Consider the following 51362-nt stretch of genomic DNA (forward strand, 5'->3'; position numbering starts at 1 on the left):
TTCCAATGCAATTTTGGCTTTTTGAGCCCCTGTAAAAATCTTCCGTTTGCTTTCGCTCATTTCCTGCTTCTCATTTTTCGACAGAGCATAGCTTAAACTATTGTCCGGAATTCGGGGTCCACTATACCTATCGTAAAATAATTCACGGATTAAATATAATAATGAGGAACGACCAGAAAGGCACAATTCTATTGGAAATTTGTTACCACTCGACTTAAGTTCACAGTCTCTAGTTAAATTATTTAGTCAACTTTGCGCTCAGCTGCCCTGACCACTGACCAAAGTATGTACCGACTACAATAGAAATGGATATTACAATTAATACATTATCCAATGAAGCACTCAGTAGAATATCCTTACTCAATTTACCGGGCGTTTGCAACAAGTATGCAAATGCAGAAGAATACCCGAGTACGCTTGCTGGTATTGTTGCAAGTGCAGGAATATTTGCCGCAAGACACATAACTACGACTGAAAAAGTTACTGTAACGGCCGCCCAAAACGGGAAGCCAAGAATTGCTGAGGATGGAATATTGGTGATTTGAATAGCAGCCAACCAAGCCATAAAAACACCGAAAATTCCACACACGATGGTGTTTTTTAAGGCTTCTTGAGAGGCGCCGAGAAAAAAGTAGGCGGCCCATGCAATGGTTGCCGCCCATATAAAAAAGATACCGCTAAGTGGTCCCACCGCCAAAAAAGTTGCTACTCCAGCCAGACCGGCAATACTTAATGAAAGCGCTGTAAGATTGTTCATAATATATTTCCAAAATTCACCTCACTTATTATTTAATTAGATTTCGCATTGAGGTGGTTCTACGAAACATAACACATTGGTTTACCCATAAACCGAACTAAAACCAGCAAGGTTTAAATATTAACAGATATTATTTTCACAATAAACAACGGCATTCATATTGCGTCTAAATGGGTAAATTATAAAACAGTTTGAGCGGTTTTTTGCTTCTTCTCAGGTTAAATGCATTAATAATTGAAAGCATTAATTTAATGCTTTGAAGTAGCCCTGCACCTAAAATTTAGCTACTTAAGGAATCCATATTCACTTGATTGATTTTAAAGTAGATAGCAAGTTTGATGTTATGCCGTAAAAAGTCAACAACCTGTCCACGACTAAATCACTTTATGATCGTCGTGCAAAAGCAGGAGTATCGGGTAACTGTGAATAGATTTTGAGCTCAAAAAGCAGCAGATTCTCTACCTTATGCTAGAAAGCGGATGATAACAATTGATTTACTTTGGCCATCCGTGCCAAATTTTATAGCGCAGCTGAGGATACTACCCTATGGTTACGTAGTTGCTGATAAAAAAGAAGTGTCCCTCGGCTTATAAATATAAACCGAGGGACTTAAATCAGCTTATCCTTCTAAAACGGCTAACCGTGCTGAAAGAATGCCTTCTAACGACTCTAACGCTTTGGTGAAGCCAACGATACCTTCTGCAAGCTTGTCAGAAGCCATACGATTTTCGGCATGCATACGATCAAAAGTTGCTTTGTCGATTGTCATTTTTTCAATTGACATATTAGTTGCATTCTTCGGATCCAACTTGCGTTCCAGATTACCTTCTGTAGACTGGAGTTCAGCTAATAAGGCTGGCGCAATGGTCAATAAATCACAACCTGCCAATTCAACTATCTCGCCAATATTACGGAAACTTGCACCCATAACCTCGGTTTTATAGCCGAATTTTTTGTAGTAGTTATAGATTTCTGTAACCGACAACACACCAGGATCTTCAGCAGGCGCATAAGAATCACGACCAGTATCTTTTTTATACCAATCAAGAATACGGCCAACAAAAGGTGAAATCAGCGTAATGCCATTCTCGGCACAGGCGATTGCCTGATGCAGACCAAATAATAAGGTTAGATTACAGTGAATACCTTCTTTTTCAAGAACGGCTGCCGCCTGTATTCCTTCCCAAGTCGCTGCAACTTTAATCAGCACTCGTTCGCGTGAAACGCCTTGCTCTTCATACATGGCAATCAACTCGCGACCTACGGCGATACTGGCATCAGTATCGAAGGAAAGACGAGCATCTACCTCAGTAGAAACACGACCCGGAATTACCTCAAGTATCTTGTGCCCGAAAGAAACAGCTAGTCGCTCGAAAGCAAGGGTAGTCACTTGCGCTGCGGACGCATCTTTACCTAAGGTACTTCTAGCACCTTTCAAAGTATCATCAACAATCCCTTGATATTGTGGCATTTGAGCAGCGGCAGTAATCAAGGATGGATTAGTTGTCGCATCATGGGGAGTGAAAGTTTCAATAGCCTGGATATCACCAGTATCGGCTACAACAACAGTCATTTTTCTCAGTTGTTCAAGTAAAGTCTTCGCCATTAAGGGCTCCTTTAATTTTAAAATTTAAAAACATCAGGACATACGCTTGTCATTTTCAAATACATTTGAAATATACAAGTGTGACATCCAATATAATTACAAGGGCGAGGTAGAATTATACCGTGAGCCGTGATTGTTTATCATGAAATAGCAGTACAACCCTCAGTTATGCCTAGTAAGCAATTACTTATTAAATCAATGAGTCGTTTTTCGCATAGCCCCAAAAATTAAATCTATTGACTTCGGAGAACTAAATTAACGATAGCCGACTCATATTCGATCAATACATTTAACGCCCTATTAATACAGTTCAGTCAAATCACACTTTTTCAGGCATTGCTCTTGCTGCAATAACTTGCCTACTCACGTATTTAGAGACCCCGCTTGAGGGCGGCAATACAGCCTGTTTTTGCATATATTTGGTGACTCCGCTTGCTTTAGGCAATATTTTTGCGATCATCGCCTCTTTTTCCACGTACTTTGCAACGCCACTTATAATCGGAGCTTTTTTTACGCGCATTGCTTGTGTTGCCATGTACTTTTCTACGCCAGTTAAAATAGGCGCTTCTTTTCTGGATAATATTTGTTTTGCCACATATTTGGCAACACCGCTCACCGGTGGTTTTTCTTTTGCCAAAATTGCTTGCTCTTCCAAATATCGAGCCACTCCGGTTGCAGCAGCAGCGGCAACCCTTTCACCCGCTTTTTCCATCTCTTTTTCTCTGGCCAACTGCTGTTCTTTTTCTTTTTCTTTTTCTTGTTCTTTTGCGAAAATACGCTGCTCTTCCAAATATCTGGCAACTATAGTCGCTGCCGCCGCTTTTCTCGCAGCAATGGACTCGTCTTCAAGATACTTTGCTACTCCGGTTGCTGCTACTGTATTTCTAGCAGATATAGACTGCCTTATTAAATACTTAGAAACACCACTTATAGCGGGAGAGTTGGCTTGTTTTTCAACGTATCTAGCTACGCTACTGACTACTGGATTTTTTTTTGTAACGACAGCATGCTGGGTCATGTACTTAGTGACACCACTAATTTTCGGTGCTTTTTTTGCGACAATAGCTTGCCTTGCCATATATTTGGCAACGCTGCTTACAGGATGTTGATCCAGTTTCTCCAAGTACTTGGCAACGCTGCTCAATGATGCTTCATCTGCCTGATTGTCGAGATCCTTATCAGCCATTAGCACTTCAACTTCGTCTGCTGCCGACACTTCTTCCTGATGTTCCAAAGCATTAGCAACTTCATTGGTTGCTGACAACTCTTCCAGGCTGCTCAGATACCTTGCAACTCCGCTTGGCACCGGCACAACTTCCTGGCTTTTCAAATACCTATCAACTCCAGTAAGTCCATTAAGATTACTAAAATATACGGGGGAACTGGTTTGAACTTCAACTTCCCTTTTGGAACCAAAAAGTCCTGATACTAAATTGACTAGGTAATTTTGAGTCATTTATTACCCCCGGTTGCGCATGTACTTTTCAACACCGGTTCCCGCTTGCGCTGCTTTTTCTTGTGCAGATTTAGCCTGTTTTTCAAGGTACTTTTCAACGCCGCTTGACACAGCTGCTTCTTTTGCAGAAACAACCTGACTTTCCAAGTATCTGGCAACACCGGTTACTGCAGACAGATTATGTTTTCTTATATATCGAGCAACACCAGAAAGCCCACTCATATGACCGGAATAAACTGGCGTACTGCTGCTAGCCTTTACTTTTGGCTCGCGTTTTCTCAAGAAGGCATACCCAGCCACGGCAAAAACAGCTAACCCAAGCAAATAACTCAGCATTGATTGTTCTTCCACTTTTTCCACTCCACTTACGGCTACATCATCTGTCGTAACGCTTTCAGATGCCGAAGAGCTTCCTGTAATCGTGCTTTTCTCACTTGCTGCTGCAACGCCTTCAGCTGCCGAAGAGCTCCCTGTAACCGTGCTTTTCTTATAGTCAGCATCCTTATATAAAACCTTTGGTTCAAAGTCTGCCGCTGGATATTTTGATTCCACATCAGCCGCCGGCTTGGCCTTCTTGGTCGATACCTCCGCAGATGCAGACTTGTTTTGGCCAATATATTCAGCATCCTGATAAATTACTTTTGGCTCGAAATCTGCAGCCGGATATTGAGTTTCTGCCCCTACTATGGGACTGACCAATAATAGCGTAGCAACTAAACCATTCGTCAAATTATTTATTTTCACGTGGAAATCCCCCTTTATGCATTGTTTTAGAGTAGCCATATCTGCGTTGTATTTTCGATCTAATCATATTAATTTAATAACGAGTTAAACTCACCCAATCAATATATCCAATCATCTCACCCACGCAAATATGACCTTTAAAATTAAAGTACCGCTTCTACGTTTTTGACTACGTTTTCAACAGTAAAGCCGAAGTGCTTCATCAACACGCCGCCAGGTGCAGATTCGCCGAAAGTATCAATACCGACAACTGCGCCTTCCAAGCCAACATACTTGCGCCAAAAATCAGTAATACCTGCTTCAATCGCAACACGCTTTACACCGGGTGTTAATACGCTGTCTTTATAATCTTGGTCTTGACGGTCAAATACATTTGTTGACGGCATTGAAACAACACGCGCTTGAATACCTTTTTCTGCTAAGGCTGCTTGTGATTTCATTGCCAAATCAACTTCTGAACCGGTTGCAATGAGGATAACTTGAGCATTGCCTGCTGCTTCAGAAATAACGTACGCCCCTTTACGGATAGCTGCGATTTGTTCATCAGTACGCGCTATGAAAGGCAAGCCTTGACGACTTAACACTAAGCTTGAAGGCCCTGTCATACGTTCAATTGCCATTACCCAGGAAACCGCTGTTTCTGTGGTATCGGCAGGTCGCCAAACGTCCATATTGGGAATGAAACGCATCGCAGAAGTATTTTCAATCGGCTGATGCGTTGGACCGTCTTCCCCTTGACCAATAGAGTCATGAGTTAAAACAGCAATGGTGCGAATTTTCATTAACGCTGCCATACGCAAAGCACTTTTCGCATAATCAGAGAACATGTGGAATGTTCCGCCAAAAGGCAATAAGCCGCCATGTAAGGTCATACCGTTCATAATGGCGTACATGCCAAACTCACGCACACCGTAGGAGATATAATTACCCATCTCTTTACCGCTGACATGTTTGAAGCTGCTGCAACTGGTTAAGTTAGAGCCTGTTAAGTCCGCAGAACCGCCTAAAAATTCAGGTAATGTAGGCGCTAATCCGCCAATGACTTTTTGTGAGGATTGACGTGTGGCAAGATTTTCTGCTTTTGCGTTGGTTTCAGCAATCAATGCGTCAGTCGCAGCCGTCCAATTAGCCGGTAGTTCGCCCGCCATACGACGTTTGAATTCTGCTGCTAATTCTGGATACTCCGCCTCGTAGGCTGTAAACTTTGTATCCCATGCCGCTTCGACTCTCCCGCCTTTTGCTTTAGCGTCCCAGCCTGCATAAACATCTGCTGGAATGATAAATGCTTCGTGATCCCAGCCTAAAGCTGCTTTAGTTAAATTAATTTCAGCATCACCTAAAGCCGCACCATGACATTCATGAGTGCCTGATTTATTGGGCGAGCCAAAACCAATGGTAGTTTTACAGCAGATTAATGAAGGCATATCCGTCACCGCTTTAGCCGTGACAATTGCCTTTGAAATCTCGTCAGGGTTATGTCCGTCTACTGACAAGACATGCCAACCGTAAGCTTCAAAACGTTTTGCTGTATCATCCGTATACCAGCCTTCAATATGACCATCAATAGAGATACCGTTATCGTCCCAGAAAGCGATTAAGTTGCCTAAACCCCAAGTGCCTGCTAATGAACAGACTTCATGAGAAATGCCTTCCATCAAACAGCCATCACCCATGAACACATAAGTATGGTGATCAACGACTTTATGACCTGGACGGTTGAATTGTTCTGCAAGCAGCTTTTCAGCCATCGCAAAACCGACGCCATTGGCAATACCTTGACCCAACGGACCTGTGGTTGTTTCCACGCCTGGTGCATAACCGTATTCAGGATGTCCCGCACATTTTGAATGCAGTTGACGGAAAGAGGCTAATTCACTCATCGGCAAATCATAGCCACTCAAGTGCAATAGTGAATAAATCAGCATTGAACCGTGACCATTGGAAAGAACAAAACGGTCGCGGTCTGACCATTTTGGGTTGGACGGATTATGGTTCATGTGATCATTCCACAAAACCTCGGCAATATCCGCCATGCCCATTGGTGCGCCTGGATGCCCAGAGCTTGCTTTCTGCACGGCATCCATGCTCAAAGCGCGTATGGCGTTCGCTAATTCTCGACGCGAAGTCATATTGTTCTCCTTACTATTTATAGATTACTAAATGGTGACTTTTTCAGCCTGATAGACTCTGTCACGGAATGTTCTTTGGCGTTCTTGTCTACTAAAGAATAGAACGAGTGGTCATAGCCACTCGTTCCTGTGCCGCTATTCTAAATTAGCGTGTCTTTCTCTCATGACTTCTTCAGCAATTCCCTTTTCATGGATAATATGTGAAATGGTTGCTTCCAAGAATAACAAGGTAGATAGCTCAAACACAGTTCCCATAGGCATACCCAAAACCTTACCATACTGCTCCGGGCTACCGATTTGAAATACAGCATCTGCCATATCGCCAATGGTTGAGCCGCTTTTCGCAGAAATCAAGACGATGTTAGCACCTATTTTTCTTGCATTTTTAGTGAACGCTATTAATTGCTCAGTTTCTCCTGATCCGGAAATAATGATCAATAAGTCGCCACTTTTAATGCTCGGCGTCACAATTTCACCTACGACACTGACATCGTAACCGCCGTGAACTAGTCTCATTGCAAAGAAATTACCGACAAGTTTGGAACGCCCAGCACCTGCAATAAATATACGCTTGGCGTTATCAAGCAATTGGGTCAGCTTTACATCATACGTATCATCTGTAGCTTCAAGAACACCTGAAATCTTTTCTATGATAAGTTGCTGATGCATAATTATACCGCGTCAACCAATTCGCGAATTTCACGTGCTGCATCAGCGGGTGATGCGGCTCCATAAATTGCTGCGCCAACTACAATAATATTTGCGCCGGCTCTAACAACATCCTGTACGGTTGATGCGTTAATGCCGCCCGCTACTGAAATTCTAACTGGCAATCCCAATGATGCGATATCAGTCAAGTCAGCAAAAGGTGTATGACCTGCTGCCTGTGCGTCAAGACCTGTGTGAATACCCATAATGTGCGCGCCCGCTTCAGCAGTTGCTCTTGCACAAGCTATTTTATCGCCAACATTAATTAAATCGATTTGAGCCTCTGCACCATGTGCATTTGCTGCCTTGATAACACCTGCACAAGTTGCAAGGCCAGACACACCTAAAACTGTACAAATATCAGCGCCTGCTGCGTAGAAAGGCGTTGCTTCATACTCACCTGCGTCCATTGTTTTAAGGTCGACTAACAGTAATTTATCTGGAAATCTTGCTCTCAACTCTTTAACCAGGTTAACACCATTGTGTTTGATGCATGGAGTTCCGATTTCAAAAATATCAATATGAGGCGCTACTAAAGTAGCCAGTGCGACTGTTTGGTCGAAATCCAATGAATCTAATGCCATTTGTATTAATGGTTTTGCCATGATGCGTGCTCCGATGGTTTATAGTAATAGTTATAATTTTAGTTACTTACTCTTTTATGCGAATGCAACTTTAAAGTAGAAAGGGGACCGATGTCAATGCCCAATGCTCAATGTTCTGCGTTGGCGCATGGATAGCAACCGAATTAAGTGCGGCATACAGTCACAATGTTACGTACTTTATCTTTATATACCAAGACCATCCATTTTTCCGTATAACGTTTTCTCTGCCCACTTGAACGCATCTAACCACAACAAAAAGAAACGTAAGCACCCTTTTCATCCAAACAATTTCAAGTCCATGAGGCAATTTACTGAGAAGTCATTCACCTATCGGCCTACTCCTGCGGCCTTTACAAGGATATATTTGGACGACTTTCAGCAGTCATTCAATCATGTAAATTTAGATCATTCCAACGCTGGATCATGACGTTCGTACTATGTCATAGTCATTGGCAATTCTCATTATGGAATGAAAATTAAAACGCATTCGACTCGTATTTTTCATGGCCTTGCGCCAAAAATCGGAGCATATTCTTAGCTAAAATCTGCCTGATTGTTCGCCTTATGCCCGATGTAAATTATAATAGCGAGCCCCACTTTAAGAGAGAAGCACCCCGATGGAACCATTTACCAACATACGCGCACTCATCATCGACATGGATGGCGTTTTATGGCACGGCGAGCAGCCGATGCCCGGATTGACTGATTTTTTTCAAACCTTACGCGATCAACAAATACCCTTTATTCTGGCAACCAATAACGCCAGCCTGACACAGGAACAGTATGTCACTAAGCTGGCACTGATGGGCGTAGAAGTAACCCGCGATGAAATTCTCACCTCCAGCATGGCAACGGCTCTATACCTGAGCGAGCATAACAATCCGACGAACAGCCGCGTATTTGTGATTGGCGAAGATGGTGCTAGACAGCCGCTTATTGAACGGGGATTTACCTTAACCGGACTGTATGAATTAAATAATGGCAAAGCCAATCCCAATAAGGGTGCTGACATTGTTGTCTGTGGCATGGATAAAACCTTGTCCTGGGACAAACTGGCGACCGCCACGCTGAATATTCGCGCCGGAGCCCAATTCATCGGCACCAATGCCGATACCACGCTGCCGACAGAACGCGGCCTCACCCACGGCAACGGCGCAATTCTGGCTGCATTAACGGCTGCCACCGGCGTAACGCCGACCATCATCGGCAAGCCCGAACCCATCATCTATCAGCAAGCCCTCGCGTTGCTGGGTACTGATCCTGCGCAAACAGTGGCTATCGGTGATCGACTTGAAACCGACATTCTGGGTGCCGTTCGCACCGGCATACGCAGCCTGATGGTTTTATCGGGCGTGTCCACCGAAGAAGATATTACAGCAGCGGATTATCAACCAACCTGGGTTATGCCGGACATCCGCGCGGTGACCCAAGCGTTGAAAAACTGATGATTAGTGCTCTTGATACGCATTACAGCCAATTGCCCAGACCTACCATAAGCGCTATCATAAAAAAAACCTGAATCTACCGGAGCCGCTGCAATGAAAAAATTCATCAATAATATTGATAATCTGCTAGCCGAAAGCCTCTCTGGCTTTGCCAAAGCCCATACCGACATAGTTCAACTCAACAGCCAACCTGACTTTATAAGACGCATAAAGCCCACTGTACCTGGCAAAGTTGCGCTGATTTCCGGCGGCGGTTCGGGTCATGAGCCGTTGCATACCGGCTTTGTCGGTTCGGGCATGCTGGATGCCGCCTGTCCGGGCCAAATATTCACCTCCCCTACCCCCGACCAAATGTTGGCTGCGGCACAGGCTGTTGAAAACGGCGGAGGGGTTTTGTTCATCGTCAAGAACTATGCCGGCGACGTGATGAATTTCGAAATCGCCGCTGAAATGCTCGATTGTCGGCACGAAACTATATTGGTGAGCGATGACGTTTCTTTCCCAAAAACCCACAGCACCGGGCGACGCGGCGTTGCAGGCACCCTGATTGTGGAAAAAATCATCGGCGCAGCCGCAGAAGCAGGCGAAGATTTGGCTGCCTGCAAAGCATTGGGCGATCGAGTCAACCTTGCCACTGCGTCCATGGGCGTGGCCTTAAGCAGTTGCACAGTACCTGCCTTGGGCAAACCCACTTTCGACATGGGTGACAACGAAATCGAAATGGGGGTCGGCATTCATGGCGAACCAGGACGTGAGCGTATAGCCATGCGCAGCGCCTCCGAAATTGTCGACTATCTGGCAAACATGATTAATGACGATCTGAAGCCGCAAAAAGGCCAATCGGCGTTATTGCATGTCAACGGCTTCGGTGCGACACCGTTAATGGAACTGCACCTTATTTATCAACTGGCCTCCGAATACTGGGAAAAACGCGGCGTTAACATCTGCCGCTCCCTGGTCGGCAACTACACCACCTCACTCGATATGTCGGGCTGCTCGATCACCCTGAGCCTGCTTGACGAAGAACTGCTCCGCCTGTGGGATGCTCCCGTCCATACGGCGGCCTTACGCTGGGGATGTTAAACGCTCCGCCAACACGCCGACCAGCGCACAAATCATTAACTGACTGGTTTTAGCGCCTGCATCAATATGGCCCCGGCTGCGCTCCTCCAAAAAAGAAGCGCGCCCCTTGGTTGCCAACATGTCCCGGGTAGACTCCATGCCGGCAATGGCTGTCCGTGCGACATTGTCCAAAACATCAGCCAGTGCAGCCCCATCGGCTGCACCCTGCCCCAAGCTTGCCGCTACCGGAATCAACACATCCAGCATCGTTTTCTCACCGGCATCGGCCTTTCCTCGCAGTTTTACCGCATCCACGCCGCTGCTGAATATCTCGGCAAAAGCCTGCAAATCCAAAGGCCGTTCGCGAGCAGCCTTGCTCATCGCAACAAACAGCGTACCGTATAAAGAGCCGGACGCGCCGCCCACCGCCGTCATCATAGTCATACCGATTTTCTGCCAGGCCGCAGCCCAATCAAGTTGCGCCAACTCATCGCTTTGCGCTACCAACGCCTTGATGCCGCGTTGCAGATTAGTCACATGATCGCCGTCGCCTATAGCCTGATCCAGGGCAGTCACTTCTTCGGCATTCGTTTCGATTACCTGATCTATTGCCTGAATCAGGCTGGGTAATAATGCTGGAACAAATTGCATGGCATTCTCCAAGTCAAAAAAAGTCATTAGGGTGATGCGCATCCCTCACCCGCCTTACAAATCATACCCCAAGCTGCGACCTAGAAGTTAAGCTAAAAAAATAACCACAACTTTAATTTGTTCTCTATTTGTTCTCATGTTATAATTTTAAAAAACGAATTCAAAACAAATTATGATGAAATCACTCACTAGAAAACAACAGGAAATCTTCGATTTCTTATTACAAAATCAGGATAAATTCCCTCACCCACCTACACTGGAAGAGCTTTGCGTGTGCATGAGCTTAAAGTCTCGCGGCTCCTTGCATACCCACATCAAGGCTTTGATCAAAGAAAACCTGATCGAAGCGCCGGAACGCAAGCAACGCGGCATTCGCCTGACAGAATACGCCAAAGAAATGATCAACCATTCCGATGATCAAAGCTCGCTACCTTTTGTCGGATTTATTGCGGCAGGAAAACCCATCGAAGCCGTCGAAAACATCACTTACATGACCATCCCTGAGCAACTGAAAACACAAAAGCCCTGTTATATTCTTAAAGTAAAAGGTGATTCCATGCTTGAACAAGGCATCTACGATGGCGATTGGGTGATTATTGAACAACGCAGCTACGCCCGTAATGGAGAAATTGTAGTGGCCTTGATCAACAAAGCCGAAGCCACATTGAAATTTATTGAGCAGTACCCTCACGAAACATTACTTATCCCCGCTAATTCAACTATGGAAGCGATGCGCTACAAGCCGGAGCAAGTGGAAATTCAAGGCGTATTAGTGGGCCAAATGCGTAGTTACACCAAAAATCATTAAGAGAAATATCATGCTGCAACAACGAATACACATGCGCGACCAAGTGACCAATCGAATTGAAATAATTATGGGGGATGACAAACCATCGTTCGCCGAACGACTGGAGGAATTTGCAACGTCGCTATTATTTGTGGCCATCATTATATTTCTTATTCGGATATAAAGCCGTAATTCGCCTGCCGCCTAATATGTCTTGAATAAATCATCGACAAAAGCTATCGTTCCTCCGCAATAGCAACGTATATCGATTATGCCCGATTTAGATGCCTATTTTTTGATGCCTAAATTCACTCAGTAAAGCGTTGAAATCTGGCTACAAACCTGATGCTATAGTTCTCCAGAAAAATTTTGCCTCATGCTGTTTCCGATATAAGGATATTCTCTATAGGGCTTGCCATGCACGGCACACGTATGCAGGACAATTCTTACCTGGATTAGCTATACTCTCACCCTCTTCCCTACAAGGTTACTATAAATGCCCATTTCACTTACCGTTCTTGAGAATGTAATTCGCGAAGCCGGATCGATTGCCATGACTTATTTTAAAGATCTGAATAATTTAGAAGTGACCAAAAAAAGCCCCCGCGACCTGGTTACCGAGGCCGACGTGGCGGTTGAGGCTTTTTTACAAACATCCCTAGCCAAACATTACCCGCAATTCGGTTTTTGGGGAGAAGAAAGCGGACAAAGCGCCAATCAAACCAGCCGCTGGATCGTCGATCCGATTGATGGAACCCACTCATTTTCAAGAGGCCAGTACTTCTGGGGCATCAGCGTCGCTCTGGAAATTGACCAGGAACTCATATTCGGCGCAGTCTATGCACCCGCACTGGATGATTACTATGCTGCCGAAAAAGGCAAGGGAGCCTGGAAAAACGGTCAAGCCATTGCCGTCTCCAACGAAAGCAACCTGGCTGACGCAATGATCGCGACCGGATTCGCCTGCTTACGCTCTTACTTAAAAGAAAACAACCTGCAACGGTTTTGCCGGATCGCAGAGATAACAACCGGACAGCGCCGTTTCGGCTCTGCGGCAATCGATCTATGCCTGGTTGCGGATGGTCAAGTCGACGCTTTTTGGGAGCAGGAGCTAAACCTGTATGACGTGGCTGCCGGCGCATTGATTGCCGAAGAAGCGGGTGCTACGCTTACTGACTTCAAAGGCAATAAAGGCCTTTTTCCAAAGCAGATATTGGCAACCAACGGCAAGGTTCTTAACCAGATACTGCCGTTGATGTAATATCCGGCGAATTGCTATTATACGACTGTGGAATCCAACAATTAATCCCCTTCGTAGGGCGAACACCCAAAGTAGACATTTTTAGGCGATATTTTCCTACCTACCAAAAATACACAAAGAACACCCATAAAAAAACCATCCAAGCCTTGAAGGATTGGATGGTTTGTGTTGGGGTGCAATTTGACAGGTTATGCGGTTAATCTTTAACGGGTGGTTTTCGGCAAAAGCGTTTTAACCGACTTACTGTAACTTAGCTTTCAGCATTTTATTCACTTCGCCGGGATTTGCCTTGCCCTGCATTTCTTTCATCACCTGCCCGACAAAAAAACCGAAAACTTTGTCTTTGCCGCTGCGGTATTGCTCAACCTGATCCAGGTTGTCGGCAATGATTTTATCGATAATCGCTTCTATCGCACCGGTATCGGTGATTTGTTTCAGGCCTTTGGCTTCGATAATTTGGTCGGCGGTCGCGGCGCTCTGCCACATTTCCTCGAATACCTGTTTGGCGATCTTGCCGGAAATGGTGTCGTCGCTGATGCGCGTTAACAATCCTGCCAAGCGTTCGTGGCTAACCGGCGAGTCGGTAATCTCCACTCCGGCTTTGTTAAGTGCCGCCAACAAATCGCCGGTCACCCAGTTGGCACAAATTTTTGCTGAACAAGCCGACTCCTTAACCACGGTTTCGAAATAATCAGCCAGCTGCCGGGAGGATGTCAGCAGGGTGGCATTCTCCTCATCCAGCGCATAGTTATCTTTAAAGCGCAGTTTTTTTGCTTGCGGCAGTTCCGGCAACCGGGCTTTTATTTGCGCCTTAAAGTCTTCATCAATCAGTACAGGCAACAGGTCGGGATCGGGAAAATACCGGTAATCGTTAGCCTCTTCCTTGCTGCGCATGGAACGGGTTTCATCCTTGTCGGAGTCATACAGCCGAGTTTCCTGAACCACTTTGCCGCCGCTTTCTATCAGCTCTATTTGCCGCTCGACTTCGTGATTGATGGCTTTTTCGACAAACTTGAACGAGTTGATGTTTTTGATCTCGGCTCGCGTGCCAAATTCCTGCTGGCCTTTGGGACGCACCGATACGTTGGCGTCACAGCGGAACGAGCCTTCCTGCATGTTGCCGTCGCAGATACCCAGATAGCGCACCAGTTCGTGCATTTTGCGCATATAAGCTACAGCTTCTTTAGCCGAACTCATTTCCGGTTCGGACACGATTTCCAGCAACGGCGTACCGGCACGATTTAAATCAATACCGGTCAAGCCGTGAAAATTTTCATGCAGCGATTTGCCGGCGTCTTCCTCCAGATGGGCGCGGGTGATGCCGATGCGTTTGCTGACGCCGTCAACATCAATATCCAAATGGCCGATGCCGACAATCGGCAGTTCCATCTGGCTGATTTGATAGCCTTTCGGCAAGTCGGGGTAAAAATAATTTTTTCTGGCGAACACCGAATACGGTGCGATATGCGCCTCTACGGCCATGCCGAAGATGACCGCCATGCGCACGGCTTCTTCATTCAACACCGGCAGTACGCCCGGCAAGCCTAAATCGACCGCGCAGGCCTGGGTATTGGGTTCCGCGCCGTAAGCGGTGGAAGCACCTGAAAAAATCTTTGATTTGGTGGCGAGTTGGGCGTGAATTTCCAGGCCGATGACTGTTTCCCATTGTGATCTCATCTGTTTGCTCCTTACTCAAAACCTTTAGGTGTGTGTGTGTGCCAATCAGTAACTTGTTGATACTGGTGGGCGATATTCAACAATCTATCTTCGGCAAAATAATTGCCAATGATCTGCAAACCGACCGGCAGGCCTTGGGCAAATCCAGCCGGAACCGACATCGCCGGAACACCGGCAAGATTGATTGCAATCGTGTAAATATCGGATAAATACATTTCAATCGGATTGTCGATTTTCTCGCCGATGCCGAAAGCGGTTGATGGCGTGACCGGCCCCATCATCACATCGACTTCCAACAGCGCCCTTTTAAAGTCTTCGCTGATCAGGCGGCGGATTTTTTGCGCCTTAATATAATAAGCGTCGTAATAACCGGCTGACAGCGCATAAGTGCCCATCAGGATACGACGCTTAACTTCCTTACCAAAGCCTTCTCCGCGTGAACGGGTATACAGATCCGTTAAATCCGCCGGATTTTCACAGCGGTAGCCAAAGCGCACGCCGTCAAAACGCGACAGGTTGGCGGAGCATTCGGCCGGAGCAATGACATAATAAGCGGGAATGGCTAGCTTAAGACTGGGCATGGAAACTTCCGTAACCGTAGCACCTAATTTCCGATATTCGTTAATAGCAGCTTCAAGCGTTGCCGCCACATCGCTATTTAATCCCTCGCCGAAAAATTCTTTGGGCAAGCCGATTTTTAAACCTTCAAGGCTGTTGCTTAAGCCAGCCCTATAATCGGGAACCGGCAAATCGACGCTGGTTGAATCCTTGTCATCAAAACCGGCCATAGTTTGCAGCATGATCGCCGCATCTTCGGCGTTGCGGGTCATCGGACCGCCTTGATCCAGACTGGAGGCATAAGCGATCATGCCGTAACGGGACACCCGTCCATAAGTTGGTTTTAAGCCGGTAATGCCGCAAAGGGCCGCAGGTTGACGTATCGAACCGCCGGTATCGGTACCGGTTGCACAGACTGCAAGCCGTGCTGCAACTGCTGCCGCCGAACCACCGGAAGATCCGCCGGGTACGGTATGAATATCCCAGGGATTTTTGACTGCGCCGTAATAACTGGTTTCATTGGAGGAGCCCATCGCAAACTCGTCCATATTCAGCTTACCCAGCATCACCGCACCGGCGCTATTAAATTTATCCACCACCGTTGCATTATAGGGTGCAATAAAATTATCCAGCATTCTTGATCCGCAGCTGGTTTTAACGCCCTCGGTGCAAAAAATATCTTTTTGCGCCATCGGAATACCGGTCAACAGCTCCGCCTCGCCTGTTGCCAGCCTTAGGTCCGCAGCTTTGGCTTGCTGCAAGGCCAAGTCTTCGGTGACCGTGATATAAGCATTAAGTGAGCGGTGTTGTTTGATTCTGTCTAAAAAAGCCAAGGTCAATTCCACGCTGGAAAACTCACCGGAACGCAGACCCCTGGCTAATTCTGCAATTGTTTTATTATACATATGTGTTATTTTTTCCCGTTACTCGATGACTTTGGGTACTAGATAAAGCCCCGCTTCTATTTGTGGAGCAATAGCCTGAAATTTTTCGCGGTCGACTTGCTCGGTGACTACATCGGCACGCAATCTTTGCACTTGATCCATCGGGTGAGCCATAGGCTCGACGCCATCGGTGTCAAGATCATTCATCTGCGTCATCAAATCCAGCATCCCGGACAAATCTTTTGCATAAGAGCCAACGTCCCGCTCCTCTATTCCCAGTCGCGCTAAATGTGCACAATCTTTGACTTCACTTACTGTTAAAGACACGATTAACTCCCAATAAAAATTTCAGAGACTCTATAATTAATACGTTTATAATACTTTATATCTTGCTCAAATACCCGCTTGATTGATAAAGTAATACAATTTTTTATTCCCCAAAGGATACAGCTAAAAATGTTCAAAAGAATTCGCGGCCTTTTCTCCAACGACCTCGCTATTGACCTAGGAACCGCCAATACCTTGATCTACATTCCCGGCCAGGGGATTGTGCTTAATGAACCATCGGTTGTCGCCATCAAAGAAGACCGAGTCCGGGGCAATAAAACTATTGCTGCCGTGGGCCTTGATGCAAAACGCATGCTGGGGCGCACACCGGGCAATATTACCGCAATCCGTCCACTAAAGGACGGAGTCATCGCCGATTTTGCGGTCACCGAACGAATGCTGAGATTTTTTATCGAAAAAGTCCACCAAAGCAAGTTGCTGCGACCCAGTCCACGCATCTTGATCTGCGTACCTTGCGGTTCAACACAGGTTGAACGTCGTGCCATTCGGGAGTCTGCGGCTATGGCCGGGGCACGCGAGGTTTATTTGATTGAAGAACCCATGTCTGCGGCTATCGGTGCAGGCTTGCCAGTCGATGAGGCAGTCGGTTCTATGGTTTTGGACATTGGTGGCGGCACCTCTGAAGTGGCGGTCATTTCAATCAACGGCATCGTCTATTCCTCGTCTGTCCGTATCGGCGGCGATCGCTTTGACGAAGCTATTATTAATTATGTACGCAGAAATTACGGCACCTTAATTGGTGAAGCTACAGCAGAAAGAATAAAACATGAAATCGGCACGGCTTACCCCGGCAGCGAAGTCAGGGAAATAGAAGTAAAAGGCCGTAATCTCGCAGAAGGCGTACCGCGCAGCTTTTCCTTGAACAGCAATGAAATTTTGGAAGCGCTGCAAGAACCGCTGTCCGGCATTGTTGGCGCAGTAAAGTTGGCCTTGGAGCAAACCCCACCTGAACTCGGTTCCGATGTGGCAACTCGCGGCATATTTTTAACCGGCGGCGGGGCATTATTAAAGGATATAGATCGACTGATAGCCGAAGAAACAGGCCTGCCGGTCTATATCGCCGATGATCCGCTAACTTGTGTCGCCAGGGGTGGCGGCATGGTTTTGGAGATGTTGGATAAAAAAGGTGTCTCAACTTTTTCCTTAGAGTAATCAGGCATCACCCTTTTAAGCATTTATTTAGGCAGCAAGAAGGTCGGGTTAAGACTGCAAGGACAGATTTTTGCTCCATGCAAAATCTGCATTCCCCACATCCATGTGGATTATGCAGGAGGTAGAGCAGCGTAGCAGTGTGCCGAGCATAGCGTAACCCGACAAACCGATGCCGCACCCGTTGGGTTACGGCGCAAAAAGCCCGTCATGAGCGCAGTCGAAGGGACGCGCCCAACCCAACCTACATAAAGAGGCATCCCGCTATAAAACTTTTATTTGCTACCGGACCTTCGATCAACACCCGCCTGCTTGTAGCCATAATTGCTTCAGTGGCTTTACTGATAACCGAATACAGAAGTCATCGATTGGACTCACTCCGAGCCACGTTATCCGTTGTTGTCGACCCAATAAAATATCTGATCGACTTACCGTCAGTATTGATCGAGCAAACCACCTACTCTGTCAGCTCATATTCGACTTTGAAACGCGAAAACACCCGCTTACGCAAAGAACAGTTTATCGACAAAACGCGATTACTTAAATTTGATTCTCTGGAAAAAGAAAACATTCGCCTGCGTGCATTATTGGAAAACTCCTTTAAACTGGGTGAACAATTGCTGATCGCAGAATTATTGTCGATCAATATGGCACCCTACGAACATATAGTGGTAGTCAACAAAGGTACGCGTTTCGGCGTCCATCCCCAACAACCGGTACTGGATGCAAATGGCGTGGTCGGGCAAGTTTTTCGTGCCTTGCCATTCAGCTCTGAAATCATGTTAATTACCGACCCGAATCATGCGATCCCCGTACAGGTCAATCGCAATGGCCTACTGACTATTGCTGTAGGCAGCGGCCAGATGAACCGGCTTAACTTGCCTTTTTTACCCAATAATGCAGACATTCACCCCGGCGACTTGCTGATAACATCGGGTTTAGGCGGTACTTTTCCATCGGGTTATCCGGTAGCCGTGGTCGACGATTTCATCCCGATAACGAACAAACCTTTCGTCAACATTACCGCCACCCCTAAAGCCATGCTGGATCGTAACAGGGAATTGCTGATTGTCTGGGGCGACTCATCCCCTGTTTCGCTGACCACAAAACCAACACCGGAAGCCTCCGAGCCTCGCCCCAATGACCCAGTTTCCGGGAGCGGGTTAGTACGCAAAGTGCCCGCAGGAGCACGAGCAAGGACAGCCGGTGATGATCAATCCGCCGGGAGCGGATTAACACGGGAAGCGCCCAAAGGGGCACGGGCAGGGACAGACCGTGATGAATAGCTACTCCGGCTTTGGCCGCATTATTTTGACTGTTGTCATGGCAATGTGTTTAAGAATCACCCCTTGGCCGGGTTTTTTGACCAATATAAATCCAGACTGGGTGCTTCTGGTGCTTATCTACTGGACAATCGCCGTACCGGAACGCGTCGGTATCTTTCATGCCTGGACAATCGGATTATTGACCGATGTATTGACTGGGAGAGTATTCGGTCAATACGCACTGGCCTATACACTGATCATCTATGTTTGCCTGTTATTGCATAAGCGCTTGCGTCAATTTCCATTACCCCAACAAGGCTTGTTTATTTTCTTTTGCCTGCTGTCTTCCCAAATGCTGCTTTTCTGGCTTAACCATATTCAGCACCCGGCTCAACTGCATGCTTACTTCTGGCTGCCTGTTTTTACCGGCACCCTATGCTGGCCCCTGATCTATACCACACTGCGTCGCGTCCGCTTGTCACGACGCACCAAATAAAACACGCCGAAAACCGATATGTCTCGTATCTATACGATAAAAAATAAGTTAGTAGAGAGCCGCCTATTTCTCCACCGTATTATTGCTGCATTTATTGTCATTTCGCTATTAACCTCGGGTCTGATTGTGCGTCTGGTTTACCTGCAAATTGTAGGTCACGAACATTACACAACACTGGCGAAAGACAACAGCATTAAAATAGAGCCTCTGGTACCGACGAGGGGCATTATTTATGACCGACATGGCAAAGTCTTAGCTGACAACACACAATCTTTCAGCCTGGAGCTCATTCCCGAGCAAATCATCGATCTTGATGTCACCTTGCGGCGCTTACAAAAACTACTCGACATCTCTGACGAAAAAATTGACCAATTCCAGAAACAACACAAACGACAAAAACGCTTCGTCAGCACCCCGTTATTAATCAGTATGAACGACGAGGAAATTGCCAAATTTGCGGTAGTCAGGCCCTATTTTCCTGGCGTTGATATTCAGGCTCGTTTGGTTCGACATTATCCCTATACCGAATTAGCTTCTCATGTTATCGGTTACGTGGGGCGCATCAACGAAGCGGAAATGAAGACGCTGCCTATCGCCGAATATCGAGGCTCTAGCCATGTCGGCAAAATAGGCATAGAAAACTCCTATGAATCCGAACTGCATGGCAAGACCGGCTATGCAGAGATAGAAACCAATGTACAGGGACGCGCCATCAATGCGGTAAACTCAGTCCCTCCGGTGCCGGGTGAGAACCTTTATCTGACTCTGGATATAGATTTACAAAAAACCGCTTATGACGCATTAGATACCTTCAATGGTGCAGTAGTCGCCATTGACATCAAAACCGGCGGCGTGCTGGTTTTCGCCAGCCGCCCCGGATTTGATCCTAATCCTTTTGTTGTCGGCATAAGCAATGATGCTTATCAAGCGCTACAGTCCTCCGACAACCAACCGCTGTTTAATCGTGCGCTACGCGGCTTATATCCGCCGGGGTCAACACTCAAACCGTTTATTGCGCTGGCCGGACTTGAATACAACGCCATAAGCGCCGAACACAAAACTTTCTGCCCCGGCTATTATCAGCTGCCTAATGTCAGCCACCACTATCGGGATTGGAAAAGAGGCGGTCATGGCTCGGTGAATATGACCGATGCCATTACCCAATCCTGCGACGTGTATTTTTATAGCCTGGCATTAACGCTGGGCATAGACCGTATGCATGATTTTTTACAGGACTTTGGTTTTGGCGAAAAATCCGGCATTGATCTGTCTGGGGAAAAGCAAGGATTAATGCCGTCGCGCGAGTGGAAACGCAATCGACGCAATCAGGCCTGGTATCCGGGAGAAACACTGATCACCGGAATAGGCCAGGGATTTCTTCAGATTACGCCCATACAGCTAGCCAGAGCCACCGCCACATTGGCAAATAAAGGCAAAGTAATCACACCCTTTCTGGTAAAAAAATCTGCCAGCCCGGATTCCACCGCCCCGGACATAGCCACCCAGGAAGACCTTGGGTTTAAACCGGAAAATATTAATAGCATCATCTCGGCCATGGTCAATGTTATTCATGATCCACACGGCACAGCCAAAAGCATCGGCAAAGACATTAACTACCAAATCGCCGGAAAAACCGGGACTGCGCAGGTTTTTAACATCAAGCAGGATGCCAAATACAACGAAAACGACATTGATTTCAAATTACGCGATCATGCCTTGTTTATTTCTTTTGCCCCGGCCGATGATCCCAAAATTGCAGTTGCCGTTATCATTGAAAACGGCGGTCACGGCGGCTCAGTCGCGGCACCCATCGCAGGCAAGGTTATCAAGCAATTTTTAGGAACCAATAATGAAAACTGAAACCCGAAGTGAACAATTTCATCCTCCGTCGGTTCTCGGCAATATCCTCAGAAAACTGCACATAGACATCCCTTTATTTATCGGCTTGCTGCTTATCTCATTGTTGAGTTTCATTATTCTTTACAGCGCAGGCAGTCAGGATATGGATGTACTGATGCGCCAAGCGGCTAGGGTTGGCTTGGCTTTTCTTTTAATGACCATACTGGCTCATGTTAACCCTTATCAGTTTAAACGTTATTCAGCCCTGCTTTTTGGCTTAGGACTCCTGTTGCTCGTTGCGGTACTGGTATTGGGCCAATTCGGTAAAGGCGCACAACGCTGGCTGGATTTGGGCGTTTTTCGTTTCCAACCTTCGGAAATGATCAAAATCACCACACCAATGATGGTCGCCTGGTATTTAGCAGAACACGCATTACCACCAAAACCGAAACAATTGCTGGTAGCCGGCATACTGATCATCATTCCGACCCTATTGATCGCCAAACAACCCGATTTAGGCACCGCATTGCTGGTTGCCAGCTCCGGTGCCGGCGTACTGTTTTTTGCCGGACTCTCCTGGCGATTCATGCTAGCAATCGGTGCCACACTAACAGGACTGACCCCCATAATCTGGCATTTTATGCGCACCTATCAGCGCGACCGGGTACTCACCTTCTTAAATCCGGAAGCCGATCCCTTAGGCAGGGGCTACCATATCATTCAATCGAAAATCGCCATCGGCTCCGGCGGCATCTATGGCAAAGGCTGGCTGGGCAGTACCCAGTCAGAATTGGACTTTTTACCGGAAAGCTCTACCGACTTTATATTTGCAGTCTTTGCCGAAGAATTTGGTCTTTTCGGCTGCATAGGCCTATTGGCTTTGTACTTGCTTATCATCAGCCGCTGCTTGTATATCGCCTCACAAGTTCAGGACACTTACAGCCGCTTATTAGCCGGCAGCCTAGCTTTCACTTTCTTTGTTTATGTTTTTGTTAACATAGGCATGGTCATCGGCGTACTCCCCGTAGTCGGCGTCCCATTACCCTTAATCAGCTATGGCGGAACCTCCATAGTAACGTTACTGTCCGGTTTCGGCATTCTCATGTCAATTCATACCCATAAGAAGTTTTTACCTCATTGAAATATAAAGCAGGCGAAGGACACAAGGCTAAAGGCTAAAGGCTAAATTGTGAGGCGTATGCAATCCATACTTCTACACATTTCTGCCTCACTTATGAATCTAAATCCAGTTCAAAACACAAGGCTAAAAATGAAAAAACACGACCTTATATCCCGGCTCAAAAGCCTAGCATCCCCCCTTCGCCTTTCGCCCTTCGCCTTTTGTCTGTTACTCATTTCTTGCACCAGCAACATCAAAGACACCGAATCCGTTAAGGCATTTATCGAGCAGATGGCAACAAAACACCAGTTCGATAAATCCGAACTTGATGATTGGTTTGAAACCGTCGAGATCAAGCAAGATATACTCAAAAGAATTTCCTCACCCTCGGAAGCCATGCCTTGGTACAAATACCGCAAAATATTTCTAACCGAAGCACGTATCAACGCCGGCGTACAATTTTGGCGAGACAATGCATCAGCGCTGGCCGCTGCAGAACAACAATACGGCGTTCCCGCTGAAATCATTACTGCGATTATCGGCGTTGAGACGCTGTTCGGAAAAAACACCGGCAACCACCGTGTAATCGACGCGCTATCTACATTGGCTTTTGCCTATCCTCCACGCAGCAAATTCTTTGTTAGCGAACTTGAAAATTTCTTGCTGCTTTGCCGTGATGAACGCATCCCCCCCACCGAACCCCTTGGCTCTTACGCCGGAGCCATGGGTTTGCCGCAATTTATGCCCAGCAGCTTCAGAGCCTATGCCGTTGATTTTGACAATGATAATCGTCGCGACATCTGGCACAACAACAGCGATGTGATCGCCAGTATTGGCAATTATTTTGCCAAACATCATTGGCAAGCCGGCAAGACTATTGCCATTCCCGTTACGGCCAAAGATGAAGCTTCCGCTCCTGCTAACGCCCCTCGCCTACGTCCTGTAGGCGAAAGTTATAAGTCAGCACTCAATAAAGACCTTAAGCCGAATTTAAGTCTTACTGAGTTAGAATCTCTGAACTTAACATTATCGAGGCAATTACCTTTAGACAGTAAAGTGAAACTGCTTAACTTTGAACTACAACAAGGCGAAGAACTCTGGGCGGCGTTAAACAATTTTTATGTCATTACCCGCTACAACCACAGTCCTTTATATGCCATGGCCGTTTATCAGTTAAGTCTATCTATTTTAGACAAAAAAGGCTCTTACCCATGAGTAAAATCATACCGATACTTTTAATTTCTGTTTTATGCAGTTGTACCACCGAACAATTAAAAACGAACGACATCTCAAGCCTAACATCAGCTACAACTGCATCCCCAGCTAAACACCATCCCATGCTAAGCATGGACGTTCCTGATACCCAGGACATCGCTGACGAACAAGACCTCTTCCCTCGCATTACCCGTTACCTGAAACAAGGCATAGCCTCATGGTATGGCCCAAGATTTCACGGAAAAAAAACCGCCTCCGGCGAAATATACGATATGTATGCGATGACCGCCGCACACAAAACCCTGCCGCTTTCATCTTATGCTCGCGTCACCAACCTGAAAAATCAACGTAGCGTTATTGTTCGCATCAATGACAGAGGCCCTTTTTTCGGCAACCGGGTTTTGGATCTGTCTTATGCGGCCGCCCAGAAACTGGACATTGAACAGGCAGGATCAGGAAAGGTTGAAATCAAGGCGATAGCCCCTGAACAGGCATTAGCGCATCTACAAAAAGTAGCGCAAAAACAAGAAAAAAGCATCTATTTACAAGTAGGCACTTTTGGCAAAAAGAAAAAAGCGTTGAAATTGCAAAATAAAATCGCTGCCCATCATTTACCCCAGCCTAAAATACTACCCTCAACACACAAAGGCTCTACGCTCTACAGGGTTCAAATGGGGCCTATCAATTCTCCGGCGAGTGCCCACAAGCTGAATGCACAGTTGGCAAAGCTGGGTATAACAAAAACCCAATTTGTTACTGAAACTGATCAAAAACAAATCGCCATGATACAATAAATATACGTTTTACTGAGCCCACCGTTAGAGAACAATGACCCTTTTTAGAATTCTCCCTGTTTTTTTATTTTTTAGTTCAATTTTAGCCACAACCCTGGCAAATGCAGAAGACGCCGGAATCTCAACCCCGGCAGCGCCTACTATTGCTGCCAGCAGTTACATACTACTGAGCCATGACTCCGGCAAAGTACTGGCAGAAAACAATGCCGATGTTAAGCTCGCTCCTGCCAGCCTTACCAAGATCATGTCTGTTTATGTGGTATTTCGGGAAGTCAGCAATGGTCACTTACATTTTGACGACATGGTTACCATCAGTCGCAAAGCTTGGGAAACGCCAGGCTCCCGCATGTTTGTCGAGGTCGGCAAACAAGTTAAGATTGAAGATTTGCTATTAGGCGTCATCATTCAATCCGGTAACGATGCCAGTGTTGCTTTGGCTGAACATATCGCAGGCAATGAAACTACCTTTGCCGATATGATGAATCAACATGCCGAACGTCTGGGCATGAAAAACAGCCACTTTGAGGATAGCAACGGACTCCCCATCGACAATCATTACACCACCGCTCGCGATCTGGCCATACTCACCCGGGCCTTAATCAAAGAATTTCCTGATTACTATCGCTGGTTTTCACAAAAAGAATTCACCTTCAACAACATCGTTCAGCATAATCGCAATCAATTGCTGTCGCGTGATGAGACGGTGGATGGCGTTAAAACCGGATTTACCGACGCCGCAGGCTATTGTCTGGTCGCCTCCGCATTAAGAAATGACATGCGCCTGATTTCCGTGGTGATGGGTGCAAGCAGCCCCAACGCCAGAGCCAGTGAAAATCAAAATCTGCTCAACTATGGCTTTCGTTTTTTTGAAGCGCACAAGCTATATCAAGGGAAAACAGCCTTATCCGAAGCCAGAGTATGGAAGGGCGACACTAAAAACCTGCCAATCGGTCTGGCGGAAGATCTTTATGTGACCATTCCCCGTCGCCATTACAATGATCTTAAAGCCGTTATTACCATCGATAAAAAAATTGTCGCCCCCGTTAAAGAAGGCACAAAACTGGGTACCGTCAACGTTACACTTAAAGACGGAGTGGTCGCAGAAAAAGACCTGATAGCACTAAAATCGGTAGAACAAGGCAACATTTTCCAGCGACTTTATGACAGCGGAATGATGATACTGGAGAAACCGGATGGACAATAAAACCGTCTATCTAAACGGTCAGTACCTACCGTTAGATGAAGCCAAAATATCGGTTATGGATCGCGGTTTTTTGTTTGGTGACGGGATTTATGAAGTTATCCCGGCCTACTCGGGTTTGTTGTTTCACTTCTCTGAACACATGGAGCGACTGGAAAACAGCCTGTCTTCCATACGTTTGGTTAATCCACATGACCGGGAGCAATGGCTGGAAATCCTGACACCCTTGCTGGATAAAAATCTGGATCAGTATATTTACCTGCAGATTACCCGTGGCGTTGCCTCCAAAAGAGATCATGCTTTTCCGGAAAACGTTACGCCTACCGTGTTCGCGATGTGCTCAAACATCGTGCCCTTTGAAAATCTGGATTCCGGAGTCAAAGCCATCAGCGTCGATGACAGCCGCTGGGAACTGTGCAATGTTAAAGCCACCACACTGCTGGCCAATATTCTGCTCAGACAACAGGCGGTAGAAAAAGGTTGCGCCGAAGCCATCCTGGTTAAAGACGGCTATGTGACCGAAGGCACCGCCAGCAATATATTTGCCGTCATTGACGGCATCCTGATTACACCGCCGCAAGGCTGCGAAATATTGCCGGGCATAACCCGCGATGTCATTCTGGAAATCGCCAGGCAAAACAACATTTCCTACAGCGAAGACATCATTTCATTGGATGCCTTAAAAACAGCCAGCGAAATCTGGTTAACCAGTTCTACACGCGAAATCGTACCGGTTGTTCAACTCGACAATGAAACCATTGCAAACGGCAAACCCGGCCCCATATGGCAAACCATGAATCGATTATTCCAGGCTTACAAGCAATCCCGACCATGAGTGAAGAAACCCTATTACAATTTCCCTGCCGATTCCCGATCAAAGCCATGGGTAGAACCGATCTGGAACTTGACCTGCTGGTTATAGAAATCGTGCGCCGTCATGTTGCCGACATTCACGAAGACGCGGTAACGACACGCCCCAGCAAAGACGGCAATTACATCGCCGTAACCGTTATTATAGAAGCCTCCAGCAAGCAGCAACTGGATGCCATTTACCAGGATTTATCTGACCATCCGCATGTCTTGATGGCTTTGTAGAGTCGTTGCAGCGTAACGTCGCCTCATGCAGATAACCATCCGCAATCTGGGTATTCAGCCCTATGAGTCCACTTGGCAGGACATGCAGCGGTTCACCCAAGATCGCGATGCCCAAACCGCTGACGAAATCTGGATCACAGAACACCCCCCCGTTTATACGCTGGGCTTAAACGGCAAGCGCGAACATCTACTCAATACCGGCTCAATTCCCGTCATCAACTCCGACCGGGGCGGACAGGTGACCTATCACGGCCCCGGCCAGCTGGTTATTTACCCCCTGATCGATATTAAAAGGCTGAATCTTGGCGTCCGGCCGCTGGTGACAATCCTCGAACAAGCCATGATCTTTGCCTTGGCACAATACGGCATTACCGCAGTAGCCAGAGCCGATGCCCCCGGCGTTTATGTCGATAACAAAAAAATCGGTTCCATTGGCCTACGCATTAAAAGAAATTGCAGTTATCATGGCCTGAGTATCAACAACCATATGGATTTGCGGCCTTTCGACCATATCAATACCTGCGGTTATTCAGGACTTGAAGTAACCCAACTGGCCGACCTGGGCGTGACTGTCAGCAACGCTGAACTCGCCATCCCTGTTACCCAAGCTATCATAACGGCATTAGCAAAATGACTTATCAAGCGCCCTCCCGTTCCACACCCGATTCTCACCAGCGCAACACCGAAAAGCTGGCAAAAATCCCGATCAAGGTGGAACCTGCCGAAACCACTTTGCGCAAGCCCGAATGGATACGCGTAAAAATATCGGCCAGCGACGAAGTCACCCGCATCAAGCAGTTGTTACGCGAAAACAACCTGCATACCGTTTGCGAAGAAGCCGCCTGCCCCAACCTGGGCGAATGTTTCCAGCACGGCACCGCCACCTTCATGATCATGGGCGATTTGTGTACCCGTCGCTGCCCTTTTTGCGATGTCGCGCACGGCAAACCGCTGCCGCTGGACAAAGACGAACCTCAACACCTGGCCGATGCGATACAGGTAATGGCTTTGAAGTACGTGGTCATCACCTCGGTAGATCGTGACGATTTAAGAGACGGCGGTGCCGGGCATTTTGCCGAGTGCATCGAAAAAATCCGCCGGCAAACACCCGCCACCAAAATAGAAATCCTGGTCCCCGACTTTCGCGGGCGCATCGAAAAAGCCGTTGCCCTATTAGCCGAACAACCCTGCGACGTATTCAATCACAACCTGGAGACCGTCCCCAGGCTGTACAAACAAGTCCGCCCCGGTTCGGACTACCAAGGCTCATTAAACTTGCTGCAACAATACCACCAAATCCTGCCGCAAGTACCGACCAAATCCGGCCTGATGCTCGGCGTAGGCGAACAGCCGCACGAAGTTCATCAGGTCATGAAAGATCTATTAGCCCACGGCTGCTCAATGCTGACCATAGGCCAATACCTGCAACCCAGCAAAGCCCATTTGCCGGTTCAAAGCTACATCACCCCCGAACAATTCGACGAGTACGGCGCAGTTGCCAAGGCCCTAGGATTTAAACAAGTCGCCAGCGCGCCAATGGTCAGATCGTCCTACCATGCTGATCTTCAGGCTAAGGCTGTAATGCCTGCCTGACAGGCACTATTGATTTTGTTATGCACTACCGATAGAGCGACAAACCTAAAATCCGCAGTCGGATCGTGCGGAAGAGGTTCATACTGAGCCCTTCGACTATCCTTGTCGAAGGAAGAGCGGGATTTTGAAATCCTCAACGGCGGTTTTTAGGATAAATGTGACCAGATCGACATTTTTCAGCCCCTCAACTTACTAGAATGCGGTTGACATATTGGAGTTATTCCATATTATTACAACATGGCTACGAAGCAACGTTTTCGCAACAAATACCAGCTTGAGGTACGAGAGGACGACTCTCCGCCGATGCACGCGCACTTGGTCGGCGGTAATTTTGATGTATTAATTAACTTGCAAACCCTGGCCTGTGAAGGCACTTTTCCGCGCGGCTTGCGCGATGAAGTCATGGCGTGGGTTACAGAAAACAGTGAAGAATTGATCAAAGAATGGAAAAAATGGCATCAATGAAGCGCCCCCGCCTAGCAGCGGTTGAGCCTTTACCGAACTACCAGTTGCAAATGACCTTTATTAACGGCAGCATAATGACCGTGGATAAAGGTGAAGCTATTTTCGCCAAACCGGGTCTCACTCCTTTGCGCGATCCGGCCGCCTTTGCCAAGGTTCGGCTCACAAACAGCGTAGGCTGGACGGTCGAATGGACAGATTTTGACATTCAAATCGGTGCCGATACCTTGTGGCTGGAAGCGCTGCATCAAGCGGCCACCGATGAAGACACCCGTACATTCATCGCCTGGCGGCTGCATAACGGTCTGTCGTTAGCCGGTGCAGCCCAAGCATTGGGCATGACCACACGCACCATGAGCGCCTACGGAACCGGCGCCCGTCCCGTCCCGCACCACATTGCCCTAGCCTGCAAGGGCTGGGAAGTCGAGAATCGTTAAAGCCAAAAACTGCAGTTGGCGCGGATGAAATCCGTTCGTGCCGAGCCTGTCGAAGCATGAGCGAATTCCACACGCCACTCAGATAGCGAGCATGCCCGACAACGCTCGGCAGGATGGGTAGAGACGGATGAGTTGCTTGCAAGCATTCAATAGAATCAAGGCAAAAAAATTTAACGGTCAGTTTATGAGGTTAATGTCATGAATACAGCAGAAAAAAATTTATCAGGGTGTGCAGTATTTTCCAGAGCCTTTGGCTTTAGAAGTTTTACGTTTTGTAGAATTTTTAAGATTTAGATAACCCGCTAGCGAGTAACAGATTTGTAACAAAATGGGTGGCGGCGTTTGATAAAATACTGAGGATATTTCCTGAAAGGAATTTAGTTTATAACGATGATATGAGGCAGGTTTCGTATAGATACACAGCTTTTTATCGGGTAAATATTTTGAAGAAGCAGATTGAGATTCTACATATTGTATCGCCTACCATTTTACAGATACCCACAGTCAGAATAGCCTTACTTGATCGCCCGCAATAAATTCCCGCAATACAGCTCCTTGCCGGTTTTTGTCGGCATCCACAGTTGTTTTATTTCCAGTTGATGTACGGAAAAATACTGCCCGGCAGATATTGCCAAATCGGCCAGTTCCACTTTGGGTGAGTAGGTGTTAACAATTAAAAACGCGCCCGGATTCATCAGCCCATACGCCGTTTCTATCAAACCGGACAGGTGACTTTCCAATTTCCATTTTTCGCCTTTGGCGCCCAGTCCCCAGGCGGGCGGATCCATGATAATGCCGTCGTATTGTTTGCCCCGTTTCAATTCGCGTTGGGCAAATTTTAACGCGTCTTCAAGCACCCATTTGATGTCGGAAAGATGACTGCGCTCCCTGTTTTCGTTGGCCCAAGTAATCAGTTGTTTGACCGAATCCACATGCACCACTTCCGCCCCAGCGTCACAGGCAACCAGCGATGCCGCGCCGGTGTAGGCAAATAAATTCAAGACCTTTTGACCGACGCTAACCTGTTCTTTAATAAAACGCCAGTTTGCCTGTTGTTCCGGGAACAGGCCCACATGCTTGAATTTGGTCAGCTTCAAACCGAAGTTTACGTTTCCGTAGGTAATAAGCCATTGTTCGGGAGCATGCGGCTTGATGTTAAGCCAGCGTCCTTGGGTTGAGGATTGTTCTTCAAATTCCCAATGCGCCATGTCATGCCATTGAATGATAGGCCACCCCGGCTTGAAATTGGCTTGGATTTCCGGGCGGATGGTAATGATCTGTCCCCATCGCTCCAGTTTCTTGCCGTCACCCGCATCAAGCAGCTCGTAATCAGGCCAGGGCAAGCCGTATTCGCGTAGGTTTTTTTCGTGTGCCATCCACATTTTATTTTTAGATGCTTGAATATTATAAATTCTAATACTAACCAAAGTTATATAGGCTATCGCATGCCATTTTCAACAGACCACGTACGCGATGCGCACCCAATTTGACTGCTAATCACGCCTGAACAGACATCAATTACAACCTGTTTATCGATTCATAAACCAGATTTAGCAGCATCACTTGGCTGGTAGGATCAATCTCATTAAACAAAACCCCATGCGATACCCTTAGCGGTGCGTCTTTTTTCTTGCCGGGCAATTGTTGAATACTGCGAATCGTTGCACTGGTGTCTATATGCGCGCTCTGATTGGTCGGTTTTATCGAGAAGTCGAAAGAAAGTAATACTTCTGTATTAGGCTCTCCCAGTACTTTATTGGCCGTTATCGCAGCGCCTGTAACGCTAATATCGGTAATAATACCGGCGTCAATGCCATTGACCTGTACCGGTAAATTGACTTTGGCCCTGAGCGCACCACGTAGGGCGATGGATTTAATATCGGTGGGAAAGCTGAGGTGCATATAATAATGCGGGGCTCTAAAGATGGTTTTAATCCGGCAAGTTAAAATAAAAACATCTACTCCAGATAATATCCGTAAGGTAACCTGCTCATCTACCTGCATGTGAACGGAAAGTCCATTTTCAAAAGGTGTTTTTATGATTAGGTACTGCCCATCTAAGTAACCGATAAGCTGCGTATAATATATGATGTCAACGGGACCGTGTCGCAATGCCATTTGCAGGCGCGAACCGACTTGCAGATTAATCTCTTTAAAAGAGGTCATCTTGATTTTACTCGAGTTTTAATAGGCGTTTTTCTGCGATCGCCTTAATACAAACCCAATTGCAACTGGGCCACTTCCGACATCATTTCCCGCGACCAGGGCGGGTCAAGCACCACTTCGACATTAACATGATCGACACCGGGCAATGCGCGGATACATTTTTCCACGTCGCCCTGGATAACCGGCCCCATTCCGCAGCCTGGCGCAGTCAGGGTCATGACGACATGGACATCATTCAGACCTTCACCTACCGGGGTGACTTTGCACTGATAAACCAGCCCAAGATCAACAATATTGACCGGGATTTCCGGATCGTAAATCGTTTTCATCACTTCCCAGCAGTTTTGTTCAACCGCCGCCGCACCGGTCTCCGATACCAGCGTTTGCAACGTATGCGGCTCCTTGCCCAAGGCATCGGCATCGACCCCGGCAATGCGCACCATGTGCCCGTGTTCAGTAACCACGGTATAGTTGTCGCCGAGCGCCTGATGAATAGTGACTATCTGGCCTTTATTTAAAGTCCCGGTATTGCCCTCAGGAATGGTAACAATATTGACATCTCGGGTTAAAATAACGTCTTCTCTTTCAGCCATAATGATTTAGTTATAAATAGAAGGTCCGGGCATCGATAGCCTGGCCGGTTATGCCTAAACTTTCTGAGCCGAACAAATACAGATAAATGGGAGCCAGCGATTTCATCGTCGGCAGCTTGCTTTTATCTTCCGCCGGATAAGCTCGTTTTCTTAACGGGGAATCTATCGGCCCCGGTATCAGGGTATTGACCCGGATTTTACCGAAGGCTTCATGTTCATCGGCCAGGATGTTGGCCAAGCCTTCCAGGGCTATTTTTGACACGCCGTAAGCGCCTGCATAAGCCGGAGCCTTTCTGGCGGAGGAATCAGACGTGAATACGACGGACGCATGCTCGCTCTTTTGCAGTACCGGCAACAACACCCTGCACAGTAAAAAAGGTGCATTCAGATTGACGTTTAAGGTATGCCCCCAGTCTTTGGTTTTGTGCGTGGCGATTGGAGAGAAGGCGCTGAACTCTACCGCTGAATGCAAGATGCCTTGGAGCGAGCCGTATTTCTCATCGATCTTGTCGGCTAATTCCTGATACTCGTTTTCATTGGCACCGGCCAAGTCAAACGGGTAAATGACCGGCTCCGGCGCTTTGATGGTCAAAATCGCATCGTAAACCGCTTCCAGTTTGGCGATGTTTTTATCCAGTAAAATGATGTGCGCACCGTGTTTGGCCAGCGCCAGAGCAGCAGTACTGCCAAGACCTCCGCCGGCGCCGGTAATTAAGATGACTTGATTTGTTAGCGGCATGGTAGGGAGGCTATCCAGGTTGATATTTGATCGGGCGACTCGATTAATGCATCAGCGCCCCAGGTTTCCGGGGTATCACCGGGATTAATGTAGCCGTAAACTGCGGCCAGTGTTTTCATTTGCGCATTTTTCCCGGCAATAATGTCATGCAACGCATCGCCGATATAGACGCATTCCTGCGGCTTAACATCCGCCTGTTTACAGGCCAGCAACATCGGTTCCGGATGCGGCTTGGGATTGACGGTGGTATCGCCGCTGACGATGCAGGCGGCACGCTCGGTCAGCTTTAAGGCAGCCATCAGCGGATTAGTGAAACGTTCGCGCTTGTTGGTGACCACGCCCCATTTAAGCCCTTGCGCTTCAATCGCCGCCAGCGTGTCTGCCATACCGGAGAAAAAAACCGTGTGTTCGGCAATATTGTTCTGGTAGTGAGCGAGCATGGTTTCCAGAATATCGGCCTTTAACATATCGTCAAGCGTAGGCTGACTGGCGTTAATCATGGCCGCCGCGCCATATGATATAAACGGCTTGATAATTTCAGGTATAGCAACATCAAAGCCGTGGACGTTTAGCGCGCGGTTCAGGCATGAAATCAAATCCGGCGCGGTATCCACCAGAGTACCGTCAAGGTCGAATAATACGCAGGATAATTTGAAATCGGTACACATGTTTTATTCAGGACGCTTAAAGGCAGCGATGTAATTGACGTCAATGTCTTTGCCCAGGCTGAAATGTTTACTGAACGGATTGTATTCGATCCCTACCATCCCCTGCAATTCAAGACCTGCCGCGCGCGCCGACTGGCACAGCTCCGACGGTTTGATAAAGGTTTTAAAATCATGAGTGCCTTTGGGCAGCATTTGCAGGACATATTCCGCGGCAAAGATAGCCAATAAATACGCCTTGGGTTTACGGTTGAGCGTCGAGAAAAACACCATGCCGCCGGGTTTAACCATTCTGGCGCAAGCGGAGATGATTGAACCGGGGTCAGGCACATGCTCGAGCATTTCCATGCAGGTCACATGATCGAAGCTTTCCGACTGTTGTTCGGCCAAGGCTTCGGCGCTGATTTTTTGATAATGCGCGTTAACACCGGACTCAAGTCCGTGCAGATCAGCGATGTCGATCAGGTCTTCGCTAAGATCGATACCCAACGCATCAGCGCCGTGTTTAGCCAAGCCTTCGGTTAAAATGCCGCCGCCGCAACCGACATCAACGATGCGTTTACCGGCAATATCCGCATAACGCTGGATAAACTGGAGTCGTAGCGGGTTAATATCGTGCAGGGTTTTGAATTCACCCTGGGTGTCCCACCAGCGTTCCGCCATCGAGCCGAACTTATGAATTTCGTGCGGGTGTACATTGTCTGTTGCAGTCATCGTGCTAACCATAATTTGAGGTTGAGATAGTTTACTATATTACTGGGTTATTCGTCATATGTTGTTCTGTCGAGAACTGTTTTCATGATACCTGATTTAAGCAAGACACATCCATCATAACGCCCCCCATTCATTCCTTTATTTTCGGTGATACGATCGTCTGCCGGACAAAAAAAAGGCCGATGCGTGTGCATCGGCCTTTTACTCAGCTAATCGATTTACAGCGTATTAACTGCATTCAATTCCTTAAACGCTTGCTCTAAACGAACCGCCATCGCGACTTCACCGGCACGTTGCCAGACGCGTGGATCGTAGTATTTCTTGTTTGGCTTATCGTCACCGTCCGGGTTGCCGATTTGGCCTTGCAAATAGCCTTCATTTTTTTTGTAGTAGTTCATGATGCCTTCCCAGGTTGCCCATTGGGTGTCGGTATCGATGTTCATCTTGATCACGCCGTAGCTGATCGATTCCTTGATTTCTGCCGCCGTAGAGCCTGAGCCGCCATGAAACACAAAATTCAGGGTATTGGTAGGAACCCCGAATTTTTCAGAAACGTATTTTTGTGAGTTAGCTAAGATGCTGGGCGTCAGCTTAACGTTACCCGGTTTATAAACGCCGTGAACGTTACCAAAAGAAGCGGCAATCGTGAAACGGTGGCTTATTTTGCTTAATTCATCATAAGCGTAAGCCACATCTTCAGGCTGGGTGTACAACAAAGAATGATCCAAGTCGCTGTTATCGACGCCGTCTTCTTCACCACCGGTAACACCCAATTCGATTTCCAGGGTCATACCCATTTTGGACATGCGCGCCAAATACTGACCGCAAATCTCGATGTTTTCTTTCAGGCTTTCTTCAGATAAATCCAGCATGTGCGAGCTGAATAATGGCTTGCCGGTTGCCGCAAAATGTTTTTCACCGGCATCCAACAAGCCGTCAATCCAGGGCAGCAGCTTTTTAGCAGCGTGGTCAGTGTGCAAAATGACCGGTACGCCATAAGCTTCAGCCATCGCGTGTACATGTTGAGCGCCGGAAATAGCGCCTAAAATAGCGGCTTGCTGGCCTTCAGCTTTAAAGCCTTTACCGGCAACGAATGCTGCGCCCCCATTGGAAAACTGGATAACGATAGCCGATTTAACTTTCGCGGCCGCTTCCAACGCTGCATTGATCGAATCAGTGTTGATCACATTTACCGCAGGCAATGCAAAGCTGTTTTCTTTACAAATCGCAAAGATTTTTTGTACATCATCACCAGTGACAACACCGGGCTTTACTACATCTAAAATTTTCTGTGACATTAAGGGTTCCTGTTTCAATCTGTTACGTTGAGGGTGATCAAGCCGAAAGTCATTGCGCTTGCGGAAAATGTCCGCCGCCCAATGCGGTCTGCCGACCATTATAAAGTGTGTTCATATATTAGGCTACTTGCCCGTACAGTGACCCTGTGACAATTGCCCATTATTCGGGGCTCAGCCCCTGCTACAACACATCCAATTGGGCATAAGCCAGCATCAGCCACTTGACACCGACCTGCTTGAAGTTGATCTGCACTCTTTCCTGTGCGCCATCGCCTTCCATCTGCAACACCACGCCTTCGCCGAATTTAACATGACTGACGCGTTGTCCCAGCTTGTATTTTCCTGCTATTTGCAAAGACTGCGCTTTCGGTTTTACCGAAGTTACAGGACGAGTCACGGTGGCACGCATCCTGACTTCCTGAAGATGTTCCGCCGGAATCTCGCGCAGAAAACGCGACGGCCTGGGATAAGTTTCCCGGCCGTATAAACGCCTGGATTCGGCATAGGTCAGATACAACTGCCGCATGGCGCGGGTAATGCCCACATAGCAAAGCCTACGCTCTTCTTCCAGTCGCCCGACATCATCGACGGACTGTTGCGACGGAAACAAGCCTTCTTCCATGCCGACCAGGAATACCTGCTTAAACTCCAGGCCTTTGGCCGAGTGCAGGGTCATCAGCTGCACGCAATCGTCGAAGTCATCGCCTTGCAATTCACCGGATTCCAGCGTTGCATGCGCCAGGAACATATCCAGCTCGCCCAGGTTTTCTGTGTCTTCCAGGTCCCCGATGGTGCTCGCATCGAACAGCCGCGCCGCGTTGACCAGTTCTTCCAGGTTTTCTACTTTTTCTTCGCCTTTGTCGGCCTTGTCCTTTTGGTACAACTCTTTCAGGCCGCTTTTTTCGACGATCAGCTTGACCTGTTCAAAAAGCTCCGTGCCTTCCGCCTCTCCTGCAAACTGCTTAATCAACTCCAAAAAGCCTATCAGCGCATTGGTCGCCCTTGCCGACAGGGTGCGCTGATTAATCAGCATGATCGCCGCCGCCCATAATGAAAGGCTTTGATCCCGCGCTATAGTCCGAATATCATCGATGGTTTTGGCTCCTATGCCGCGCGTCGGAGTGTTGATCACCCGTTCAAACGACGCATCGTCATTACGATTGGACATCAACCGCAAATAGGCCAGCGCGTTTTTAATTTCCATCCGCTCAAAAAAGCGCAACCCGCCGTAAACCCGGTACGGCGTGCCGGTGGTCATCAAGCGTTCTTCAAACTGGCGGGATTGGGCATTGGACCGATAAAGAATGGCGGCATCTTTGCGCATGCCGCCCTCATTCACCCAGGCCCTGATGCGCTCGACGACAAAATGGGCTTCATCCTGCTCGTTAAATGCGGCATACAAGGAAATCAAATCGCCGTCACCGGCATCGGTCCACAGCTCCTTGCCCATACGACCGTCATTGACGCTGATCACTTTGTTCGCAGCTTTGAGGATGTTACCGGTCGAACGGTAGTTCTGTTCCAGCTTGATGACCTGATGGTTCGGGTAATGCTTTTGAAAGCTGTAGATATTCTCGATTTTCGCGCCGCGCCAGCCGTAAATGGACTGATCGTCGTCACCTACCACAAAGATATTGTCCCTGCCCTCGGTCAACAGCCGCAACCAGGCATATTGTATGGTGTTGGTATCCTGAAACTCGTCGACATGAACCTGCCGGAAACGCTGCTGATAAAAATCCAGCACATCGGGATTATCGCGCAGCAATTCATGCGCCCGCAGCAGCAACTCGGCAAAATCCACCAAACCGGAGCGATCGCACAGTTCTTCATAGGCTTTATAGATGCTCAGCATTTGCCGCTGGTAGAGATCATGGGTCTCCATCATGTGCCGCGCTCGAATACCCTCGTCTTTTTGCGCATTGATATACCACTGCACCTGGCGCGGCGGCCACTTGTCGGCATCGAGATTAAGTGTAGCCAGCAGGCGCTTGATAAGCCGCAACTGGTCGCCGGAATCCATCACCTGAAACGTTTCCGGCAATTTTGCCTGTTTGGCATGGCGTCTTAACAGCCGATGCGCCACGCCGTGAAAAGTGCCGATCCACATCGATTGCGCAGACATTTTCAGCAAATCCTCAATTCTGCCGCGCATTTCTTTGGCCGCTTTATTGGTAAAGGTTACTGCCAAAATACTATGCGCAGACACGCCTTCCACCTGGATTTGCCAAGCAATGCGATGCACTAAAACACGGGTTTTTCCACTACCGGCACCGGCCAAAACCAGCATGGCTTGGGAGGGCGCGGTAACTGCCTGACGCTGGGCATCATTTAAGGGGTCTATTATTGATGTAACATCCATTAACTAAGGTACCTACTGTTAGTATTTTTTCGCTTGCACATTTTTTGGAGCTGTGTATATTGCATCAGGTTCAATAATGACAGACTGAACCGTTGCCTTGTCAAAGATAATAATAACTACACACAGAGGATTTTAAGATGAATTTTGATTTTAAACGTATGCTTAAATTTGAACATAATATTGGCGAGAAGGAAAAAAAATACCGTTTGTATGCAGGATCTGCACTTCTGGTTATTTCACTTTTCATCCCAGGCGGTGAAGTTCTTTTATTATTAGTGGGCTTGGCTCTGGTTGCAACGGGTTATTCCGGCTGGTGTCCAGTCTATTCAGGACTAAACAAAAACACCTGCGAAGCTGAAAGCGGCTCTGAAGCTGAAAGCAGCTCTGAAACTAAAGACGATTCTTCAGAGGGCTAAGCGACAAAGGCACAAGACAAAAACAGGAAGCTAGCCTTGTGCCTTTTTACCGTTTACTCTTCCTTACGAAACTCACCTTCCAACACATTATTTTCAGCCGCTTTTTCCTGCTGAAAATGCGCACTCGCTTGAACCAGATAATTTTCAATCACATATTGGGCGATTTTTTTGCGTGACTGCGGAATTAAACAGGCAAAGCCGATCAAATCGGTAATAAAACCCGGCGTTAACAATAATGCCCCTCCTACTAGAATAATGGGGCCTTCAACCATTTCATAAGCAGGCATCACGCCTTGCGCCAAACTCTCCTGAAACCGCTGAAAAGTTGCAAAGCCTTGTTGTCTCAATAGCCAGACCCCCAGTGCTGCGGTAAACACCACCAGCAAAATGGTCGGGAATGCACCAATAATTCCGCCAATCTGCAACAGCAAATAAATTTCTGCAAAAGGAATAATCAGCACGACCAGAAATAGTGTTTGAAAAATTTTCATCTAAAGTTCTCTTGTTGTAGTCATCGTCATCGTTACAATATAAGGGCAATTTCGGTTAATTTCTAGGATAATATCTGACGCACCCGTTTTTAATGACTTGTAATATGCCTGCTAACCATCTAATAATCTTCTGCACTTGCCCGGAAAAAGACACGGCAGAAAAAATAGCCCGACTGCTGGTTGAAGGTAATATTGCCGCCTGCGTTAACATCTTGCCCGGCATTACCTCCCTATATAAATGGGAGGGGAAAATCGAATCCGCCCAGGAACATCTGCTGCTGATTAAGACGCATAAAGACCACTATCCGGCTATTGAAACCGCTTTGCGCAATCATCACCCTTACGATCTACCTGAAATAATTGCCGTGCCTATTGAACACGGATTACCCGAATATCTGCATTGGATAGATTCATGCCATTCTTTAAAATAATTTTTCTCTGCTTACTGTCAATTGTCAGCCAATCCGCCTTTGCCTTAGGCGCCGACGAATTCCTGCCGCCCGACCAGGCCTTCAAGGTTTCTGCCAAAGCGCTTGCAGCCGATCGCATTGAAATTTCCTGGGACATCGCCGAAGGCTATTATCTTTACCGCAACAAGATGCGTTTTGAGTCCAAAACCCAGCAAATCCGCTTGGGCGAGCCCGATTTTCCGGCTGGACAGACTCACCATGACGAAAACTTTGGCGATGTCGTTATTTACCGCAATGCCCTGAACATCCCGGTTGCCTTAACCGTCGAAAACGGCGCGTCTTCGCTGCAACTGATGGTGCAATATCAAGGCTGCGCCGATCGGGGCATTTGCTATCCACCACAGAAAACCACGTTCGATCTGAAGCTGCCCACATCGGTTGCCAAAGCCGATCCTATTAAGCAGCTGCTAAAAGGTTCTCCAAACATAAATCTTAATTTGTTTGAAGATGACTTACTGCCACCAGACCAGGCTTTCGAGTTTTTTGCAACGGCCAAAGACGAACACACCCTGCATGTTAACTGGCAAATTGCCGACGGCTATTACCTGTATCGGGAAAAAATCCAGTTTGAATTGATCAACGCCGACGGCGTAAAACTGGGCAATTACGACATCCCCCGAGGCGCGCCCAAACAGGATGAAGCCTTCGGTCTGGTCGAAACCTTCCACAACGAACTCGGCTTCGACCTGCCGCTTATCCGTTCCGGCACATCGGCGCAAACCCTTACCCTACAGGCAAAATATCAGGGTTGCGCCGACCGCGGCGTTTGCTATCCGCCGATGAGTAAAAACATCGACTTGGCCTTACCCGTTGCGCTACAACCCTCAGCTCAACAACCTGCGGAACAGGAGCTTTCCGAACAGGATCAAATCGTACAATCCTTACACAAGGACAGCTTGCCGATAACCTTGCTCAGCTTTTTCGGCTTCGGTTTGTTGCTATCGCTGACCCCGTGTATTTTTCCAATGATTCCGATCTTATCGGGCATTATCGTCGGTCACGGCAACCGGATTACGACGGGGCGAGCCTTTTTACTGTCCCTCAGTTATGTGCTTGCCTCGGCGCTGACCTACACGGTGTTCGGCATACTCGCCGCGTTGTTCGGCAGCAACCTGCAAACCACTTTTCAACAACCCTGGATTATCGGCCTGTTCAGCGCCGTTTTTGTATTGCTGTCCCTGTCCATGTTCGGCTTTTATCATCTGGAACTGCCCAAATCATTACAGGCCAAACTGCATAATTCCAGCGAAATACACCGTGACGGTTCATTGTTGGGCGCAGCCATCATGGGCGCACTGTCCTCGCTGATCGTCGGTCCCTGCGTCGCCGCGCCGTTGGCCGGTGCGCTGATTTATATCGGTCAGACCGGCAATGCGGTGTTAGGCGGCAGCGCCTTATTTTTCTTAGGCTTAGGCATGGGTGTACCCTTGCTGTTGCTGGGCGCATCCGCCGGCAAACTGTTACCCAAGGCCGGAAACTGGCTCAACTCCACCAAGGCGGTATTCGGCGTGATCATGCTGGCGGTCGCGGTGTGGATGCTTAGCCGGATTTTGCCGGGCGAGGTGATTATGATGCTGTGGGCGATACTGTTGATATTTCCGGCCATTTACCTCAGCGCCGTCGATCCGCTGCCCGAAAACAGTTCCGGCTGGCGCAAACTGTGGAAAGGCTTAGGGCTGATGATGCTGGCTTACGGCCTGTTATTGTTGATCGGCTTCAGCCTGGGCAACAGCAACCCATTAAAGCCGCTGCAAGGACTCGGCTTAAGCACTGCACAAGCCGCAGAACCGGGCATTGTTTTTGAACGAGTCGCCTCGATAGCCGCGCTGGAAAACCGGATCAAGCAGGCTGCGGCCAACCATCAACCGGTGATGCTGGATTTTTACGCCGACTGGTGCATCTCGTGCAAGGAAATGGAAACGTATACCTTTGCCGACCCGCGTGTAAAGCAGGCGCTCAAAGGCTATGTACTGCTGCAAGCGGATGTCACTAAAAATTCGGATAATGATAAAGCCCTGCTGGAAAAATTCAGTTTGATCGGGCCACCGGCCATTTTGTTTTTCGGTTTGGATCATCAGGAAAAAACCGCCAACCGGGTCATCGGTTATCAGGATGCAGAAACCTTTATTAAATCACTGCAACGCGCCAAATCATGAAACAAACAGCCCTGATTATTATTGCCGCGCTTATTGCGCTGGGTGTTGGCATGACCACACGGCATTTTTTTCCGCCCGCTGAAAAAATCAGCCCTAGCGCTTTACCCGAATTCAACCTACCCGATTTGTCCGGCCATCGGCACACTATTTCCGAATGGCGGGGCAAGGTCTTGGTGATCAACTTCTGGGCGACCTGGTGTCCGCCTTGCCGAAAAGAAATTCCCGACTTTGTCGCCTTGCAACAGCAATATGCGGATCAAGGCCTGCAATTTGTCGGCATTGCTTTGGAGGACAAAGAACCGGTTGCCGAGTATCTCGCCACAACCAAAATCAATTACCCGATGCTATTGGGCGGCGACAATGGCATAACCCTGGCTCATCAGCTGGGCAATAGTGTTGATGCGGTTCCCTATACCCTTATTGTTAACCGGCAAGGGCAAATCATACACCGACATCCGGGGGAGTTTTCCAGAGAGCAAATAACGAAAATTATTACGCCGTTGTTAAACTAAACATCACCGGTTTAAAGTTAAAAAATGAGCACGGAACAGCAAACCAGAAAAAACATCATCGACAAAGCGCTTGAGTCCGCTGGCTGGAAGGTCAACGATCCGACGCAAGTCATACTGGAATTCGATATAAATGTAGGTTTGCCTCCGGATATATCTGAACCGCAAACACCTTACCAAGGCCACCAATTCAGCGACTATGTGCTGCTTGGTAAAGATGCCAAGCCTCTTGCAGTGGTAGAAGCAAAAAAAACCTGTAAAGACGCAGCCTTAGGCCGTGAACAAGCCAAGCAATACTGCTACAACATGCAAAAAGACAAAGGTGGAGAACTACCTTTCTGCTTTTACACAAATGGCTTGGAAATATATTTCTGGGATCTGGAAAATGGCCCGCCTCGCAAGATCGTTGGCTTCCCCACCCTTGATGATCTACAGCGTTTTAGCTACATTCGGCGAAATAAAAAATCCCTTACAGAAGAACTCATCAACACCGAAATCGCAGGGCGCGATTATCAAATCCGCGCTATTCGCGCCGTGCTTGAAGCGATTGAGCGCAAGCAGCGTGATTTTCTCTTAGTTATGGCTACCGGCACAGGTAAAACCCGTACCTGCATTGCATTGGTCGATGTGCTGATGCGTGCTAGTCATGTCGAGCGGGTATTGTTTTTAGTCGACCGTATCCCCCTGCGCGAACAAGGATTAGCCGCATTTAAAGAATATCTGCCCAACGAACCGCGCTGGCCCAAGGTAGGAGAAAAGCTGATTGCCAAAGATAGACGAATCTACATCTCTACCTACCCAACCATGCTCAACATTATTCGCGACGAATCCGGCAGCTTATCGCCGCATTTTTTCGATTTGATTGTCATTGATGAAAGTCACCGTTCCATCTACAACACTTACGGCGAAATTCTCGATTATTTCAAAGCCATTAATCTGGGACTGACAGCCACACCGACGGACGTGTTAGACCATAACACTTTCAAATTGTTTACCTGCGAAGATGGCCTGCCCACCTTTGCCTACACCTACGAGGAAGCGGTTAATAACCATCCGCCGTATCTATGCAATTTTCAGGTGATGAAAATTCAAACCAAATTCCAAATGGAAGGCATCAGCAAGCGCACCATTAGTTTGGAGGATCAGAAAAAACTTATCCTTGAAGGTAAAGATGTCGAAGAAATCAACTTCGAAGGCACCCAGCTAGAAAAACAGGTCATCAACAAAGGCACCAACACCCTTATCGTTAAAGAATTTATGGAGGAATCCATTAAAGATAGCAATGGTGTACTGCCTGGTAAAACTATCTTCTTCTGTGCCTCCATAGCTCATGCTCGCCGTATCGAAGAAATTTTCGACAAACTCTATCCTCATTATCACGGTGAACTTGCCAAGGTATTAGTCTCCGATGATCCAAGGGTTTATGGTAAAGGTGGACTACTCGACCAGTTCACCAATAATGACATGCCACGCATCGCTATCAGCGTGGATATGCTCGACACAGGTATCGACGTGCGTGAAATCGTCAACCTCGTTTTTGCCAAACCGATTTATTCCTACACCAAATTCTGGCAGATGATCGGTCGCGGCACGCGTTTACTCGAACCTAAAAAAATTAAACCCTGGTGTATCGAAAAAGATGTTTTTCTGATTCTCGACTGTTGGGACAACTTCGAATACTTCAAGCTGCAACCCAAAGGCAAAGAACTCAAGCCGCAACTGCCTTTGCCGGTGCGTCTGGTGGGTATTCGACTGGATAAAATAGAAAAAGCGCTGGAGTTAGGTTGTAAGGACATCGCCGTCAAAGAAAGCGCCATCCTGCGCCTGCAAATTCAAGAACTCCCAAAAAACTCCGTAGTCATCATCGAAGCAGCTACAGCACTGAATCAGATTGCCGACGATAACTACTGGAGCAAACTCAACGCGCAGAAAATAGAATTTCTGCACGTTGAAATCAAACCTCTTTTTAGAACAATATCGCAGGCTGATTTTAAGGCCATGCGCTTTAGCAAAGATGTACTGGAAATCTCACTGGTCTTATTAAGCAAAGAAACTTGGTCAAACGAAGAAAAAGACCAATTTGAAACGTTAAAAGATGGCTTAGTTGAACAAATCAGCGAGCTGCCTTTAACAGTGCCTATGGTGGCACGCGAAGAAAACCTGATTAAAAGCGCCCAGCAAAATTATTATTGGTCAAACTGCACCGATGTCGCGCTGGACGAACTGGCGGAAAAACTCGCCCCACTGCTGAAATTCCGCGAGCTGCAAAATCCCGGTGCAGGCCCGGTTAAACTCGACCTCACTGATATCCTGCACAACAAAGAAAGGGTGGAGTTCGGTCCGCAAAATGAAGCAGTCAGCATCACCCGCTACCGGGAAATGGTCGAGGAATTAATAACAGAACTCACCAACAACAACCCGATACTCCAGAAGATAAAAGAGGGCGCTGACATATCAGATTTTGAAGCGGAAATGTTAGCCAAGCTACTCAACGAAAAACATCCGCATATCACCGAAGACTTACTGCGCAACGTCTACAAAAACCGTAAGGCGCGATTTATCCAGTTTATCCGGCATATACTCGGCATCGAAATACTCATCAGCTTTCCTGATACCGTCAGCAAAACCTTCGATCAGTTTATAGCCGAACATACTTACCTTAACAGCCGTCAGCTGGAGTTTTTACATCTGTTAAAAAACTTTATAATCGAACGTGAAAAAGTCGAAAAACGCGACCTGATTCAAGCACCGTTTACCGTGATCCATCCTCATGGTATACGCGGCGTATTTAGCCCCAGCGAAATCAACGACATTTTAAAGCTTACCGAAAGATTTGCCGCATGAGTAAGCGCGACCGTAAAACTACCCAAAAAGAACTGGAGTATAATCAAAAACCAAGCAAGCTTTAACGGTTTATTGGGAGGCTTTCATACCCTGTACCATAATCCTTTACTACGATTAAATAACTGAAAACAATAACCCACAATAGAGGTACATTATGTTAGTTGATACCGCCGAACTCGTCTCTATCGCAGAAACCTTGCCGATAGAATTAAAAATACAGCTTATCGACAAATTGCTGAGCAGCTTGAACCCATCTCAAAGTAATATTGATGCACTATGGCAACAAGAAGCTGAAAAAAGATTGCAAGCTATCCAAACAGGCGACGTTATTCCCGAAGATGGAGAACAAGTATTTGCGCAAATTTGGCAACGGCTTGAGCCATGAAATATGTTTTTCATCCGTAAGCCAGACGAGAGCTAAATCGAGCGATAGACTACTACGAAGACTGTAAGAAAGGCCTAGGTAAAGCCTTTGCCAAAGAGGTTTACGATGCGATTCAAAGAATCATTGAATTTCCAGACGCATGGAGTTTGTTATCCGTTAACACGCGGCGATGCTTAACACGTCGCTTTCCGTTCGGCATTATTTATCAACCTTTATCAGATAAAGCCCTGATTCTTGCTGTGGCTCAACTTAATAGAAAGCCCGATTATTGGATGAGTCGGGGTGAAGAAAATAAACAATGACCCCCAAAATTACCTGAATGCACACCGTCACCGTGACCATTTATAAAGCGACTACTGGCAAGTTATCGATTAGATAACGCATCATCCATCAGGAAACCTAATGCTACAAAACAACCCCGCCCTCAAAAGCAAAATCGACCAACTCTGGAACAAATTCTGGAGTGGCGGCATTTCCAATCCGCTGACCGCCATCGAGCAAATTACCTATTTGCTGTTTATGAAACGTCTGGATGATCTGGATTTAAAACAACAGGCCGACGCCGAATTTACTGGTGATAAATTCACCTCGCGTTTTGCCGGAACCTGGATTCCGCCTGAGCATCGTGACAAAGCAGCAGAAGATCAAAAACCGTTTGCCGTTGATAAAAACTCCTTGCGCTGGAGCGAATTCAAACGCATGTCAGCAGAACCCATGCTTACCCATGTGCAAACAAAAGTCTTCCCTTTCTTAAAAGATTTGAACGGAAAGGAATCCAGCTTTACTCATCACATGAAAAACGCGGTGTTCGTTATCCCCAAACCCATGTTATTGGTGGAAGCGGTTAAAACCATCGACGAAATGTATGGCGAGATGGAAAATGACTCACAAGAGAAAGGCCAGGCGTTTCAGGATATACAGGGCGATGTTTACGAATACCTGTTGTCTGAAATTGCCTCCGCCGGTAAAAACGGCCAGTTCCGCACGCCACGCCATATCATCAAACTCATTGCCGAACTGGTGCAACCGCAACTGGGTCACCGTATAGCTGATCCAGCCTGTGGCTCCGGCGGTTTCCTGCTGGGCGCTTATCAATACATCGTCACCCAGTTAGCGGTTAAAGCCGCCAAAAATAACGATAGCAGCGCGGCACAGCTGCAAACCGACGAAGACGGATTCAAGCGTACCTCGGTCAGTGCCAGTCTGACCGAAAATGCCAAACGCATTCTCAACGAAAGTTTATGGGGTTATGACATCGACAGCACCATGGTGCGCTTAGGGCTAATGAACCTGATGATGCACGGCATCGACGAGCCGCATATCGATTACAAAGACACGCTCAGCAAAAGCTTTGACGAAGCCAATCACTACGACATCATCATGGCCAATCCGCCCTTTACTGGCAGTATCGACAAAGGCGACATCAACGAAGACTTAAACCTTGGTACCACCAAAACAGAGCTGCTGTTTATCGAAAACATCTACCGCCTGCTAAAAAAAGGCGGCACTGCCGGAGTGATTATTCCGCAGGGGGTATTGTTCGGTTCCGGCAAAGCGTTTGTAGAAGCGCGTAAAATCCTGGTGGATCGCTGCGATTTAAAAGCCGTGATTACGCTGCCCAGCGGCGTCTTTAAACCCTATGCTGGAGTCAGCACCGCCATTTTGTTATTCACCAAAGCCTACGATAAGCAAGATAAGGTCGATGAGCCTGCCACACAACAGGTCTGGTTTTATGATATGAATAACGATGGCTATACACTGGATGACAAACGCAACAAGCTGGAAGGCTTTGGTGATTTACAGGACATTGTGGCGAAATACCACAGCCGCAAGCCTGAGCAAGCCTCGGATCGCACGCAGAAATTCTTTAGCGTGCCACGACAGGAAATCGTCGATGAAAACTACGATCTCAGCTTAAGCCGGTACAAGGAAGATGTGTTTGAAGAAATTCACTATGAAAAGTCGGAGATGATTTTGCAGAAATTACTTGCTAGTGAGATCGGTGAGAATTTAGATATGCAGGCGCTAGGCAAGATTCAGGGTGGGATTGTTAAAGAGCTGTTGGAATTGAAGGGGATGGTGGGATGAAAAAGGAAAACCTAGGTGATCTCTGCGAGATTATCATGGGAAGCACTCCAGCAAGAAACACCTCTGAATATTGGGGAAAAGGCCATCCTTGGGTGTGCATCGCAGATTTAAAGGAAAAATACCTAAAATACACAAAAGAAGAAATCACACAAACAGCCGTTGAAAATGCCCGCTGTAGATTAATTCCAAAAGGAACTTTATTGTTCAGCTTTAAGTTGAGCATTGGCAAGATGGCTTTTGCTAGTCGCGATCTCTATACCAATGAGGCTATTGCGGCTCTGATAGTTAAAGACAAAAATAAATTATCATCTGATTATTTATTTTATGCCTTAAAAGCGGCGAGACTTGTTGGTTCAAATCAAGCCGCAATGGGCAAAACGTTAAACTCAAAATCTTTGGCAATAATTAAAATTCCGTTACCAGACAACCTCACTGACCAAGCCCGCATCGCCACCCTGCTCAGTCGCGTCGAGATGCTCATTGTCACTCGCAAAGACAACCGGCGTCTGCTGGATGACTTTCTGAAAAGTACGTTTTTGGAAATGTTTGGCATTCTCCATGCTGATTACAAAAAATGGACACCTCACAAACTGAGTGATCTTACTGAGATAGTATCTGGAGCAACAAAAGGGAAAAAATATAAAGACGAAGAGATGGTTGAAGCTCCTTATATGAGGGTTGCAAATGTCCAAGATGGACATCTGAATTTGAATGAGATTAAGACAATTTTTGTCTCTGAAAGTGAATTTAAGCGCTACTTGCTAAAAAAAGGTGACATTCTTCTTACCGAGGGTGGCGACCCCGACAAGCTGGGAAGAGGTTCAGTTTGGGAAGAAGAGATTAAAAATTGCATTCATCAAAATCACATTTTTCGAGTACGGATAACAAACACAAAATTGTTAAATCCTTACTTCCTGAGCGCACTAGCAGGATCAGTTTACGGGAAGACTTATTTTCTCAAGGCTGCGAAGCAAACTACGGGGATTGCGTCGATCAATTCAACTCAGCTGAAAAACTTTCCGCTGTTTTTACCGCCAATCGAATCCCAAAATCAATTCGCAGCCATCGTCGAAAAAGTAGAATCCCTAAAAAACCACTACCAGCAAAACCTGACCGAACTGGAAAACCTCTACGGCACACTCAGCCAAAAAGCCTTTAAAGGGGAACTGGATTTAACTCGTATTCCATTGAACCACAAAATATTCGCAGACCTCGAAAATGATATAAATGAAGTCGTTGTACCCGAGAACATCAGCGCTACTCTGACAACCCTAAATGCGTTTAATCAAAGTGCAACTAGCCTTAAAGCTATTGAGAGAGCAGCGCGTGTTTCATTATTCGATCTGGCACAACTCGAATCAGTAAAACAAGCAGCGGCTCAACTTGCCGCCTACCGTTCTCCTCTTGAACAACTAAAGAATATGTCGACTATTACTTCGGCCATGGAGCAGATCGAATCGGTCATGAAGCCATTAAATCTCAGTCAATTTGATTCTATCTCCAACAGTGTCGAAATAGCTCGTAACATGGCTTCCGCTATACCCAAGATTGATATGGGCTGGCTTGAACAACATAACGATGCGTTGAAACACGCTACCGCACCTTTTGAGTCTATGCGTTCAACCATGGCAAAGTTCGAATCATTAAATTACGATCGGATTAATTCTATTGCCAAAAAAATGGAATCGGCTCTTGGTCATACAACAGCTATCCCAAAGTTTGACAATGGATTATCTGATCAATACAGCGAAGCACTCAGAAAAATAACTGATCCTTTTGGAGATATGCGTAACGCTGTGGAGCGAGCAAGTACATCTAGCATATACACTCAACACTTAGAAGCTGCCAATCGGCTACACAGTTCCATTCCGGATTTCTCCTCTTGGCAAAAACTAGCCCACGATCCACTGGCCATGTATTTGGAAGAGTACAACGAGCAGTCCTTTCATCAAGAAGATGTCATAGACATTCTGTCCAATGAGGTTAAACCAATATCATTCGATACTTTGATGCAGCAGCTTAACGAGTTGGAAACGGTCGACTTCATGGGATATGAAACAATCAAGACCATCCTCTTCGACTTATTGGCAGAAAATCTAGTGATGCAAGTTTTCGACGAAAAACAAAAAATCCTACTGTTTTCTTTAGTTGAAAATGGATCAGAGGAATGAAACTGTTACGGCTGAAACTCAACGAGCCTTTTCGTAGCTTGCAAGAAGGCTTTGAGCTGTATTTTTTGCGCGATTGGGATCGTTCCGAAAGTACCGATGTCACCGATAGGGAGTTTTCACCTTACATTCTGGCAGGCCCTAATGGCAGCGGCAAATCCAATGTGCTAGAAGTGCTGGCAGCGATTTTTTATCACCTTGAATGTCAGTATCTAACTTACCGCCCAGAGATCTTTGCTTTTGACGAAGATACTAATCCCCATGGCTTTAGTGAAGAATATGCACAACCGAACGCCTTTGAACTAGAGTATTTGATTCCTACCCCTGACAGGCTACAGGAAGGCGGGGCAGATTTGACGGCACATATAAAGATCGTTAAAACCCCTGATAGCGGTGCTCAACTATTATGGCTCAATAACCCAGCGTTTGGCGAAGAAATGCCGTTATCACGACTCGATGCAGTGGAAATGTTACCGGAGTTTGTGTTGGGTTATTCCTCAGGTGAGAACGAAATTCTTAGCCTGCCGTTTTTTAAAATGCGTTTTATCCAACTGGATGAATATCTGGATACGCTTAAGCAGGATTTGCCCTATGCAGGCAGGCCGGAATCCAGGCAAATCTATCTGGATAATGCTTTTAGTCAGGCTATTTTGTTGTGTAATTTGTTGTTTGAAGATGATGAAACACTTGCGCCATTTAAGCAGGATGTAGGTATAGGAGACTTACAGGAATTTCGTATTATTCTGAAAAAACGCATTGAGATTTCTGCCGAGCAAGCCAAGCTATATCCAGAAGGTTTTTTGATAGTTGAGGAAACTGACACAGAAGTCAAAAGCTACTTTTTACCCATACTGGAAAAGTTTGAATCAGAACCAGAACCAGAACCAAATTCAGCGCTCATTTTTGAGCCGGTTATTAACCGTTTGCGACGCTGTGCAACCAGTTATTTTCAAGATGACGAAACTGGCTGCCTGTATTTGGACTATTTGGTTAATGATGCGACCAGGGAAGCCTTTAAAGACAACTTTGCCTCGGCGATTGATTTGTTTCAGTCATTTCGTATTTTACTGACGCTAAACTTGTATTCCGTAAGCGACAGCTTAAAAAAAGACCTCTACAGATCTAATAGCTTATATGCGAATGAAACCATCCCCACCTTGCCTTCCGATGAACGCATTATGCGCTTTAAATTTGTGAAGTTTAACAAGACCGATGTGCCCAATGCCGTCATGCTGAAAGACCTTTCCGACGGCGAGCATCAATTTTTACATAGCCTGGGTCTTTGCTTGCTGTTTAAAAATTCCAACAGCCTATTTCTGTTGGACGAGCCGGAAACCCACTTTAACCCCGATTGGCGCTCCAAGTTCATTTCCCGATTGCGTGATTGTTTTAAGTCTATGGATTCCAAATTGGATGAAAAGAACGTTCAACGCGAAATGCTGATTACCACCCATACGCCGTTTTTGATTTCCGATAGCAAGCCGGAACAAGTGCTGGTGTTCTCAAAAGAGGACAGTGTCGTTGATGTTAAGCGCCCAGACTACAATACGCTCGGTGCTTCCATTAACAAGATCACCTTGAGCACTTTTGGCAAAAAGGAAACCATTGGCGGCTTTGCGCAGCAAGAAATGGAGAAGTTAAAAAACCGCTTTGAACAAGGCAGGTATTCAGATACGGATCATGACAAACATGCCTTGATTGATGAGATCAACCAGCAACTAGGTGATTCAGTTGAAAAGGTGCTTTTTATAAAAACCATTCTGGACAGCATGGCTGACACAAAAGGGACTGAAGACTAATGTTATTTCCCTATACCTATGTGCCGCATTCTATAGTTTCTCAGGTAAATAATTTCCAAGCCACTACAGTAAAATTCACGCAGGGATTGCGAAATCTTCACGCATTTTCTTCATGACACACAAAACTTTACTGGCATCTTGCATATACGTCTTGAAAG

The 51362-nt window shown here is 47.0% G+C and carries 48 protein-coding genes and 1 pseudogene; 29 read left to right on the forward strand and 20 right to left on the reverse strand.

Going from position 1 to position 51362, the window contains the following annotated elements; translation table 11 throughout:
* Positions 1 to 238: 238 nt before the first annotated feature.
* The 7 genes from RW114_RS11390 to hxlA form a co-directional block, all read right to left on the reverse strand.
* Entirely contained in the window at positions 239 to 757 is a 519-nt protein-coding gene (locus RW114_RS11390) for a DUF1097 domain-containing protein (RefSeq protein WP_340122874.1), read from the reverse strand.
* Between the two features lie 619 nt (positions 758 to 1376).
* Positions 1377 to 2363, reverse strand: coding sequence for a transaldolase (locus RW114_RS11395; protein WP_340122875.1), 987 nt, complete (start codon positions 2361 to 2363; stop codon positions 1377 to 1379).
* A gap of 319 nt (positions 2364 to 2682) precedes the next feature.
* A complete protein-coding gene (locus RW114_RS11400) occupies positions 2683 to 3819 on the reverse strand; it encodes a hypothetical protein (RefSeq protein WP_340122876.1) in 1137 nt (378 codons plus the stop codon).
* A 3-nt stretch (positions 3820 to 3822) separates the two neighbouring features.
* Positions 3823 to 4563: a hypothetical protein gene (locus RW114_RS11405; protein WP_340122877.1), complete on the reverse strand. Its 741-nt coding sequence runs from the start codon at positions 4561 to 4563 to the stop codon at positions 3823 to 3825.
* Between the two features lie 143 nt (positions 4564 to 4706).
* Entirely contained in the window at positions 4707 to 6692 is a 1986-nt protein-coding gene (gene tkt, locus RW114_RS11410) for a transketolase (RefSeq protein ID WP_340122878.1), read from the reverse strand.
* Between the two features lie 135 nt (positions 6693 to 6827).
* On the reverse strand, positions 6828 to 7361 hold the full coding sequence (gene hxlB / locus RW114_RS11415) for a 6-phospho-3-hexuloisomerase (protein WP_340122879.1): 534 nt from the start codon (positions 7359 to 7361) through the stop codon (positions 6828 to 6830).
* A gap of 2 nt (positions 7362 to 7363) precedes the next feature.
* Positions 7364 to 8005, reverse strand: coding sequence for a 3-hexulose-6-phosphate synthase (gene hxlA, locus RW114_RS11420; protein ID WP_340122880.1), 642 nt, complete (start codon positions 8003 to 8005; stop codon positions 7364 to 7366).
* 617 nt (positions 8006 to 8622) lie between these two features.
* Here hxlA and RW114_RS11425 point away from each other — a divergent pair.
* Both RW114_RS11425 and dhaK read left to right on the forward strand, forming a co-directional pair.
* On the forward strand, positions 8623 to 9450 hold the full coding sequence (locus tag RW114_RS11425; RefSeq protein ID WP_340122881.1) for an HAD-IIA family hydrolase: 828 nt from the start codon (positions 8623 to 8625) through the stop codon (positions 9448 to 9450).
* Positions 9451 to 9543: 93 nt separating this feature from the next.
* Entirely contained in the window at positions 9544 to 10533 is a 990-nt protein-coding gene (gene dhaK / locus RW114_RS11430; protein WP_340122882.1) for a dihydroxyacetone kinase subunit DhaK, read from the forward strand.
* On the opposite strand, the gene dhaL is transcribed toward dhaK, so the two are convergent.
* A complete protein-coding gene (dhaL, locus tag RW114_RS11435; protein WP_340122883.1) occupies positions 10516 to 11163 on the reverse strand; it encodes a dihydroxyacetone kinase subunit DhaL in 648 nt (215 codons plus the stop codon). The genes dhaK and dhaL overlap by 18 nt on opposite strands.
* A 175-nt stretch (positions 11164 to 11338) precedes the next feature.
* Here dhaL and lexA point away from each other — a divergent pair, with 175 nt between their 5' ends.
* The 3 genes from lexA to RW114_RS11450 all read left to right on the forward strand — a co-directional run bounded on the left by lexA (position 11339) and on the right by RW114_RS11450 (position 13211).
* Positions 11339 to 11971 carry a transcriptional repressor LexA gene (lexA, locus tag RW114_RS11440; protein WP_340122884.1) on the forward strand — a complete coding sequence of 211 codons (633 nt, stop codon included), beginning with the start codon at positions 11339 to 11341 and terminating at the stop codon, positions 11969 to 11971.
* 10 nt (positions 11972 to 11981) lie between these two features.
* Positions 11982 to 12134, forward strand: a complete 153-nt coding sequence (locus RW114_RS11445; protein WP_340122885.1) for a hypothetical protein — start codon at positions 11982 to 11984, stop codon at positions 12132 to 12134.
* Between the two features lie 312 nt (positions 12135 to 12446).
* Entirely contained in the window at positions 12447 to 13211 is a 765-nt protein-coding gene (locus RW114_RS11450) for an inositol monophosphatase family protein (protein WP_340122886.1), read from the forward strand.
* 240 nt (positions 13212 to 13451) lie between these two features.
* Here the strand turns inward: RW114_RS11450 and gatB are convergent, their stop codons facing one another.
* Genes gatB through gatC form a run of 3 tightly spaced genes read right to left on the reverse strand, consistent with a single transcriptional unit; the run spans position 13452 to position 16657 of the window.
* The gene (gene gatB / locus RW114_RS11455; protein ID WP_340122887.1) at positions 13452 to 14888 is read right to left on the reverse strand and encodes an Asp-tRNA(Asn)/Glu-tRNA(Gln) amidotransferase subunit GatB; all 1437 of its coding nucleotides are present in this window, start codon (positions 14886 to 14888) and stop codon (positions 13452 to 13454) included.
* Between the two features lie 11 nt (positions 14889 to 14899).
* The gene (gatA, locus tag RW114_RS11460; protein ID WP_340122888.1) at positions 14900 to 16351 is read right to left on the reverse strand and encodes an Asp-tRNA(Asn)/Glu-tRNA(Gln) amidotransferase subunit GatA; all 1452 of its coding nucleotides are present in this window, start codon (positions 16349 to 16351) and stop codon (positions 14900 to 14902) included.
* Positions 16352 to 16369: 18 nt separating this feature from the next.
* On the reverse strand, positions 16370 to 16657 hold the full coding sequence (gatC, locus tag RW114_RS11465; protein ID WP_340122889.1) for an Asp-tRNA(Asn)/Glu-tRNA(Gln) amidotransferase subunit GatC: 288 nt from the start codon (positions 16655 to 16657) through the stop codon (positions 16370 to 16372).
* A 129-nt stretch (positions 16658 to 16786) separates the two neighbouring features.
* Here gatC and RW114_RS11470 point away from each other — a divergent pair, with 129 nt between their 5' ends.
* From RW114_RS11470 to RW114_RS11535, 14 genes are all read left to right on the forward strand, one after another.
* Complete coding sequence (locus RW114_RS11470; protein WP_340122890.1) at positions 16787 to 17830, forward strand: rod shape-determining protein; 1044 nt, start codon at positions 16787 to 16789, stop codon at positions 17828 to 17830.
* A 263-nt stretch (positions 17831 to 18093) separates the two neighbouring features.
* Positions 18094 to 19113, forward strand: coding sequence for a rod shape-determining protein MreC (mreC, locus tag RW114_RS11475; RefSeq protein WP_340122921.1), 1020 nt, complete (start codon positions 18094 to 18096; stop codon positions 19111 to 19113).
* Entirely contained in the window at positions 19106 to 19588 is a 483-nt protein-coding gene (gene mreD, locus RW114_RS11480) for a rod shape-determining protein MreD (protein WP_340122891.1), read from the forward strand. The genes mreC and mreD overlap by 8 nt, the downstream gene beginning before the upstream one ends.
* An 18-nt stretch (positions 19589 to 19606) precedes the next feature.
* Positions 19607 to 21448 carry a penicillin-binding protein 2 gene (gene mrdA / locus RW114_RS11485; RefSeq protein ID WP_340122892.1) on the forward strand — a complete coding sequence of 614 codons (1842 nt, stop codon included), beginning with the start codon at positions 19607 to 19609 and terminating at the stop codon, positions 21446 to 21448.
* A complete protein-coding gene (gene rodA, locus RW114_RS11490; protein ID WP_340122893.1) occupies positions 21438 to 22568 on the forward strand; it encodes a rod shape-determining protein RodA in 1131 nt (376 codons plus the stop codon). Before mrdA ends, rodA begins: the two co-directional genes overlap by 11 nt.
* A 129-nt stretch (positions 22569 to 22697) precedes the next feature.
* On the forward strand, positions 22698 to 23762 hold the full coding sequence (mltB, locus tag RW114_RS11495; protein WP_340122894.1) for a lytic murein transglycosylase B: 1065 nt from the start codon (positions 22698 to 22700) through the stop codon (positions 23760 to 23762).
* Positions 23759 to 24556, forward strand: a complete 798-nt coding sequence (locus RW114_RS11500) for a septal ring lytic transglycosylase RlpA family protein (protein WP_340122895.1) — start codon at positions 23759 to 23761, stop codon at positions 24554 to 24556. The genes mltB and RW114_RS11500 overlap by 4 nt, the downstream gene beginning before the upstream one ends.
* Before the next feature lie 34 nt (positions 24557 to 24590).
* Entirely contained in the window at positions 24591 to 25760 is a 1170-nt protein-coding gene (locus RW114_RS11505; RefSeq protein WP_340122896.1) for a D-alanyl-D-alanine carboxypeptidase family protein, read from the forward strand.
* Positions 25750 to 26592, forward strand: coding sequence for a D-amino acid aminotransferase (locus RW114_RS11510; protein ID WP_340122897.1), 843 nt, complete (start codon positions 25750 to 25752; stop codon positions 26590 to 26592). The genes RW114_RS11505 and RW114_RS11510 overlap by 11 nt, the downstream gene beginning before the upstream one ends.
* Positions 26589 to 26852, forward strand: coding sequence for a YbeD family protein (locus RW114_RS11515; RefSeq protein ID WP_340122898.1), 264 nt, complete (start codon positions 26589 to 26591; stop codon positions 26850 to 26852). The genes RW114_RS11510 and RW114_RS11515 overlap by 4 nt, the downstream gene beginning before the upstream one ends.
* A 25-nt stretch (positions 26853 to 26877) precedes the next feature.
* Positions 26878 to 27486: a lipoyl(octanoyl) transferase LipB gene (gene lipB / locus RW114_RS11520; RefSeq protein ID WP_340122899.1), complete on the forward strand. Its 609-nt coding sequence runs from the start codon at positions 26878 to 26880 to the stop codon at positions 27484 to 27486.
* Positions 27483 to 28445, forward strand: a complete 963-nt coding sequence (gene lipA / locus RW114_RS11525; RefSeq protein WP_340122900.1) for a lipoyl synthase — start codon at positions 27483 to 27485, stop codon at positions 28443 to 28445. Before lipB ends, lipA begins: the two co-directional genes overlap by 4 nt.
* Before the next feature lie 237 nt (positions 28446 to 28682).
* A complete protein-coding gene (locus tag RW114_RS11530; protein WP_340122901.1) occupies positions 28683 to 28910 on the forward strand; it encodes a DUF4160 domain-containing protein in 228 nt (75 codons plus the stop codon).
* Positions 28907 to 29344 carry a DUF2442 domain-containing protein gene (locus RW114_RS11535; protein WP_340122902.1) on the forward strand — a complete coding sequence of 146 codons (438 nt, stop codon included), beginning with the start codon at positions 28907 to 28909 and terminating at the stop codon, positions 29342 to 29344. The genes RW114_RS11530 and RW114_RS11535 overlap by 4 nt, the downstream gene beginning before the upstream one ends.
* A 515-nt stretch (positions 29345 to 29859) precedes the next feature.
* On the opposite strand, the gene RW114_RS11540 is transcribed toward RW114_RS11535, so the two are convergent.
* From RW114_RS11540 to uvrD, 8 genes are all read right to left on the reverse strand, one after another.
* Positions 29860 to 30720 carry a class I SAM-dependent methyltransferase gene (locus RW114_RS11540; RefSeq protein WP_340122903.1) on the reverse strand — a complete coding sequence of 287 codons (861 nt, stop codon included), beginning with the start codon at positions 30718 to 30720 and terminating at the stop codon, positions 29860 to 29862.
* 142 nt (positions 30721 to 30862) lie between these two features.
* The gene (locus RW114_RS11545; protein WP_340122904.1) at positions 30863 to 31510 is read right to left on the reverse strand and encodes a flagellar brake protein; all 648 of its coding nucleotides are present in this window, start codon (positions 31508 to 31510) and stop codon (positions 30863 to 30865) included.
* A 44-nt stretch (positions 31511 to 31554) separates the two neighbouring features.
* Positions 31555 to 32103, reverse strand: coding sequence for a putative Fe-S cluster assembly protein SufT (sufT, locus tag RW114_RS11550; RefSeq protein ID WP_340122905.1), 549 nt, complete (start codon positions 32101 to 32103; stop codon positions 31555 to 31557).
* Between the two features lie 10 nt (positions 32104 to 32113).
* A complete protein-coding gene (locus RW114_RS11555; protein ID WP_340122906.1) occupies positions 32114 to 32842 on the reverse strand; it encodes an SDR family NAD(P)-dependent oxidoreductase in 729 nt (242 codons plus the stop codon).
* Positions 32833 to 33510: an HAD family hydrolase gene (locus RW114_RS11560; protein ID WP_340122907.1), complete on the reverse strand. Its 678-nt coding sequence runs from the start codon at positions 33508 to 33510 to the stop codon at positions 32833 to 32835. Before RW114_RS11560 ends, RW114_RS11555 begins: the two co-directional genes overlap by 10 nt.
* A 3-nt stretch (positions 33511 to 33513) precedes the next feature.
* Positions 33514 to 34221: a bifunctional 2-polyprenyl-6-hydroxyphenol methylase/3-demethylubiquinol 3-O-methyltransferase UbiG gene (gene ubiG / locus RW114_RS11565; protein WP_340122908.1), complete on the reverse strand. Its 708-nt coding sequence runs from the start codon at positions 34219 to 34221 to the stop codon at positions 33514 to 33516.
* A 218-nt stretch (positions 34222 to 34439) separates the two neighbouring features.
* Entirely contained in the window at positions 34440 to 35519 is a 1080-nt protein-coding gene (gene fbaA, locus RW114_RS11570; protein ID WP_340122909.1) for a class II fructose-bisphosphate aldolase, read from the reverse strand.
* A 181-nt stretch (positions 35520 to 35700) separates the two neighbouring features.
* The gene (gene uvrD / locus RW114_RS11575) at positions 35701 to 37878 is read right to left on the reverse strand and encodes a DNA helicase II (protein WP_340122910.1); all 2178 of its coding nucleotides are present in this window, start codon (positions 37876 to 37878) and stop codon (positions 35701 to 35703) included.
* A gap of 137 nt (positions 37879 to 38015) precedes the next feature.
* Between uvrD and RW114_RS11580 the strand changes: the two genes are divergently transcribed.
* Entirely contained in the window at positions 38016 to 38294 is a 279-nt protein-coding gene (locus RW114_RS11580; protein ID WP_340122911.1) for a YgaP family membrane protein, read from the forward strand.
* 53 nt (positions 38295 to 38347) lie between these two features.
* Here RW114_RS11580 and RW114_RS11585 read toward each other — a convergent pair whose 3' ends face one another.
* Entirely contained in the window at positions 38348 to 38785 is a 438-nt protein-coding gene (locus RW114_RS11585) for an FxsA family protein (RefSeq protein ID WP_340122912.1), read from the reverse strand.
* A gap of 104 nt (positions 38786 to 38889) precedes the next feature.
* On the opposite strand from RW114_RS11585, the gene cutA reads away from it, so the two are divergent.
* From cutA to RW114_RS11630, 9 genes and pseudogenes are all read left to right on the forward strand, one after another.
* A complete protein-coding gene (gene cutA, locus RW114_RS11590; protein WP_340122913.1) occupies positions 38890 to 39216 on the forward strand; it encodes a divalent-cation tolerance protein CutA in 327 nt (108 codons plus the stop codon).
* Positions 39198 to 41411, forward strand: coding sequence for a protein-disulfide reductase DsbD (gene dsbD, locus RW114_RS11595; RefSeq protein WP_340122914.1), 2214 nt, complete (start codon positions 39198 to 39200; stop codon positions 41409 to 41411). The genes cutA and dsbD overlap by 19 nt, the downstream gene beginning before the upstream one ends.
* Entirely contained in the window at positions 41408 to 41923 is a 516-nt protein-coding gene (locus RW114_RS11600) for a TlpA family protein disulfide reductase (RefSeq protein ID WP_340122915.1), read from the forward strand. Before dsbD ends, RW114_RS11600 begins: the two co-directional genes overlap by 4 nt.
* Positions 41924 to 41947: 24 nt before the next feature.
* Positions 41948 to 44764, forward strand: a complete 2817-nt coding sequence (locus RW114_RS11605) for a type I restriction endonuclease subunit R (RefSeq protein WP_340122916.1) — start codon at positions 41948 to 41950, stop codon at positions 44762 to 44764.
* A 154-nt stretch (positions 44765 to 44918) separates the two neighbouring features.
* Positions 44919 to 45149 (forward strand): addiction module protein, encoded by a 231-nt coding sequence (locus tag RW114_RS11610; RefSeq protein WP_340122917.1) that lies wholly within the window; start codon positions 44919 to 44921, stop codon positions 45147 to 45149.
* A gap of 32 nt (positions 45150 to 45181) precedes the next feature.
* Positions 45182 to 45451: pseudogene (locus tag RW114_RS11615) on the forward strand (type II toxin-antitoxin system RelE/ParE family toxin); the annotation flags it as partial.
* A 100-nt stretch (positions 45452 to 45551) separates the two neighbouring features.
* Positions 45552 to 47237 (forward strand): type I restriction-modification system subunit M, encoded by a 1686-nt coding sequence (locus tag RW114_RS11620; protein ID WP_340122918.1) that lies wholly within the window; start codon positions 45552 to 45554, stop codon positions 47235 to 47237.
* Positions 47234 to 49408 (forward strand): restriction endonuclease subunit S, encoded by a 2175-nt coding sequence (locus RW114_RS11625; RefSeq protein WP_340122919.1) that lies wholly within the window; start codon positions 47234 to 47236, stop codon positions 49406 to 49408. The genes RW114_RS11620 and RW114_RS11625 overlap by 4 nt, the downstream gene beginning before the upstream one ends.
* Positions 49405 to 51204 carry a restriction system-associated AAA family ATPase gene (locus RW114_RS11630; protein WP_340122920.1) on the forward strand — a complete coding sequence of 600 codons (1800 nt, stop codon included), beginning with the start codon at positions 49405 to 49407 and terminating at the stop codon, positions 51202 to 51204. Before RW114_RS11625 ends, RW114_RS11630 begins: the two co-directional genes overlap by 4 nt.
* Positions 51205 to 51362 lie beyond the last annotated feature (158 nt).

Source organism: Methylobacter svalbardensis (assembly GCF_037671525.1).
In the GTDB taxonomy this organism is placed as follows: domain Bacteria; phylum Pseudomonadota; class Gammaproteobacteria; order Methylococcales; family Methylomonadaceae; genus Methylobacter_A; species Methylobacter_A svalbardensis.

What these genes read in the sequence shown, in the direction of transcription:
- RW114_RS11390 (WP_340122874.1), bottom strand. Translation starts at nt 757, where the DNA reads ATGAACAATCTTACAGCGCTTTCATTAAGTATTGCCGGTCTGGCTGGA.
- RW114_RS11395 (WP_340122875.1), bottom strand. Translation starts at nt 2,363, where the DNA reads ATGGCGAAGACTTTACTTGAACAACTGAGAAAAATGACTGTTGTTGTA.
- RW114_RS11400 (WP_340122876.1), bottom strand. Translation starts at nt 3,819, where the DNA reads ATGACTCAAAATTACCTAGTCAATTTAGTATCAGGACTTTTTGGTTCC.
- tkt (WP_340122878.1), bottom strand. Translation starts at nt 6,692, where the DNA reads ATGACTTCGCGTCGAGAATTAGCGAACGCCATACGCGCTTTGAGCATG.
- hxlB (WP_340122879.1), bottom strand. Translation starts at nt 7,361, where the DNA reads ATGCATCAGCAACTTATCATAGAAAAGATTTCAGGTGTTCTTGAAGCT.
- hxlA (WP_340122880.1), bottom strand. Translation starts at nt 8,005, where the DNA reads ATGGCAAAACCATTAATACAAATGGCATTAGATTCATTGGATTTCGAC.
- RW114_RS11425 (WP_340122881.1), top strand. Translation starts at nt 8,623, where the DNA reads ATGGAACCATTTACCAACATACGCGCACTCATCATCGACATGGATGGC.
- dhaK (WP_340122882.1), top strand. Translation starts at nt 9,544, where the DNA reads ATGAAAAAATTCATCAATAATATTGATAATCTGCTAGCCGAAAGCCTC.
- dhaL (WP_340122883.1), bottom strand. Translation starts at nt 11,163, where the DNA reads ATGCAATTTGTTCCAGCATTATTACCCAGCCTGATTCAGGCAATAGAT.
- lexA (WP_340122884.1), top strand. Translation starts at nt 11,339, where the DNA reads ATGAAATCACTCACTAGAAAACAACAGGAAATCTTCGATTTCTTATTA.
- RW114_RS11445 (WP_340122885.1), top strand. Translation starts at nt 11,982, where the DNA reads ATGCTGCAACAACGAATACACATGCGCGACCAAGTGACCAATCGAATT.
- RW114_RS11450 (WP_340122886.1), top strand. Translation starts at nt 12,447, where the DNA reads ATGCCCATTTCACTTACCGTTCTTGAGAATGTAATTCGCGAAGCCGGA.
- gatB (WP_340122887.1), bottom strand. Translation starts at nt 14,888, where the DNA reads ATGAGATCACAATGGGAAACAGTCATCGGCCTGGAAATTCACGCCCAA.
- gatA (WP_340122888.1), bottom strand. Translation starts at nt 16,351, where the DNA reads ATGTATAATAAAACAATTGCAGAATTAGCCAGGGGTCTGCGTTCCGGT.
- RW114_RS11470 (WP_340122890.1), top strand. Translation starts at nt 16,787, where the DNA reads ATGTTCAAAAGAATTCGCGGCCTTTTCTCCAACGACCTCGCTATTGAC.
- mreD (WP_340122891.1), top strand. Translation starts at nt 19,106, where the DNA reads ATGAATAGCTACTCCGGCTTTGGCCGCATTATTTTGACTGTTGTCATG.
- mrdA (WP_340122892.1), top strand. Translation starts at nt 19,607, where the DNA reads ATGTCTCGTATCTATACGATAAAAAATAAGTTAGTAGAGAGCCGCCTA.
- rodA (WP_340122893.1), top strand. Translation starts at nt 21,438, where the DNA reads ATGAAAACTGAAACCCGAAGTGAACAATTTCATCCTCCGTCGGTTCTC.
- mltB (WP_340122894.1), top strand. Translation starts at nt 22,698, where the DNA reads ATGAAAAAACACGACCTTATATCCCGGCTCAAAAGCCTAGCATCCCCC.
- RW114_RS11500 (WP_340122895.1), top strand. Translation starts at nt 23,759, where the DNA reads ATGAGTAAAATCATACCGATACTTTTAATTTCTGTTTTATGCAGTTGT.
- RW114_RS11505 (WP_340122896.1), top strand. Translation starts at nt 24,591, where the DNA reads ATGACCCTTTTTAGAATTCTCCCTGTTTTTTTATTTTTTAGTTCAATT.
- RW114_RS11510 (WP_340122897.1), top strand. Translation starts at nt 25,750, where the DNA reads ATGGACAATAAAACCGTCTATCTAAACGGTCAGTACCTACCGTTAGAT.
- RW114_RS11515 (WP_340122898.1), top strand. Translation starts at nt 26,589, where the DNA reads ATGAGTGAAGAAACCCTATTACAATTTCCCTGCCGATTCCCGATCAAA.
- lipB (WP_340122899.1), top strand. Translation starts at nt 26,878, where the DNA reads ATGCAGATAACCATCCGCAATCTGGGTATTCAGCCCTATGAGTCCACT.
- lipA (WP_340122900.1), top strand. Translation starts at nt 27,483, where the DNA reads ATGACTTATCAAGCGCCCTCCCGTTCCACACCCGATTCTCACCAGCGC.
- RW114_RS11530 (WP_340122901.1), top strand. Translation starts at nt 28,683, where the DNA reads ATGGCTACGAAGCAACGTTTTCGCAACAAATACCAGCTTGAGGTACGA.
- RW114_RS11535 (WP_340122902.1), top strand. Translation starts at nt 28,907, where the DNA reads ATGAAGCGCCCCCGCCTAGCAGCGGTTGAGCCTTTACCGAACTACCAG.
- RW114_RS11540 (WP_340122903.1), bottom strand. Translation starts at nt 30,720, where the DNA reads ATGGCACACGAAAAAAACCTACGCGAATACGGCTTGCCCTGGCCTGAT.
- RW114_RS11545 (WP_340122904.1), bottom strand. Translation starts at nt 31,510, where the DNA reads ATGACCTCTTTTAAAGAGATTAATCTGCAAGTCGGTTCGCGCCTGCAA.
- sufT (WP_340122905.1), bottom strand. Translation starts at nt 32,103, where the DNA reads ATGGCTGAAAGAGAAGACGTTATTTTAACCCGAGATGTCAATATTGTT.
- RW114_RS11555 (WP_340122906.1), bottom strand. Translation starts at nt 32,842, where the DNA reads ATGCCGCTAACAAATCAAGTCATCTTAATTACCGGCGCCGGCGGAGGT.
- RW114_RS11560 (WP_340122907.1), bottom strand. Translation starts at nt 33,510, where the DNA reads ATGTGTACCGATTTCAAATTATCCTGCGTATTATTCGACCTTGACGGT.
- ubiG (WP_340122908.1), bottom strand. Translation starts at nt 34,221, where the DNA reads ATGACTGCAACAGACAATGTACACCCGCACGAAATTCATAAGTTCGGC.
- fbaA (WP_340122909.1), bottom strand. Translation starts at nt 35,519, where the DNA reads ATGTCACAGAAAATTTTAGATGTAGTAAAGCCCGGTGTTGTCACTGGT.
- uvrD (WP_340122910.1), bottom strand. Translation starts at nt 37,878, where the DNA reads ATGGATGTTACATCAATAATAGACCCCTTAAATGATGCCCAGCGTCAG.
- RW114_RS11580 (WP_340122911.1), top strand. Translation starts at nt 38,016, where the DNA reads ATGAATTTTGATTTTAAACGTATGCTTAAATTTGAACATAATATTGGC.
- RW114_RS11585 (WP_340122912.1), bottom strand. Translation starts at nt 38,785, where the DNA reads ATGAAAATTTTTCAAACACTATTTCTGGTCGTGCTGATTATTCCTTTT.
- cutA (WP_340122913.1), top strand. Translation starts at nt 38,890, where the DNA reads ATGCCTGCTAACCATCTAATAATCTTCTGCACTTGCCCGGAAAAAGAC.
- dsbD (WP_340122914.1), top strand. Translation starts at nt 39,198, where the DNA reads ATGCCATTCTTTAAAATAATTTTTCTCTGCTTACTGTCAATTGTCAGC.
- RW114_RS11600 (WP_340122915.1), top strand. Translation starts at nt 41,408, where the DNA reads ATGAAACAAACAGCCCTGATTATTATTGCCGCGCTTATTGCGCTGGGT.
- RW114_RS11605 (WP_340122916.1), top strand. Translation starts at nt 41,948, where the DNA reads ATGAGCACGGAACAGCAAACCAGAAAAAACATCATCGACAAAGCGCTT.
- RW114_RS11610 (WP_340122917.1), top strand. Translation starts at nt 44,919, where the DNA reads ATGTTAGTTGATACCGCCGAACTCGTCTCTATCGCAGAAACCTTGCCG.
- RW114_RS11620 (WP_340122918.1), top strand. Translation starts at nt 45,552, where the DNA reads ATGCTACAAAACAACCCCGCCCTCAAAAGCAAAATCGACCAACTCTGG.
- RW114_RS11625 (WP_340122919.1), top strand. Translation starts at nt 47,234, where the DNA reads ATGAAAAAGGAAAACCTAGGTGATCTCTGCGAGATTATCATGGGAAGC.
- RW114_RS11630 (WP_340122920.1), top strand. Translation starts at nt 49,405, where the DNA reads ATGAAACTGTTACGGCTGAAACTCAACGAGCCTTTTCGTAGCTTGCAA.